This window comes from Marinobacter sp. 1_MG-2023 (assembly GCF_030549045.1).
Classification (GTDB): Bacteria; Pseudomonadota; Gammaproteobacteria; order Pseudomonadales; family Oleiphilaceae; genus Marinobacter.
This window is the reverse complement of record NZ_JAUOST010000001.1, coordinates 458,970-516,640: the sequence shown is the minus strand read 5'-3', so window position 1 is coordinate 516,640 and position 57,671 is coordinate 458,970. Positions and strand designations below refer to the sequence as shown.

Below are 57,671 nucleotides of genomic sequence, written 5' to 3'. Positions count from 1 at the left end.
CCCTTTCTTGTGTCGCGAGGTTCGGTAGATCTGGCCACGCTGGTGCTTATCTACATCATGCTGGCACTCGGCCTTAACGTAGTTGTCGGCCTCGCCGGGCTGCTGGATCTGGGGTACGTGGCGTTTTACGCCGTGGGCGCTTATACATTTGCGCTGCTTTCCCAGTACATCGGCATCTCTTTCTGGATGGCCCTGCCCATCGGCGCGTTACTGGCCGGGCTCACCGGGATGATTCTGGGCTTCCCGGTGTTACGTCTCAGAGGGGACTATCTGGCGATCGTTACCCTGGGCTTTGGCGAGATTATCCGCATACTGCTCAACAACTGGACAACTCTGACGGGTGGCCCCAATGGCATCGGCGGCATTCCCGAACCTACGCTGTTTGGCATGGAGTTTGGTCGCCGAATAAAAGAGGAAGGTAACACCTCCTTCCACGAAACCTTTGGTATTGCCTACAGCGGTGAGCACAAAGTTATCTTCCTGTACCTGATTGCTCTGGTGCTTGCGGTGATTACCGCCCTGATTATCCGACGCTTCATGCGCATGCCCGTCGGCCGTGCCTGGGAGGCCCTGCGAGAAGACGAGATCGCTGCCCGCTCCCTCGGACTTAGCCGCACGGCGGTCAAGCTCTCGGCCTTTACCATTGGCGCGTTCTTCGCTGGTTTTGCAGGCACTGTGTTTGCCTCCAAGCAGGGCTTTATCAGCCCGGAGTCCTTTGTATTCCTGGAATCCGCCATCATCCTGGCAATTGTGGTTCTGGGCGGTATGGGCTCACAGTTGGGCGTCATACTGGCAGCTATTGCAGTCACCATTCTGCCGGAGCTCGCACGGGAGTTCTCCGAATACCGCATGCTGATTTTCGGCGCTGCCATGGTGCTGATGATGGTCTGGCGGCCGCAGGGTCTGCTACCCATGCGCCGTATCCACATCACACTGAACAAGCAGGGGTGACAGACAATGCTTGAAGTACAGAATCTGTCCATGCGCTTTGGCGGCCTGTTGGCAGTAGACGGCGTTTCACTGGACGTGAAGGAACGGGAAATCGTTTCAATTATTGGCCCCAATGGTGCCGGAAAAACCACTGTATTCAACTGCATGAGCGGTTTTTACAAGCCTTCCGGTGGCAAGATCATTTTTGAGGGCAGAGAAGTACAGGGCATACCGGATTACAAGATTTCCCGGCTGGGAATGGTGAGAACCTTTCAGCACGTGCGCCTGTTCACTCAAATGACCGTTGTGGAAAACCTGCTTGTCGCCCAGCATCGCCACCTCAACACCAACATGCTTGCCGGGCTTTTTGGCACGCCCAATTATAAAGAACGCGAGCGCAAAGCACTGGACCGTGCCGCCTACTGGCTGGAACGTGTCGGGCTTCTTGACCTTGCCAACCGGGATGCAGGCAACCTGGCCTACGGTCAGCAGCGGCGGCTTGAAATTGCGCGCTGCATGGTCACCGAGCCCAAACTGCTGATGCTCGATGAGCCCGCGGCCGGCCTCAACCCGGCGGAAACGAAAGAGCTCAATCAGCTGATCGTCAGCCTGAAAGAGGACTACAACGTTTCCGTAGTGCTGATTGAGCACGATATGAGTCTGGTAATGGATATCTCCGACCGCATAAACGTCATTAACCAGGGCCGCCCCCTGGCCAGTGGTACGCCGGAAGAAATCCGCCACAACGACGACGTGATCAATGCCTACCTGGGCGAGGCCTGACTATGAGCATGCTTGTACTAGAAGACGTCCACACTCATTACGGCAAAATTGAGGCCCTTCACGGGGTCTCGGTTGAAGTAAACAAGGGTGAAATCGTCTCGCTGATCGGTGCCAACGGCGCCGGAAAAACGACTCTGCTGATGACTGTATGTGGAATGCCCCAAGCCAGTTCCGGACGCGTCATCCTGGAAGGTCGGGATATCACTACCGAGCCCACTGCGCAGATCATGCGTTCAGGCCTGGCGATAGTACCTGAAGGTCGGCGCATCTTCTCTGGCCTGACGGTTGAAGAAAACCTTCACATGGGCGGGTTCTTCAACACCAAATCCGAGATCCGCAAAAGCCAGTCCCACGTTTACGAGCTGTTCCCACGCCTGAAAGAGCGTGAACACCAGCGCGCGGGCACCATGTCAGGCGGCGAACAACAGATGCTGGCCATAGGCCGGGCGTTGATGAGTCGCCCCAACATGATCATCCTGGACGAGCCATCTCTCGGGCTGGCACCGCTTATCATCAAGCAGATCTTCGAGATTATTGGCCACCTGCGGGATGAAGGCATTACCGTGTTCCTGGTGGAGCAGAACGCTCACCAGGCGCTGCACCTTGCTGACCGGGGATATGTGCTGGAAACAGGGAAAATCCGGCTACATGATACGGGCAAAAATCTGCTGGCCAACCCGGATGTGCAAAACGCCTATCTGGGCGGCTGAGCAGGCTATTCTGACGCCTCTGAACCGGAGCTTGCTCCGGTTTTTTTACGCCCTGATTTTACCTTGAGGTCGGATGAGGGGAACAAATAGTCTGGCAAAATCAAATAGTCACAGAGGTATAGACTTGCGGTTATCAAATCTGCACTATACTTAAGGCAACGGTCTTAGTACTTGTTTCTGCGGGAATCCGTCAGGGGCCGTTCCCACGCAGCCAGTAACAGTGCTGGCTATGTGTTTTTTTGCGACGACTGTAAAAATATTCAATGGAGTGGAAAATGAAAAAACTGATCGCAGGTGCAATTCTTCTTGGTGCTTCTTCCATGGCTTTTGCTCAACCGGGCTGCGGCGTTGGCGCCATGATATGGAAAGGACAATCCGGCGTTGCCCCCCACGTGCTGGCGGCAACAACTAACGGTACATTCGGCAACCAGACATTTGGTATGACCTCGGGCACTCTGGGCTGCCAGACCAACGAGTCTGTTCAGTCAATGGCCATGTACATGGACAGCAACATCGATAAAGTAGCTCGCGACATGTCTCGCGGCAACGGTGAGAACCTGGAAACACTAGCGGTTCTTTTGGGCGTTGAAGAAGCAGATCGCGGCGCGTTCCGTGAAGTTATGCAGGATAATTTCGCAACTATTTTCCCAAGCTCCGAAACCACCTCCGGTGAAGCAGTAGACGCCATTGTTGCGCTGCTGGAAAAGAATGAGTCGCTGAGCAAATACGTAGCGGCCTGATAGCTGAACTGCAGGGACGCCCGAGCGCCAAGGATGGCGCGCTTCCCCCGTTTTACCATCTCCCACCGGAAATCGCATTTACCCATGAGCAACATGCTTCGCATTGGGCCAGCTGCGCTTTGGCTCATCATCAGCTTACCTCTGCAGGCTCAGATACAGGCGGCCGACAAACCCTTACATCTGGACCCTGCGTGGCTCACGCTCATTCACTACCAGCCTTCGCGACTTGGCGGTGGCTATACCAGCCAGGCCGATGATCCTGGTTTTTTTCTTAGCGAAAGCGGCAAGACCTCACCGAAAGCGGAACTCGAAGCGACACTGGACGCAATCCGGCAGCCGGGGAACGGAAACGAACACGCCAGATGCCGGTTCCCCGCAAGGGACGCCTGGCTTCGCAAACGCCTCGACCTTCCAGAAACGGCAGTGGACTGCCCCGGTTATCAGGAGTGGACGGACACGCTCAACACCGAAAGCGTTACCTTGGTTTTCGCGGCCTCTTACCTGAACAGCCCCTCATCAATGTTCGGACACACTTTTCTGCGGCTGGATCCACCACAGGAAGACGAGCAAACGAACCTGCTGCTTGCCAATACGATTTCCTACGCTGCCGATGCTGCCGCCCATGACAGCGAGCTGCTCTTCGCCTACCGGGGAATTTTCGGCGGTTACCCGGGAATTACAACCGTGCAGCCCTACTACGAAAAGATCAGGCTCTACTCAGACATTGAGCACAGGGACCTGTGGGAATACACGCTGAATCTCGATCAGCAGGAAGTGGATTTTATGCTGGCCCATGCATGGGAGATCCGCGACCGCAATTTTGATTACTATTTTTTTGACGAAAACTGCGCCTATCGCCTGCTCGCCCTTATCGATATCGCGCGCCCTGGAACCAACCTTCTGGATGAGGTAAGCACCCACGCCATACCATCCGACACAGTGCGCTGGGTCATCGACAAGGATCTGGTCAGTAAAGTGCATTATCGACCGTCAGCGGCCACCTCGGTTGCGCATAACCTTTCAACGCTATCCAGCTCGCATCAGACCCTTGCGGCGGCCATAGCCAATGGCTACGTAGAGCCAGACAGTGATGAAGTGCTTGCGCTCTCCCCACAGGAGCGCGCGCATGTGCTCGACGCCACCTACGACTACGTACGCTACCAAAGCGAGGCAGATAGCTGGCCAAGGGAAGTGGCAGCCCCACTCTCCCACAGCCTGCTGCGTGAACGCAGTAAAATCGATGGTGTTGCGCCACTCGAGGAACCACCCGAGCCGGAGGTACGTGACGACCAGGGCCACGATACCTTCCGCATCAGTCTGGGTGCCGGACAACTTGCCCATCGTGAGTTTACCCAGCTCACGTTTCGCCCGGCTTATCACGATATTCTCGATCCACCTGCCGGTTACCGCAGCGGCGCCCAGCTACAGTTCTTACGAGTGGATGCACGCTATTACACCGATAACGACGAACTGCAACTGGAACAGCTCACCGCCGTGGAAATCCGCTCCCTGAGCCCACGAAACGCGTTCTTCTCTCCCTTGTCGTGGCAAGTGGGCTTTGGTGGCCGCCGCACCGATACCGGAGAAAAAAGAGTTCTGGCGCCCTATCTGGAAGGTGGCGCAGGGGGTAGCTGGAGTCTTGGCCAACAAACCCAGGCATTTGCCATTGCGACGGCAGACCTGGAAATCGACGACGACCTGAGCCGTGGCTATGATGCTGCGCCGGGTGCAGACATTGGCCTGCTGCACCAAAACAACCGCTTCAGCCTGACAGCGGGCGCAAAAACCAAAGCCTGGATCGTTAGCAGCCAGCACCGGCAAGACCAGGTGTACGTCAAAGGAAACTGGCATATCGGCCGTGAATTCAGCCTGTTTGCGGAATTCACCCGGGAAGACCACTACGACAGGTACCAGAGCACATGGCAAGCCGGACTGCACGCTTACTTTTGAGAATGACGAAGCTGAAAACACCTCTGCTGAGTCTGTTTCTTGCGGCCGTTGCGCTATCGCAAAACGGCTGCAGCAGCCTGTTCTTCTTTCCTGACAAAACCACCTACATAACGCCAGACCGCCTCAACCTGACTTACGAAAATATATACCTCGACACGGCCGACGGCGAAACTCTCCACGGCTGGTGGCTGCCTGCTGAAAACGATGCGCTGGGCACCGTCTACTTCCTCCATGGCAACGCCCAGAACATCAGTAGCCACCTGCTCAACGTAGCCTGGTTGCCCGCAGAGGGCTACAACGTCTTCACCATCGACTATCGGGGTTACGGCAACTCCACCGGCGCACCGGACATAGAAGGCACCCTCCACGACTCCGAAACCGGCCTGCGCTGGCTCACCAACCAGCAAAATACGGAAAACACGCCCATATTCCTCCTTGGCCAAAGCCTGGGCGGCGCCCTCGGGCTAACCCTGGCCAGTGAGTGGGTACAACGGAGCGAAATGCCGGAGCTCAAAGGTGTCATCCTCGACGGCACCTTCTCAGGCTTCCGCGGTATAGCCAGAGAAAAACTCAACAGCTTCTGGCTGACCTGGCCAATCCAGGCACCTCTGAGCTGGACCATTCCCGGCGATTACGAAGGCGTAGACATGATCGCCAATATCAGCCCCGTGCCCGTCATGATCATTCACAGCGTCCGTGACGGCATCATCCCGTTCCACCACGGCCAGGCACTTTATGAAGCTGCTGCTGAACCGAAAGAATTCCTGCAAACGGATACGCCCCACGCGGCAACCTTTATCATTCCGGCTTATAGAGACGCCGTGCTGGAGTTTCTAAAAGCCGAGTAGCTATGTCACCAAGGCCGTTCAGGTAAATCTTTGGAACAGTTAACTCGAATGCGTAAGCGTTAGTCGGGAGGGCCGCTTCAAAACTGTAGAGGGCCAAGGATGGCCCGAAACAAGCCCACATGGACGTGCTCGTAGCGTGTTTTGAAGCGGCCCTCCCGACTAACGCCACCGCCCAAGCAAAAAACAAAAAACCCGCCAATCCAAAGGAAAGGCGGGTTTTTTTGTAGCTGCTAACTATCAGTCAGAAAAGTCAGTCGGCTGCTCGCCTTCTTTGACTTCCTTCATGGACAGCTTCACACGACCACGGTTGTCCACATCCAGAACCTTGACCAGAACTTCCTGACCTTCGCTGAGCTCGTCAGTCACATTCTCGATCCGGCGATCAGAGATCTGGGAAATGTGCACCAGACCATCCTTGCCAGGCAGGATGTTAACAAAGGCACCAAAGTCCACAATGCGCTCAACGCGACCCTTGTAGATAGCACCCACTTCAATCTCTGCAGTGATTTCCTTAACCCGGTTAACCGCCGCCTGGGCCGCTTCCTGGTTGTCTGCATAGATCTTCACGTTGCCGTCGTCATCCAGATCAATGGAAGCACCGGTCTCGTCACAGATAGAACGGATCATGGAACCGCCCTTACCGATCACGTCACGGATCTTCTCAGGGTTGATCTTGATAGCAGTGATGCTCGGTGCGCGCGGAGAAAGCTCGGTGCGCGATACAGAGATAACCTTATTCATCTCTTCCAGAATATGCTGACGCGCCGCGTAAGCCTGCTCCAGAGCGAGCTCCATGATCTCGTCGGTAATACCCTGGATTTTGATATCCATCTGCAGGGCAGTTACGCCGTCTTTGGTACCCGCAACCTTGAAGTCCATGTCACCAAGGTGATCTTCATCACCCAGGATGTCAGTCAGAATGGCGAACTTGTCACCTTCCTTGACCAGACCCATAGCAATACCGGCTACCGGGGCTTTCAAAGGAACACCCGCGTCCATCAGTGCGAGGCTTGAACCACAAACCGATGCCATGGAGCTGGAGCCGTTGGACTCAGTAATTTCGGAAACCGCACGAATGGCATACGGGAACTCTTCCAGGGTCGGCATAACCGCCATCACGCCGCGCTTCGCCAGACGACCGTGGCCGACTTCACGACGGCCAGGTGTGCCAACACGACCAGCTTCACCAACAGAATACGGAGGGAAGTTGTAGTGGAACAGGAAAGGATCCTTACGCTCACCTTCCAGTGCGTCAATAGTCTGTACGTCGCGGGAAGTGCCCAGAGTCGTGGTAACGATGGCCTGAGTTTCGCCACGGGTAAACAGCGCAGAACCGTGAACACTTGGCAGAATGCCAACTTCGATCTCGATCGGACGTACTGTTTTGTTGTCACGGCCATCGATACGCGGCTTGCCATCGATAACCTGCTGGCGAACGACTGACTTCTCGATTTTCGCGAAGTTTTTCTTAACATCATCTGCGGAAGGTTGGCCTTCCTCTTCGCCGGCAAGCTTTTCTACGGCAGCAGTCTTGATTTCACCAAGACGCTCGTAGCGAGCCATTTTGTCACGAATGCCATAAGCTTCTTCGATCGCGCCTGCGAACTCAGATTTAATCGCATCCAGCAGTTCAGTGTTTTCAACAGCTGGTTGCCACTCTCTGCGGGGCTTGCCATTTTCAGCAGCAAATTCCTTGATCGCTGTAACCGCAGCCTGCATTTCCTGGTGCGCGAACAGCACGCCACCCAGCATCTGGTCTTCTGTCAGGCCTTTGGCTTCGGATTCAACCATCAGAACGGCTTCGTCAGTACCGGCAACGACCATGTCCAGCAGAGAAGTCTTCAGCTCTTCAAAGCTCGGGTTTACAAAGTAACCCTTCTCATTGGTGTAACCTACACGACAGGCGCCAATAGGGCCGTCAAAAGGAATACCGGAGATTGCCAGGGCGGCAGAAGCGGCCAGCATGGCGGCGATATCAGGATCCTGCTGCTTGCTGGACGACATAACCGTACAGATAACCTGAGTCTCGTTCATATAACCGCTCGGGAACAGCGGGCGAATCGGACGGTCGATCAGACGGGATGTCAGTGTTTCTTTCTCGGAAGGACGGCCTTCGCGCTTGAAGAACCCACCCGGGATTTTGCCAACGGCATAGGTTTTTTCGAAATAGTTAACAGTCAGCGGGAAGAAAGGCTGGCCCGGCTTGGCTTCTTTAGCACCGACAACGGTACCCAGAACCGAGATGTCACCGATGGTGACGAGAACGGAACCTGAGGCCTGACGGGCAATACGACCCGTTTCCAGAGTGACGGTTTCGCCACCCATCTCAAATGATTTTTTACGCGGTTGCAGATCCACAACGAACTCCTGCGTTATCTGGTCAGAATGATTGAAGTGTGACTCTGAAAATACTCTGCCTGAAAGCTAACAGGCTGTTGCAAAACCCCGGCCAGGTAATCGGTACGCTGAGATCACGTACCGCCCGGGCTTTCAACAACCTGCTATCAATTTCAGCTTCCCAATACGACAGACAATTCCGGAATCACTAAAATACTCAATGCGGTGATGAAAAACACAACCGGCAGGCCCCCTGAGGAACCCGCCGGCCGGTAGCTGCCTCCGGAACAATACCGGAGCAGCCGTCAGGTCGTAAGACCGGATTTAGCGACGCAGTCCCAGGCGCTTGATCAGCTCCAGGTAACGGTCACCATTTTTCTTACGAAGGTAGTCCAGCAGCTTACGACGCTGGTTAACCATGCGAATCAGGCCACGGCGGGAATGGTGATCCTGCTTGTTAGCCTTGAAATGATCCTGCAGCTTGTTGATGTTGGCGCTCAGCAGTGCAACCTGCACTTCCGGGGAACCAGTATCACCATCAGCTTGCTGATAATCTTGAACGATCTGTGCTTTTTCATTGGCAGAAAGTGCCATAACTCACCTCATGTTTGCGATGCTGTTAAATCCGGCCGAACCGCGCATCTCTACAGCCCGGCTAAACAACGGTCTACTTAACGCTTACCGTTGTCACTTACCAGCCGGCGAGGCACCAGTTTGGTTTCCTCGCCTTCCGGCAATGCTTCTGCAAGCCCTACAAAACCTTCATTGCCATATATGCGCAAAAAGCCTTCGTAAGCTCGACCCGGTATTCTAACCGGTTGTCCGTTCAATATCGACACCAACGACTGGCCCGACAAGCGGTGCTCAGGGAACATCGAGAGCGCGGCATCAGGCGCAACCAGAAGGCCGTCGAGACTTTCTCCACGTTCGCGCATGGCCTCCAGGTCTGGCACTGCATGGGCATCTGAGAGCGTGAACCCGGCCGCCAAAGTACGTCTCAGTGCGATAACGTGAGCACCGCAACCCAGAACTTCGCCGATGTCTTCGACGAGTGAGCGAATGTACGTACCCTTGGTGCACTTAACTGCGATATCCATTTCGTTCTCACGCACATCAAGAAGTCGGAGTTCGTAAATGGTTACCGGGCGCGCCGGGCGTTCCACTTCAATGCCTTCACGGGCATATTCGTAGAGCGGGCGACCATTGTGTTTGAGTGCGGAATACATGGAGGGAACTTGCTGGATATTGCCACGAAACTGCTCGAGCACCGGTTCAAGCACTTCCGGCGACAAGTCTGTTGGCACAGGCTTGGTAGCAACGACTGCGCCCTCGCTGTCACCCGTCTCCGTGCGTTCGCCAAGGCGTGCGGTGGCAATATAGGCTTTGTCGCTGTCCAGCATCATCTGCGAAAACTTCGTAGCTTCGCCGAAGCACAGGGGCAGTACGCCGGTCGCAAGCGGATCAAGTGCGCCAGTATGGCCAGCCTTTGCGGCACCATAAAGACGCTTGACCTCCTGAAGGATACCGTTAGAGGTAATACCCTGCGGCTTGTCTATTACCAGAATGCCACTAACATCACGGCCTTTACGTCTGCGACTCAAGCGTTGGACTCCGGATCATTCTGGCTCTGGTCTTCCGATTCAACGGCCGGCTTATCGCCAACTGCTTCACGGATCAGGCTATCCATTCTACGGCTGTAGCCTTGCAGGGCATCAAAGTGGAACCGAAGCTGCGGAATAACCCGCAACTTCATGGCTCTACCCACCTGGCCACGAAGAAACCCTGCGGCTCTGTTCAGCACCGAAATCGAATCCTTGACCTCGGGAGACTCTGCAGTGAGCTCCTCAGTGGTCAACAGTGAGACATAGATATCGGCGTAGCCAAGGTCACGACTGACCTTGACTGCGTTAACCGTTACCATGCCTAACCGCGGATCCTTTACTTCGCGCTGAATCAGCTGGGCAAGCTCACGCTGCATCTGATCGCCAATGCGATCAATACGACTGAACTCTCTAGGCATCAGGCCCCCGTAGATTCGAGTTTACGCTCGACTCTGATACGGTCGAAGACTTCGATCTGGTCACCGACCTTCACGTCGTAGCCTTTAACACCAATACCACATTCCATACCGTTACGGACTTCAGGCACATCGTCCTTGAAGCGACGCAGGGATTCCAGCTCGCCCTCAAAGATCACCACGTTATCACGCAGTACACGGATCGGTTTGTTCCGGTATACGTTGCCTTCGGTCACCATGCAGCCAGCCACCTGGCCGAACTTCGGCGAACGGAACACATCGCGAACATCTGCAATGCCTACGATATCTTCACGGAATTCTGGTGCCAGCATGCCCGTCAACGCTGCTTTCACATCGTCCAGCAGGTTATAGATAATGCTGTAGTAGCGCAGATCCAGACCTTCCTGCTCCACCAGACGCTTGGATGCGGTATCGGCACGCACGTTAAAGCCGAAAATAACAGCATTGGTCGCCATCGCGAGGCTCACGTCTGTCTCGGCAATACCACCAACGCCAGAAGATACGATCTTCACCTGCACTTCTTCGTTACCCAGATCCTGCAGCGACTTGGTGATTGCTTCCAGAGAGCCGCGAACGTCTGTTTTCAGCACAACGTTGAGGGTTTTAACCTCATCTTTGCCCATGTTCTCGAACAGGTTCTCAAGCTTGGCCGCCTGCGCTCGCTGCAAACGCTGCTCGCGCTCTCGAACATGGCGGAACTCTGCCAGTTCTTTGGCCTTACGCTCATTGGCTACGGCAAAGAACTCATCGCCAGCATTTGGTGTGCCATTGAGGCCAAGAATCTCGACCGGAATAGACGGACCAGCTTCTTTCACTTGCTTGCCAGCCTCGTCCGTCATTGCGCGCACCTTACCGAAGTAAGAACCTGCAACAACCATATCACCCTGGCGCAAGGTACCGTTTTGAACAAGAACGGTCGCTACAGAGCCGCGACCACGCTCAAGGCTGGACTCAACCACTACACCTTGGGCAGGCGCGTCGGGCGAGGCTTGCAGCTCAAGAATTTCTGCTTGCAGCAATACCGCTTCCAGCAGATTGTCGACGCCTTCCCCTGAGTGCGCGGAGATAGGTACAAACTGAACGTCGCCACCCCAGTCTTCCGGGATAACCTCAATTGCCGCCAGCTCGTTCTTCACGCGGTCGGGGTCGGCCTGTTCTTTATCCATCTTGGTGATAGCGACAACGATGGGCACACCGGCAGAGCGGGCATGTTCAACCGCTTCTTTGGTTTGCGGCATAACGCCATCATCAGATGCTACAACCAGAATAACAATGTCCGTGCACTGAGCACCACGGGCGCGCATTGCGGTAAACGCCGCGTGGCCAGGGGTATCCAGGAACGAGATCATTCCGTGATCAGTCTCTACGTGGTAGGCACCAATATGCTGGGTAATACCACCAGACTCACCGGAAGCGACTTTGGTGCGGCGAATGTAGTCCAACAGGGAGGTTTTACCATGATCAACATGACCCATCACACTCACAACAGGTGCGCGCTTGGCCTTAACCTTGCCTTCAACACTGAATTCGCTGAGCACGCCTTCTTCAAACGCATCATCACTGATCGGCTTGGCCTTGTGACCCAGTTCTTCAACAACAAGAGTCGACGTCGCCTGATCCAGCGGCTGGTTAATGGTCGCCATTACACCCATGCCCATCAAAGTCTTGATGACATCACCGGATTTAACAGCCATCCGTTGGGCAAGATCGCCAACGGTAATAATTTCTGGAACTTCTACTTCTCTGACCATTGGTTTGGTCGGCCTCTCGAAGCCATGACGCTTCTCTTTGGGTTTCTTTTTCGCTCGCAGTGGTTTGCGCAACGTGGTGTCATCGTCGTCTTCCGAGATCACCAGCGGCTCCTCTGCAGAGCGACCACGTGGACCACGGTGGCCGGCCTGTTTCTTCTTAGGCTTGCCATCATCAGTCTCGTCGCCACGCTCACGAACTTTTTCTTTCTTTTTCTTCGGTTTCCGATCTTTGCCTTCGCCCTCTGCTGGAGGGGGAATCGGAATATCTTCCGGAGCAGGGGCGGGCTCAGGCGCTGCTTTCGGCTCCGCCTTCTCTGAAGAAGCCTTATCTTCAGCTACCGGCGCTTCGGCTTTCACAGATTCAGCCGGTGCTTCTGCCTCTACCTGGGGTGCCTGTTCAGCCGCCACATCCGCAGCAGTTTCTGTCGGCTGCGGCTCAACTTTCTGCTCTTCCTGAAGCTCTTCCGGCGCCTCAGCTTCCGGCTCAGGCGTAAGCTCAGCGCGTTTTACGTAAGTGCGCCGCTTGCGCACTTCTACATTGACGGTCTTGGCCTTACCGGCCTTGAGCGTGGTTGTAGTTTTGCGCTTCAGTGTAATTTTGTTCGGCTCAGCGCCTGCTTCACCGTGGGTCTTTCTCAGATAGGCCAGCAACTGCTGCTTCTCATCGCTGGAGACAGCGTCGTTTTCTGAGCGGGCTTTCAGGCCGGCTTCCACGATCTGTTTCAGCAAACGATCCACGGGAGCGCCTACATCATCGGCCAGTTGTTTTACCGTTACTTCAGCCATACTGGACTCCTCCCGAATTAGGCCTGGTCTTCAAACCAGGGGGCGCGTGCGGTCATAATCAACTGCCCTGCACGCTCTTCATCAATACCTTCGATTTCAAGCAGGTCGTCAACCGACTGCTCTGCCAGATCTTCCATGGTGCGCACCCCCATGCCGGCGAGCTTGAACGCCAGGCCGCGATCCATACCGTCCATATTCAGAAGATCTTCTGCCGGCTCAGCGCCGTCGAGGGCTTCTTCACTGGCCAGGGCCTGGTTCAACAGGACATCCTTGGCACGGCGACGTAATTCAGTGACGGTGTCTTCATCAAAGCCGTCGATCGCCAGCATTTCTTCCATCGGCACGTAGGCGACTTCTTCAATAGAGGTAAAGCCTTCCTCAATCAGCACACCTGCGAACTCTTCATCCACGTCGAGGTGGGCAGTAAAGTGCTCAACCAGAGTGTTATATTCCTGCTCTTGCCGCTCACCAGCCTCCTCTTCGGTCATGACATTCAGTGTCCAACCTGTAAGTTCGGTGGCAAGGCGCACATTCTGCCCGTTACGACCGATAGCCTGAGCCAGGTTATCTTCTGCAACCGCTACTTCCATCGTGTGACGATCCTCATCCATCACAATAGAAGCAACTTCGGCAGGCGCCATGGCGTTGATAACCAGCTGGGCAGGATTGTCATCCCAAAGAACTATGTCTACTCGCTCACCGCCCAGTTCGTTGGAAACAGCCTGAACGCGGGAGCCGCGCATGCCTACACAAGCGCCAACCGGATCAATACGACGATCGTTGGTCTTCACCGCAATCTTGGCGCGTGAGCCACAGTCACGGGCAGCACCACGGATTTCGATCAACTCTTCTGCGATCTCGGGCACTTCAATGCGGAACAGCTCAACCAGCATCTGCGGAGCAGAGCGGCTCAGGATAAGCTGAGGCCCACGGTGATCAGTGCGGATCTCAAGCAGCAGAGAGCGCACCCTGTCACCCATGCGGAATGTTTCACGCGGGATCAGGTACTCTCTGGGCAGCAAAGCTTCCGCGTTAGCGCCAAGATCTACAATAACATTATCTCGGGTAACCTTCTTTACAGTGCCCGAGACCAGCTCGCCAACGCGATCACGATAGCTATCAACGATTTTGCTGCGCTCGGCTTCACGAACTTTCTGGAAGATGATCTGCTTTGCGGCCTGAGCACCGATACGACCAAAGGCAACAGACTCGGCCTTCTCTTCGTAGGTGTCGCCCGGCTTGAGCGAAGGATCAATTTCTTCTGCTTCCTGAAGCGTAAGTTCGGTGCCAAGCGCAGGAACAGCATCGTTATCGACGACAAGCCAACGGCGGAAGGTTTCGTACTCACCGGTGCGACGGTCAATGGACACGCGCACATCCGACTCTTCGTCTTCGTAACGTTTTTTGGCAGCGGTGGCGAGTGCCAGCTCGATCGCCTCGAAAATCACATCCTTCTCGACACCTTTCTCGTTCGAGACGGCTTCAACTACCAGCAAGATCTCTTTACTCATTGGATTGCCCTGCCCTGAAAATAAACTGTGCATCTACTGAGTTATTCAAATGGCTCACTCGAATACCGGAACAATTTGGGCTTTTTCGATACTATCGAAAGGCAGCAGATATTCATGATCATCAACGACCACAATGACATCATCGCCTTCGACACCTTTAATAAGCCCCTGAAACTTGCGCCGGCCTTCAAACGCCATGCGCAAGCGGATTTGTACTTGATGCCCCACAAATGCCTGATACTGCTCAGGCCGGAACAGCGGGCGATCCATCCCCGGAGACGAAACCTCCAGTGTGTACTCGGTCTGGATGGGATCTTCCACATCCATCACGCCACTGACCTGACGACTGACTTTCTCGCAGTCATCGATGCCGATGCCATTCTCGGCATCGTCTATAAACACCCGCAGCATGGATTGGTAGCCCTTGGAGCGATATTCAATACCCCAGAACTCATAACCCAAGCCTTCCACCACGGGCCGAAGGATGTCTTCCAGTTGTTTAAGCTTGCCTGACAAGTTAGGCGGTCTCCGTTATGAAATTTACCGGCCCCAAAAACAAAAAAAGGGCTGTCAATCAGCCCTTTTTACGCACCAGGGCCCGTTGCGCCAGGCCCCTTAATCAAAAAGCCCCGATAACTGGGGCCTTTTGTTGCAAGAACTCGCAGGAAGCAAACCGGTAAACCGCTTCCTGCTGACAGACACCTGGCCTGCCAGAAACCCGACAACAAAAGATGCCTGGCTCCAATATCCGCCGGAGTATAGAGACGCCGAACGGACTGGTCAAGGACTGAACAAAAAAACGGCCTGGAAGTTCCAAGCCGTTTTTCTTCTTAATTGGTGCCCAAGGCCGGACTCGAACCGGCACGGCTTTCGCCACTACCCCCTCAAGATAGCGTGTCTACCAGTTCCACCACTTGGGCAACACTCTTACTCGAGCTCGGGGAGGCCAGACTCCCCGCTCCCGGTTTCGCTTTCGGCAGCATCCGCAGCACTTTCGGCTGGAGCGTCGTGGGATTCCTGCACTACCGGAATACCTGCCTCACCAGACACCTCAGCACGCTGCTTGGCGAAGACTGCCAACGAAAAACTCGTCACGAAAAATACGATCGCGAGCAAAGTAGTCATACGGGTCAGAAAACTGCCGCTACCTTGACTACCGAATACAGTTTGGGAGGCACCACCACCACCGAAGGCCGCACCTGCATCCGCACCCTTGCCCTGCTGGATCAGCACCAGACCCACCAGCGCCACCGCGATCACGACGTGCACAACGACTACTAGTGTTTCCATCAAATCCATATCGACTCTCGCGAACCTTTAACTTTAGGTAGCTGCTGGAAAAGACCGGCAGATACTCATAAATTCTTTTGCGACCAATGAAGCGCCGCCGATTAACCCACCGTCTATATCGGGCTCTGAAAAAAGCGCCGCTGCATTATCCGCTTTTACACTGCCGCCGTAAAGTAGTGAAATCTCTTCGGCTGGGGCGCCCATATCTTTCAACACCCCCCGTATCGCAGAATGCATGTCCTGAGCATCACCAGCAGTTGCCGTCTTCCCGGTGCCAATTGCCCAAACAGGCTCGTAGGCTACCACGACATTGTGCCACTGACCTTTTGGCACGAATGCCAAACCAGAACGCACCTGATGAGCAACAACTGACTCTGCTTGGCCAGACTCACGCTCTTCCAGCGTTTCTCCGACACAAACAATGGCCACTAGACCACTGGAAACAACAAGCGATACTTTCTCGGCAACCAGCTCATCGGTCTCACCGAAAATCTGGCGGCGTTCGGAATGACCAACGAGCACATAGCGACAACCTGCATCTTTAGCCATCTCCGGAGAAACTTCACCGGTATAGGCACCTGACTGCCACTGACCTACATTCTGAACACCCACTGAAACAACGCCCTGCGCCTGATCCAGCACATTCCCGATATAAATTGCGGGAGGAATAATAACAACCTCCACGCCGTTATCAAGAGATCCGGCCTCAGACCGGACATAGCCAACCAGTTCTTCCGATAGGTCTCTCGACCCGTTCATCTTCCAGTTTCCGGCTACAATCCTGCGTCGCATAACAGTTCCCATATGTAAGGGAGGGCGCACTATACAGCAGTCCCTCACAACAGACAACAGCCTGAATCCAACAAAATCAGGGCGTTGAATTTTCCACTACTTGCGCGAGCTTTTCGGCGACGCGACGTATATCTTCAGCGCTCTGACCTTCCGCCATCACACGGATCAACGCCTCGGTTCCAGAAGCTCGCAGCAAAATCCTGCCTGAGTTACCAAGCTCCCTTTCGGCTTTCTGAACCTCAGCAACAATATCAGCACGGCTGAATGGATCAAAACGCTGCGCAACGCGCACGTTGATCATAGTCTGGGGCAGCTTGCTCATGCCTTGGCGCAACTCGGCAAGAGTTTTGCCCGACTTGCCTATAGAGAGCAGCACCTGAAGTGCGGAAACAATGCCATCGCCGGTACTCGTGCAATCGCGGATAACCATATGGCCAGATCCTTCACCGCCGAGCACCCAGTTGTTAGCCAACAGACGCTCCATTACATAGCGGTCACCGACGTTCGCGCGCTCGAATGTAATACCCATTTCGGTCAGCGCCAACTCCACACCCAGGTTGGTCATCAAGGTGCCAACCACACCACCTTTGAGGCGCCCTTCGGCAAAACGCTGGGCGGCGATCACATACAAAAGCTCATCGCCATCAACCTCCGAACCGTCACGATCAATCATCAGAACGCGGTCACCATCACCATCGAAAGCGATACCCAGGTCTGCACCTTTGTCGATGACAGCCTGCCTGAGCGCATCCAGGTGTGTTGAACCAACATTGAGGTTGATATTAAGCCCGTCTGGTTCTGCTCCAATCACAGATACCTGCGCGCCAAGCTCCCGGAAAACTTTCGGAGCAACGTGGTAAGTCGCACCGTGAGCGCAATCCAGTACAATCTTCATATGATCCAGGGTAAATTCGTTCGGCACTGTACTTTTACAGAACTCAACGTAGCGCCCAGGCGCGTCCTCCACTCGCGACGCCTTCCCCAGCTCCCCGGGGCCACAAACCTCAATCGGCTTATCCAACCAACTCTCTATTTCTGCCTCAAGGGCATCATCGAGCTTGGTACCATCGGCAGAAAAGAACTTTATCCCGTTATCATGATGGGGATTATGGGATGCACTGATAACGATACCTGCAGAAGCACGGAAGGTGCGCGTCAGATAAGCAATGGCCGGGGTTGGCATGGGGCCAAGCAGCTTTACATCCACACCGGCGGCCGACAATCCGGCCTCCAGCGCGGATTCGAACATGTAACCAGACAGACGAGTATCTTTGCCAATGAGCACACTGTTGCGCTGACCCGCCTTTTTGAAGGCCTGCCCTGCAGCCCACCCAAGGTGCAACATGAATTCCGGCGTAATCGGGTGTTCACCCACCCTGCCGCGGATTCCATCGGTGCCAAAATATTTTCTTCCGGTCATCAAACTGTCTCCTTTACGGCCGTCGCCACCCTGACGGCATCTACGGTTTCCCTGACATCGTGCGCGCGAACAATACTTGCACCTTTCATGACCGAGATTGTCGCGGCCGCCAGGCTCGCTGGCAACCTCTCGTCAACATCCCGACCTGTTATCTTGCCAAGCATGGATTTTCGGGACATACCTACAAGCAAAGGGTGACCCAACACCTGCAATTGCTCCAGCGACGCGAGCAAGCGAAGATTGTGCTCAAGCGTTTTCCCAAACCCGAACCCCGGATCCAGAATTATATTGTCCGATGATACTCCCGCCTGCTCGGCGGCATGAATGCGGCCCGCCAGGAACTCACTGACCTCGCGCAACACATTTTGATATTCAGGCCGCTCCTGCATCGTCTCAGGCTCCCCCTGAATATGCATTATGCACACGGGAACGCCAGAGCGTGCGGCCGCAATAGCCGCGCCATCTCTTTGCAGCGCCCGCACATCGTTGATAAGGCCCGCACCCCTCGTGACCGCCTCCGACATCACTTCCGGAGTACTGGTATCTACGGAGACAATTACGTCGAGTTCTCGTGAAATTGCCTCAACCACCGGGCAAACCCGGTCAAGCTCTTCCTGCACGGACACCTTTGACGCACCCGGACGAGTGGACTCCCCTCCCACATCGATAAACGCTGCGCCGTCGCTGACCATTTGCCGAGCTTTTAAAAGCGCAGCATCCAACTGGTTAAACCGACCACCATCAGAGAACGAGTCCGGCGTTACGTTTAGAACGCCCATCACATGACAGCGAGACAGATCCAGAACTCGTCCGGCGAACTTCATTTCCATAACGATCTTTTCCTGGGCAGGTACATCGGGGCCTGAAATAGCACCTGACAAAAGCAAACGCCGCCCTTTTTAAGAGGGCGGCGCGAGCAGGCTCAGGTTATCTGAAACCGGAAGCTTTAGTGCTCTCCAGCTGGTCGACCAACATCTGGCCGCTGACCATCATCGGAAGGCTTGGCTCCGGAAGTCTGTTCCGGGCTGTCAGCTTTGACGCCACCCGCAGAACCCCTGTCATCCCAACCTTTCGGCGGTCGCGGAGTACGACCTTCCATGATGTCATCAATCTGATGACGATCAATGGTCTCATACTTCATCAACGCCTGAGCCATGATGTCCAGCTTGTCCCGATTATCAACCAGAATCTGCGTAGCCTTCTCGTAGCACGTATCAATGATGTTACGAACTTCCTCATCAATACGCTGGGCAGTTTCCGGCGAGTATACCGTCTGGGCTTGCCCGGCAGAACGACCGAGGAACGGCTCTTCGCTATCGGTATCGTACTGCAACGGCCCCAGCTTCTCAGACAGGCCCCAACGAGTGACCATGTTACGGGCCAGGCTAGTAGCCCGTTCGATATCGTTCGAAGCACCAGTAGTAACGCCATCGAAGCCTAACGTCAGCTCTTCCGCAATGCGACCACCGAAGAGGCTGCAAATGGAACTGATCAGAAAACGCTTGCTGTGGCTGTACCTGTCTTCTTCAGGCAGGAACATGGTGACACCCAGGGCACGGCCACGTGGAATGATACTCACTTTGTAAACCGGGTCATGCTCAGGCATCAACCGGCCAACAATAGCGTGGCCAGACTCGTGAAACGCTGTGTTCAGCTTTTCCTTTTCACTCATCACCATGGACTTACGCTCGGCGCCCATCATGATTTTATCTTTCGCCAGTTCAAACTCTTCCATAGAAACCAGGCGCATGTTCCGGCGAGCTGCAAAAAGCGCTGCTTCATTCACCAGATTGGCGAGATCAGCACCGGAAAAACCGGGTGTGCCACGCGCAATCAACGCGGGCTCAACGTTCTCATCCACGGGCACTTTCTTCATGTGCACCTTGAGAATCTGCTCACGGCCGATGATGTCAGGCAGACCAACAACCACCTGGCGGTCAAAACGGCCTGGGCGCAACAGCGCGGGGTCAAGAACATCGGGGCGGTTGGTGGCAGCGATAACGATAACGCCTTCGTTGCCCTCAAAACCGTCCATTTCAACCAGCAGCTGGTTCAGGGTCTGTTCGCGCTCATCATGACCGCCGCCCATGCCAGCACCGCGGTGACGACCAACTGCATCAATCTCGTCAATAAAGATGATGCAAGGGCTCTGTTTCTTGGCCTGCTCAAACATATCCCGTACACGGGATGCACCAACCCCAACGAACATCTCCACGAAATCGGAACCGGAGATTGAGAAGAACGGAACCTTTGCTTCACCGGCGATCGCTTTGGCCAGCAGAGTTTTACCGGTACCCGGTTGCCCCACCATCAAGACGCCTTTGGGAATACTGCCACCAAGACGCTGGAACTTGCTGGGATCCCTAAGGAAGTCAACCAGCTCCTTAACATCTTCCTTGGCCTCATCCACACCAGCCACATCGGCAAAGGTGGTTTTGATCTGATCTTCACTCATCAGGCGCGCTTTGCTTTTGCCAAACGACATGGGGCCTTTGCCGCCACCGCCGCCCTGCATCTGGCGCATGAAGAACACGAACAATGCAATTATGATCAGAATCGGGAACGCCGCTACCAGCAGCTGTGTCCACAGGCTCTGGCGCTCAGGCTGTTTGCCGATCACTTCTACGTTGTTCGCCAGCAGATCGTCCATCAACTTATTGTCCGCCACCTGCGGACGAATTGTCTCGAACTGGGACCCATCACCGCGGGTGCCCTGAATTTCCAGACCATCAATCGTGACTTTGTTGATCTGGCCCTGCTGAACCATCTCAACGAATTGGGAATAATTGACTTGCTGACCGCTGGTGGTGGGAGAAAAGTTCTGAAACACCATCAGAAGTACTGCGGCTATAATTAGCCAAAGAACCAGATTTTTTGCCATATCGTTCAAGGATCATCACCTGTGAATTGAAGAGCAAGCCTACGAAGCAAATACTCTTTGCCGACACCTTACACTAATTGTACGTCCATCCACCAGAAACGGCCTACCCGTAACGGCTACAGAAAAACGCAGCTGCGGATCAACCTGAAGACGTTCCTTAACGCCGGACAAACTCCCGCATAGATTATATGTGGGCTTCATCTCGGAAATTACAACGTCTCCAAGATGATCAGTTATACAAGGTTGTCTGTTACAATTCGCCAATTATACGACGTTGCCAGCGAATATGCCGCTGACCTTTTGTTAATTGCACCGATAAAGAGATTGCATCATGAGCCTTTCACCGGAACAGCGCCGGGAATACCGGGCTATTGCCCACCACCTGAAGCCAGTCATTATTGTGGGCGACAAAGGCCTCACCGAAAACCTCCAGGAAGAACTGGAGCGCGCCTTGAACGACCACGAACTCATCAAGATCAAGGTGGCCAGCCAGGACAGGGAAGCTCGCCAGGAAGCGATAGCAGCCCTTTGCGAAGCCAGTGGCGCCCAAGTGGTTCAGACCATCGGCAAAATTGCCGTTATCATGCGCAGGGCCAAAAAGCCCAACCCCAAGCTTTCCAATCTGCTGCGCTTTAAAAACTAAGATTCGCGGAAGACAGGAAGCAAAACGATTAAAGTTAAAAAAACCGGCTGCGAAGGCCACAGCCGGTTTTTTTATTCTCTGCGCACTGGTTACGCCAACGTTGATCGAATCAGATGTATTCCACCTTCTCGATTTCATACTCCACTGTGCCAGAGGGCACGCGGATAGCGACAACGTCATCTTCATTCTTGCCAACGAGAGCACGTGCGATAGGCGACGAGATTGAAAGCTTGCCTTCTTTGATATCCGCCTCGTCTTCACCGACGATCTGATAGACCACCTGCTCATCCGTGTCCATGTTGATCAGGTGCACAGTCGTGCCAAAAATCACCCGCCCGGTGTTTTCCATCGTTGTGACATCGATCACCTGAGCAGCCGAGAGCTTGCCCTCAATTTCCTGGATCCGACCTTCAATAAAGCTCTGCTGCTCACGGGCAGCGTGATACTCAGCGTTCTCTTTTAGATCACCATGCTCCCGGGCATCTGAAATAGCAGCAATAACCCGCGGACGATCCTCGGATTTCAGCTTCTGGAGCTCCTCACGAAGACGGGTTTCACCCGCTTTTGTCATAGGTACTCGTTCACTCATAATCTTACTTTCCTGCGTGAAGGTCTTGCAGACGGCGTACTGTGCGCTCAGGTCCGAACTTGATGACCCGGCAAAAGGCTTCGCCACCCGCCAATGTTGTGGTGTAGGCCACCTTGGTCTGCAGCGCCGACTGGCGAATTTGCGCCGAATCGGACACTGCCTTGCGGCCTTCGGTTGTGTTAATTATCAGTTGAACCTGGCCATTCTTGATGGCGTCCACGATGTGCGGCCGGCCTTCGCCAACCTTGTTCACCCGCTCAACTTCCAGGCCGGCTTCACGGAAAGCTTTGGCTGTGCCGGTGGTCGCTACAAGTTTGAAGCCGGTATCAACCAGATCCCGGGCAACCTGAACGGCACCTTCTTTATCTACATCACGAACCGACATAAACACAGTGCCTTTTGAAGGCAAGCGCTCGCCAATCGCCAGTGAAGCCTTGGCAAAAGCCTCGTCGAAGCTGTCACCCAGCCCCATAACCTCACCGGTAGACTTCATCTCCGGCCCGAGAATAGGGTCAACCGCCGGGAATTTGTTGAACGGGAATACCGACTCTTTTACAGCGTAGTAATCAGGCACCACTTCTTTGGTAAAGCCTTGCTCGGCCAAAGACGTTCCAGCCATAACCCTCGCCGCCACTTTCGCCAGCGATACACCAATGGCCTTGGATACAAAGGGCACCGTTCTTGAAGCGCGAGGGTTTACCTCGATCACGTAAATTTCGCCACCCTGCCAGGCCAGCTGAACGTTCATCAAGCCCACAACTTCCAGCTCGATGGCCATTTTTCTTACCGCCTCGCGCATGGCGTCCTGCACCTCAGGCGGCAAGGTGTAGGGTGGCAAGGAGCACGCAGAGTCCCCGGAATGAATTCCCGCCTGCTCAATATGCTGCATGATACCGCCAATAACCACATCCTTGCCGTCGCAGATGGCATCAATATCCACCTCAATCGCGGCATTCAGGAAGTGGTCGAGCAATACCGGGCTATCATTGGAAACCAGTACCGCACTGCGCATGTAGCGCACCAACTCATCTTCACCAAAAACAATTTCCATGGCTCGGCCGCCCAGCACGTATGACGGACGCACCACGAGTGGATAGCCAATTTCCCGGGCCGCCAGGATGCCTTCTTCATGGCTGCGTACGGTGGCGTTCTGCGGCTGCTTTAACCCCAGGCGATTGATCATTTGCTGGAACCGTTCACGATCCTCCGCACGGTCAATCGCATCCGGGCTGGTACCAATGATTGGCACGCCGGCAGCTTCAAGGCCACGGGCCAGTTTCAACGGTGTCTGGCCGCCATACTGAACGATTACCCCTTTGGGCTTCTCGACGTTGATGATTTCCAGCACGTCCTCAAGCGTAATCGGCTCAAAGTACAACCGGTCCGAGGTATCATAGTCGGTTGATACCGTCTCCGGGTTGCAGTTGATCATGATGGTTTCGTAACCATCTTCACGCATGGCGAGCGCCGCGTGAACACAGCAGTAGTCAAACTCTATACCCTGGCCGATCCGGTTAGGGCCACCGCCGATAACAACAATCTTTTCACGGTCGCTGACGTCGGCTTCGCACTCTTCCTCATAGGTGGAGTACATGTAGGCAGTGTCAGAGGCAAACTCGGCGGCACAGGTGTCGACCCGCTTGTAAACCGGACGAATATTCAAGTCATGCCGCAACTTGCGCATGCTTGCTTCAGTTATACCTAACAGCTTGGCCAGGCGTGCATCGGAAAAACCCTTGCGCTTCAAACGGAACAGGGTGGCGTGATCGATATCAGCCTTGCCGGCAGACTTCAGAGCCTGCTCTTCACGAATGAGGTCTTCGATCTGCACCAGATACCACGGATCTACCTTGGTGTATTCGAACACATCCTCGACACTCAGCCCTGCGCGGAAGGCATCACCGATGTACCAGATACGATCGGCGCCCGGAACGCTCAGCTCAGTGGTCAGAGTTTCACGGGAAGTTTCCGAAGTGAACTCTTCAAGGCGCTCGTCAAAACCGTCAGAACCCACCTCCAGTCCCCGAAGGGATTTCTGCAGGGATTCCTGAAACGTGCGACCAATAGCCATGACTTCGCCCACAGATTTCATCTGGGTCGTCAGGCGGGCATCAGCCTGCGGGAATTTTTCAAAGGTGAATCGCGGGATCTTGGTAACAACGTAGTCAATACTGGGCTCGAACGACGCCGGCGTTACACCACCGGTAATCTCATTACGCAACTCATCCAGCGTGTATCCCACTGCCAGCTTTGCAGCCACTTTGGCAATGGGGAAACCTGTGGCCTTTGAGGCCAGCGCCGATGAACGCGACACCCGGGGATTCATTTCGATGACGACCATACGGCCGGTGTCCGGATTGATACCAAACTGAACGTTGGAGCCGCCGGTTTCCACACCAATCTCACGCAGCACGGCCAGAGAGGCATCGCGCATGATCTGGTATTCCTTGTCGGTCAGCGTTTGCGCCGGCGCGACAGTGATGGAATCCCCGGTGTGCACACCCATGGCATCGAAGTTCTCAATCGCACACACGATGATGCAGTTATCCGCCTTATCGCGGACCACTTCCATCTCGTACTCTTTCCAGCCGATCAGAGACTCGTCAATGAGCAGCTCGTTGGTTGGCGAGAGGTCCAGGCCACGGGTGCAGATTTCCTCGAACTCATCGCGGTTGTATGCAATGCCGCCACCAGAACCGCCCATGGTGAACGACGGGCGAATAATACAGGGGAAGCCGATGTCTTCAGCCACTTCCCAGGCTTCAGCCATGGTGTGGGCAATCGAGGCACGGGGACATTCAAGCCCAATAGCCTTCATGGCTTTGTCGAAGCGGCTTCTGTCTTCTGCTTTATCAATGGTGTCGGCATTGGCGCCGATCATTTCCACACCATGCTCTGCCAGCACGCCGTGCTTTTCGAGGTCCAGCGCGCAGTTCAATGCGGTCTGACCACCCATGGTTGGCAGCACAGCATCGGGCTTTTCTTTTTCAATGATCTTGGCGACGGTCTGCCAGGTAATCGGCTCGATGTAGGTGGCGTCTGCCATCACGGGATCAGTCATGATGGTGGCCGGGTTCGAGTTAACCAGAATTACCCGGTAACCTTCCTCTCGCAGGGCCTTACAGGCCTGCGCGCCGGAGTAATCAAATTCGCACGCCTGCCCGATCACAATCGGGCCTGCGCCCAGAATCAGGATGCTATTAATATCGGTCCGTTTTGGCATGTCTTGGTAAACCTGTCAGCAACGTTTAAATTCTTGCAGCGCAAAAACGCGGCGCGTGTCTCGGATCTGGTATGACGTATTTGTCCGTAAACCGGTGTTACCCCTTTCGGACTTCCATCAAACGGATAAACTCATCAAACAAGGGCGCCACATCACCAGGGCCTGGGCTTGCCTCGGGGTGCCCCTGAAAACTGAAGGCCGGCTTGTCGGTGCGGCGAATGCCCTGCAAGGTGCCATCAAACAAAGACTTGTGGGTAACTTCCAGCGAGGCCGGCAAAGACGTTTCATCGACTGCAAAGCCGTGGTTCTGACTTGTAATCATAACCGTGCCCTTATCAATGCGCTGAACCGGATGGTTGGCGCCATGATGGCCATGGCTCATCTTCATACTTTTCGCGCCGCTGGCAAGAGCCAGAAGCTGATGACCCAGACAGATCCCAAATACCGGAATTTCGGTTTCAAGTACTTCCTGAATTGCCTTGATTGCATAGTCACAGGGCTCAGGATCTCCCGGGCCGTTAGACAGGAATATGCCATCCGGATTCATTGCCAGCACTTCTGAGGCCGGGGTTTGTGCTGGTACCACGGTGACGTCGCAGCCACGGGATACCAGCATTCGCAGAATGTTGAACTTGACGCCGTAATCCCACGCCACAACCTTGAACTTTGGCTCACCTGCCTCGGCGTAACCCTGGCCGAGCGTCCACTCACCCTGAGTCCACTTATAGGCCGTGTCACAGGTAACCTCTTTCGCCAGGTCCATACCCTTGAGACCCGGGAACGCGTTGGCCAACTCCAGTGCACGCTCAGCAGTGGCGTCAGCGCCAGCCACAATAGCGCCATTCTGCGAACCTTTATCACGAAGGATACGCGTGAGGCGTCGGGTATCTATGTCAGCTATTCCAACAATGTTGCTGTTTCGCAGGTACTCATCCAGCGATCCGTTGCTGCGCCAGTTACTGGCCACCAAGGGCAGATCACGAATTATAAGGCCAGCTGCCTGAATGCGGTCTGACTCAACATCTTCTTCATTCACACCGGTGTTGCCAATGTGCGGGTAGGTCAGGGTTACGAGCTGGCGTGAGTAGGACGGGTCTGTCAGTATTTCCTGGTAGCCGGTCATGGCAGTATTGAATACCACTTCGCCGCTGGTTTCTCCGTCAGCGCCAATAGCGGTACCGTAAAACAGGCTTCCGTCTGCGAGTGCAAGGATTGCGGGTGTGCTCAAGGCTTGTATCCTCATCGAGTGGCGTATCGGTTCGTCACGAACAGGAACGCAAGCGCAAATTCAGGTCGCAAAAAAGCGAGAGGGAGTAAAAACTCCGTCCCGCTTTCTGTTATCCGGGAACACTTTTTGTTCCCTGGGCTTTTTCAAAGCCTACGCTTGGTGCAGTTAAACCGCCTTATTGTATAAAATTTGCAGTTTTGTGTCCATGGAAAATCGCCTTGCAGTGGAGCATGCCTGTAACACCGGCCGGCACTCGGCATATTCGCTCCGGGAACCGCTACGAGCACATCCATGTGCGCTTGTCTCCGGCCGTCCTTGGCCTCCGACATTCCCGGAGCGAATATGCCAAGCCCCTGCCTTAAAGCATGACCTCAACTCTCTTATCCTTAATGCCTCACTTCAAAGAGAGAACATCCTGCATATCGTAAAGGCCGGCAGGCTTGTCTTTCAGCCAAAGCGCCGCTCGCATAGCACCTTTGGCGAAGGTCATACGACTACTCGCCTTGTGTGTTACCTCTATACGCTCGCCTTCAGTGGCAAAGAGTACGGTGTGATCACCTACAACATCGCCGGCACGAATGGTTTCGAACCCGATCTCCTTGCGGGTGCGCTCGCCGGTGAAACCTTCGCGACCATAGACCGCACACTCCTTCAGATCCCGACCCAGCGCGTCTGCTACGACTTCTCCCATGCGCAAGGCGGTGCCAGAAGGTGCATCTTTTTTGTGGCGGTGATGTGCTTCGATGATTTCTACATCATAGTCGTCACCCAACGTTGCCGCGGCAGTTCGCAGAAGGTTGAGGACCACGTTCACCCCAACGCTCATATTGGGAGCAAAAACCACTGGTGCAGACTCTGCCGCGAGCGCTAATTGCTCTTTTTCAGCATCGGACAGGCCAGTGGTACCAACAACGAGCATTTTGCCGTTGGTTTTGCAGAACTCGGCATTTTCCAGAGTCAGGTCGGGGAAAGTGAAATCAATGAGCACATCGAAGTCGTCTTTTACATCTGCCAGAGTACCCGCCATTTTGACACCGGTTTTCCCGATACTGCTCATTTCGCCGGCGTCGGCACCAATCAGGGTGCTACCCGGTTCAACGACAGCAGCGCCGAGCTCAAGCCCTTCTGTACCGTCAACCGCTTCAATCAGCACCTTGCCCATGCGCCCAGCGGCGCCGATGATTGCTACCCTCATGACCTTTCCCTATATCAAACTGATCAGAATTTCATTTCGTCGAAGAAGCTCTTAACACCCTCAAACCACGACGTTTTCTTCGGTGCGTGATTGGTAGTGCTGCTGCCGTCAAGGGCTTCCTGGAACTCATTGAGCAACTCCTTCTGGCGCTTGGTCAGGTTAACAGGCGTTTCCACCGTTACACGACACAGCAAGTCACCCGAAGGGCCTCCACGAACCGGGCTAACACCCTTGTTCCGCAACCGGAAAAGCTTTCCGGTCTGGGTTTCGGCTGGAATACGAAGCTTCACCCGACCATCCAGTGTCGGCACTTCAAGCTCACCACCCAGGGCAGCATCAACAATACTGATCGGCACTTCGCAATACAGATTACGACCATCACGGGTGAAGATCGAATGTTCCCGAACCGACATCTGCACATACAGATCTCCGGGAGGCCCTCCGTCAACACCCATTTCGCCTTCGCCCGAAAGCCGGATACGATCACCGGTATCAACGCCCGGGGGCACTTTTACCGAGAGGGTCTTTTCTTCCTGCACTCTGCCCTGGCCGTGGCAGGCCTTACAGGGGTTCTTGATAATCTGGCCAGATCCCCGACAGGTGGGGCAGGCCTGCTGCACCGTAAAGAAGCCCTGCTGCATACGCACCTGCCCCATACCCTTACAGGTACCGCAGGTTTCAGGGCGCGAACCTTTTTCCGCCCCACTGCCGTCACACACTTCACACTCCCTGTGTCCAGGGATGGTGATTTTAACTGTCTTGCCTTTCACCGCCTCTTCGAGGTCCAGCTCCAGGGTGTACCGCAGGTCCGAACCGCGGGTGCTACGCCCACGGCCACCGCCACCTCCGAAAATATCACCAAACACGTCACCAAAGATGTCGGAGAAGTTACCACCGCCACCTCCGAAGCCACCACCGGCCTGACCATCTACGCCAGCATGACCAAATTGGTCGTAGGCAGCCCGCTTGGACTGGTCCGCCAGTATTTCGTAGGCTTCGCTGGCATCTTTAAACTTGTTCTCAGCGTCTTTGTCTTCCGGGTTACGGTCAGGATGGTACTTCATTGCGAGCTTTCGATACGCCCGCTTTATTTCTTTCTCATCCGCGTCCCGGGAAATTCCGAGAATGTCGTAATAATCGCGCTTGGCCATGCTTCTAAAACCCTGTTATTTAAACGCGGAAAACGCGGAGAAACTCCGCGTTTTCCAACTACCTGATGTACGTCAGAATTACTTCTTGTCGTCGTCTTTAACTTCTTCAAACTCGGCATCTACTGCGTCATCAGAAGCCTGGGACTGCGCATCTTCCTGGCCGCCTGCCTGCTGCGCCTGACCATCCTGATCTGCATACATCTTTTGAGCCAGCTCACCTGAAACTTCAGTCAGCTTCTGGGTTTTAGCTTCGATGTCGTCTTTGTCAGAACCGGCAAGTGCTTCTTCCAGTTCCTTGATAGACGCTTCAATCGACTCTTTCTCGCTGTCGCTGACTTTGTCGCCGGCATCTTTCAGAGTCTTGCGAACCGCGTGAACCATGGCGTCGCCCTGGTTGCGAACCTGGACCAGCTCCTCGAACTTGCGATCCTCTTCAGCGTTCGCCTCAGCATCCTGGACCATCTTCTCGATTTCATCATCGTTCAAGCCGGAAGAGGCCTTGATGACAATAGACTGCTCTTTGCCAGTAGCCTTGTCTTTCGCAGACACGTTCAGAATACCGTTAGCATCAATATCGAAAGTTACTTCGATCTGCGGCACGCCACGCGGTGCGGGCGGGATGTCAGCCAGGTCAAAACGACCCAGTGATTTGTTCTGTGTCGCCTGCTTCCGCTCACCCTGAACAACGTGAATGGTTACGGCTGTCTGGCTATCATCCGCTGTTGAGAAGGTCTGCGATTTCTTGGTAGGAATCGTAGTGTTCTTGTCGATCAGCGGTGTCGCTACGCCACCCATGGTTTCAATACCCAGGGTCAGCGGAGTCACATCCAGCAGTAGCACGTCTTTCACATCACCAGAAAGTACGGCTGCCTGAATCGCAGCACCCATGGCAACGGCTTCGTCCGGGTTAACGTCCTTACGAGCTTCTTTGCCAAAGAAATCCTTAACCTTTTCCTGCACCAGCGGCATACGGGTCTGACCACCAACAAGTATAACCTCGTCGATATCGCCAGCCTTCATGCCTGCATCTTGCAGAGCGACCTTACACGGCTCCAGGCTACGCTGAACAAGCTCTTCAACCAGAGACTCAAGCTTGGCACGGGTCAGCTTCACGTTCATGTGCTTGGGACCGCTGGCGTCTGCAGTAACGTACGGCAGGTTCACATCGGTCTGCTGACTGCTGGAAAGCTCGATCTTCGCCTTCTCACCAGCTTCTTTCAGGCGCTGCATGGCCAGAGAGTCACCGCGCAAATCGATTCCACTGTCTTTCTTGAACTGGTCGGCCAGGAATTCGATAATTTTCATATCGAAATCTTCACCACCCAGGAAGGTGTCACCGTTGGTTGCCAACACTTCGAACTGGTGCTCGCCGTCGACATCTGCAATTTCGATAATGGAAAGGTCGAAAGTACCGCCACCCAGGTCATAAACCGCAACAGTACGATCACCGCTCTTCTTGTCCAGACCATAGGCCAGGGCTGCAGCAGTCGGCTCGTTGATGATGCGCTTCACTTCCAGACCGGCGATCTTGCCCGCATCTTTTGTAGCCTGGCGCTGACTGTCGTTAAAGTAGGCCGGCACAGTGATTACCGCTTCGGTCACTTTCTCACCCAGGTAATCTTCTGCAGTCTTCTTCATCTTCTTCAGGATTTCTGCAGATACCTGAGGCGGGGCCATTTTCTGACCTTTAACTTCTACCCACGCATCACCGTTATCCGCCTCGGCGATTTTGTAAGGCACCATTTTAATGTCTTTCTGAACAACGTCGTCTTTGAAGCGACGACCAATCAGACGCTTAATGGCATAAATAGTGTTGTGGGGGTTGGTAACAGCCTGGCGCTTGGCCGACTGACCCACGAGGGTTTCGTTGTCATCTGTGTAAGCGATGATGGAAGGGGTGGTGCGATCACCCTCTGCGTTTTCGATGACCCGTACTTTGTCGCCATCCATGATGGCTACGCATGAGTTGGTCGTTCCAAGGTCAATACCGATAATCTTGCTCATTGAATCACTCCAGTTCTTCTGAATGCTGTACTGAATAGTTGTCCGGAAACATCTACTCCGGCTGCTGCTGTTTAAAGGCTATATTGGCGCTTCGGCTGATTTTTCAAGCCTGCTCATCAATTTTTGGTGCATCCTGAGCCTTCGCCACCATAACCATTGCCGGCCGTACCACGCGCCCATTCAGCAGGTAGCCTTTTTGCACCACAGCCACCACGCTATTCGGTTCGGCGTCCGGTGCCGGCACCATGGACATAGCCTCATGTTGTTGAGGATCGAACGGTTCACCAACCGGATTCAACGGCTCGACGTTGAACTTTTTCAGGCTCGATTCGAGCAGGCTTAGCGTCATTTCGACACCCTGGCGAATAGACGCCACCAAATCACCGGCATTCTCCTTGCCTTCCGTGCTCTCAACGGCCTTCTCAAGGCTGTCGGCCACAGGCAACAGCTCTTTGACGAATTTTTCCAACGCAAACTTGTGCGCTTTCTCAACATCCATCTCGGCGCGACGACGCACGTTTTGCATCTCGGCCTGCATGCGCAGCATCTGCTCCTGCGAGTCCTGAACCTGCGCCTTCAACGCTTCCAGCTCGGACTCCTCACCTTGCTCGATATCCTGAGCTTCCTCGGCAGCCGCTTCCGCAGCCTCATTCAGTTCGTCCACCTGCTCATTGCGGTTTTCGTCGGTACTCATGACTACTCCTGCCAGATCTTCGGAGGTCGGTTTAAACGCGACCTATTGAACATAGGCTCCAGCCCCGCAGAGCCGGAAGAATGTATTGCGAAGGAATATGGGGCCCACCGCTGAGGTTTCAACCATCAAAGCCTGCATTCCCGAAGAAAATCTCATCCGTGTGTTTGCAAACATCAAAATCCCTGTATATATTCACAGTTACTGTATGTTCAAACAGTATCTTTTGAAGGCGGAGGTTTTCTGCATGCTTACACAGCTAACGGTTTCCAATTACGCGATTGCCGAAAGGGTAGAACTACAATTCGGTAAAGGCATGACAGCCCTCACCGGCGAAACCGGTGCAGGCAAATCTATTGTGCTGGATGCTCTGGGGCTTGCCATGGGCGGACGAGCTGATGCAGGAACTGTACGGCATGGCGCAAAACGCGCAGACATCACCGCGACATTTGACGTTTCAGGGATCTCCGAGGCCCTGCAATGGCTGGAAAGCCATGAACTGGATGACGAGAGCGACTGCATTTTACGCCGCGTAATCAGTAAAGATGGGCGCTCACGGGCCTATATTAACGGCCAGCCCTGCCCTCTCGGCCACCTGAAAGACCTGGGCGGGCTGCTGATGGACATTCACAGCCAGCACCAGCATCAATCGCTCCTGCGCAAAGAAACACACCGCAAGTTAGTCGACGAGTTTGCAGGCGCAGAAGACCTCGCCAGCCAGACCCGCGAAGCGTGGAAATCCTGGAACCAGATTCGCGGAAAGCTGGCCGAGCGTCAGCAGAATGCAGAAGAATCTGAAGCCAGACTGCAACTTCTACGCTACCAGGTTGAAGAGCTCGACCGCCTGGCACTTGAAAGCAGCGAGCAAAAGCAGCTGGAGCAAGAGCAGGAGCAACTGAGTCAGGCCGATGCAATTATGCACAGCAGCCATCAGGCAGCACTTCTGTGCACAGAAGATGAAACCAGCGCAGCAGGTCTCGTTCGCCAGGCATTACAGCAACTGGAACAACTTCCTGTTGCGATCCCCGCGCTGGCCGACACAATCCAGATGCTCAATGAGGCCCAGATCCAGATCAGCGAAGCGGGCGACAACCTCCGTCATTTCGTGGATGACTATGAAGCAGATCCCGCGCGCTTGGCAGACGTTGAAGAGAGGCTCAGCGCCATTTACCAGATGGCCCGCAAACACCGCATCAACCCGGAAGAACTACCAGAGTTTCACGAACGGTTAAGCGCGGAGTTAGCGGAGCTTGATGGCGGCGAAGGTAGCCTGGAAAAACTTGAGGCAGAGCTGGAAATCCAACGCAAAAGTTTCGACAAACTGGCTGGCGAGCTTTCCGAAGCCCGGGCCAAAGCAGCCCTGGAACTGGATCAGCGCATTGCCAGCGAACTGGTTCAGCTAAGCATGCCGGCGGTGCAGTTCATTACACAGCTTCACCGCAACAGCCAGGACGAACCAGCGCCACACGGCCTGGAAGAAGTAGAGTTCCTCGTTAGTGCTAACGCGGGACAACCGGCACGACCACTGGCCAAGGTTGCTTCCGGGGGAGAACTGTCACGAATCAGCCTGGCGATTCAGGTAGTGGTTGCACAAACATCGACAACTCCGACTCTGATATTTGACGAAGTCGACGTAGGTATAGGCGGAGGCACCGCAGAGGTCGTTGGTAAACTACTAAGGTCTCTTGGGGATAACGGCCAGGTGATCTGCGTAACGCACTTGCCGCAGGTTGCGGCCCAGTGCCACCAGCATTTGTTCGTCAGTAAATTCACTCGCCAGGAAGCGACTTTCTCGAAGATCGAATCCCTGGATGACAAGGGAAGAATCAGTGAGGTTGCAAGAATGCTGGGCGGCGTAGATATGACCGAGCATACCATTGCCCACGCCACAGAAATGTTTTCCAAAGGACAGGCGACTCATCACTGAAGTGATGGGAACCATTAATTCCCCCTCTCGACCCTGAGAGCTGTTGGGGCAGGCTTCACGGCCTGCCCCTTTTTTCTCTTCATCTGCTAAAAGCTGTGCACTTAAGATTTAATGGGCTTAACGTAAAGAATCAGGCTGTGCTCGACAATTTCGTAGCCATGCTCTTTCGCAATTTTCTGCTGACGCGCCTCAATCACCTCATCAACAAACTCGATCACTTGCCCTGTCTGGGTACAAACCATGTGATCGTGGTGATCTTCACCCGCCATTTCGAACACTGCGTGGCCGCCTTCAAAGTTATGACGCAATACCAGGCCAGCTGTCTCAAACTGGGTCAATACCCGGTACACAGTGGCTAGCCCCACATCATCACCCTGATCCAGGAGTCGCTTGTAGACGTCCTCAGCGCTGAGGTGATGGTCCTTGGCGCTTTCCAGAATGTTGAAGATTTTTACTCTTGGCAGAGTTACTTTGAGACCGACTTTTCGTAGTTCGGCGTTTTCAGATGCCATGTTACTATTCACTCTTTGGTGTGCCTCACGGCTTCCGGTATGATGAAGCCGCCATTTAACGGTTAACCCGTGCCACACCTGCCCTTGGCAGGCGATTTCAAGATAGAGGATTTCCTCCGGCGATGCAAAAGCTCACAGCTCTCATTCTTACACTTATTCTGTCCGGTTGTTCGTTCCCGGGTGTATACAAGATCAACGTCCAGCAAGGCAACATAGTTACCGATGAAGAGCTGACAAAACTCAACGAAGGAATGCCCCGCAGCCAGGTTCAGGCGCTACTCGGCAGCCCCCTGATGCTCAACCCGGTCGATCCTTCGCGCGAGTATTACGTGTATACCTTCCAGCGCCGCGGCGGCTTCATCGAAGAGCAACGCATTATCGTGTATTACGAGGGTGACAGTTACTCCCACTATGAAGCTCAGCTTCTGGACGAAACACCGGCCTACTGATCTGCCACCGGCTTCTTTTTGGCCCGGTTCAGGCGTGCCTGTTTCGGGTCAATCTGGAGTGGACGGTACAATTCTACCCGATCCCCTTCGCGCAGCTCGTGAAGATCCGGTTTTTTTATAACCTTGCCAAATATCCCCATATCGATCGAGTCAGCATCAATTTCCGGGAAAATTGCAGTAATACCAGACTGCTTCACCGCCTCAAGGGCAGTTGCGCCCTCAGGCACCTGGACAGGGATAATCTCCTGCTTGTCTGGCCGCGCGTAAGCCACTTCAACTTTTGGCATCAGGCGCCTCCCTTATAGATGTGATCGGCGCGACGACAGAAAGCATCTACCATGGTAGTCGCTGCCTGATTGAACACCGGCCCGAAGGTCATGCGCGACAATCTGCCTGAAAATTCAAATTCCAGCGTAAGGATCACCTTGCAGGCATTCTCATCAAGTGCCTTGAAGTGCCAGCGCCCCGTGAGATTACGAAAAGGTCCGTCTACCAGATTCATTTCGATCGCTTCCGGCATAAGCAGCTGGTTACGCGTGGTAAGCGTGTGCCGGACGCCACCGCGGGCAATCTCCAGCGAAGCCATAATCTGCTCTGTACTTTGCTGGTGAATCTCCGCACCCGCACACCAGGGAAGAAACTCAGGGTAACGGGCAATATCATTGACCAGGTGAAACATGCGCTCGGCGGAGTGCATAACAAGGGCTGTTTTATCGATCTGATGGGGCATTGGAACCGGTTGTCCTGCTTACAAACACGCTTTAATAATGATTGCAGACATCATAAGGCCAGCATGGCTGACACTCAGACGCTATGATAAAGGATATCGTCATCCTTAGGGGCATTTTCAGGGGGAGTTTGCCGTTCGCTATGCTCGCTTGCAGGTACCTTTTCTGCAGGAAGCGCCTCTTCTGGCTTCCCGCTTTCCCCTGCATCAACCGTAGCATGCTCACCAACATCGCCCGCCTCGGGTGAGGCGCCACTCCCCTCCTGTAAAACCATACCCGGAGCTGGCTCACACCAGAACGCGCGACTACCGTTATCGCACAAGCTTACCAGCGAGGCTGCGGTGTAATGAATACCGATATAGACAACAACCAGAGGTAAAACCAGCCGCATAACCCAAAACCAGATTTCGCCGAAAAGCTTTGGTGCTGCTCCAAGCATGGTTTTCGAGAGGTTTCGCGTCAGGCACCACCCAGTGAAAAGAGCGATGAGCGTCGCCACCAATGGAATCACCAATCCACCGGTGATCAGTTCCAGCCAGCGAAAAATCGTGGCGCCGCCGAGCCGGTATTCCGTCCAGAGATTGAACGATAACAACGACGCCAGCCCCGCGGCCCAGACCGCGAGGCCAACAAGAACCACAGACAACCCCCGGGGCGCACCTGTCCATTCACGAAGCCAACCAACAATGGGCTCCAGCAAAGCCAGGGCAGTCGCCCATACAATCATTACAACCATAAGAAAAACAGTCGCAATAACAAACTGACTGGCAGGGAGGCCTGCAAGCGTAACCGGAAGCGAAACAAACAGCAGGCTGAACCCTCGCTCGCCATCAAAAACGTTACTTTCCGTGGCCATAGAAAAGATCATCAGCCCGGCCAGAATCGCCACCAGCGTGTCCATCAAGACAACCGCCAGAATAGAGCGTTTCAAGCGTGTGTCCGGCGTGGTGTAAGCGCCCAAAACCGCCCACACTCCCATCCCCAGACCCAGCGTAAAAAACGCATGAAACAGCGCAGCACGAAGGCTGGCCCAGGAAAGATCCTGCGGGTGCATTTGCAGAATCTGGCTGATAGCGCCATCAATCCTGCCGTGCCATACAGCCAGACCAAATAGTGCGAGCAATAGTATCAAAGTGCCCGGCACTACGATTCTGAATGCACGCTCCAGGCCCCCAACCACACCTTGTCCGGACACCCACAGCACCATGACCAGAAAGAAAACATGCCAACCCATGAACCCACGGTACGCTTTTGGGTCGGAAACCAGCCTGGCCAGAATGTCGGTAGCCTCACCCTGGCCCGTGCCCGCAAACCGTCCGGTAGCGCCGAAAAAAACATAGGCCAGCGCTATTGCTCCAAAAACTGCGGTAAACGACAACACGAGAAAGGCGGCCAATATGCTGAACCTGCCCGCAGCCATCCAGGCTCTTGAACTTTTGGCCCTGCGAATCAGACCATCCATCGCCAGTACAATGCCGTGGCGGGCATAGCGGCCAATGGAAGCTTCGGTAACCATCAAGGGCAGAGTGACCAGCAACAGGCAGCCGAGATACAGCAGAATAAACAACCCACCCCCATGCAAGCTCGCCAGGTAAGGAAACTGCCACAGGTTAGCCAGACCGACAGTTGCACCGACTGCGGCCCAGAAGAAGGTTGATTTACGGGTAAATGACCCGATATCTATCTGATAAGGCGTAGACATTTTCGCCTCTGAAAGAGTCTGGCCAGACAGTGTAGCCGAAGGACTCCGTCAGGCACGAGCCTGCAGTGTCTTTGAAGGCGATTTCGTGACCAGTCTGGCACTCCTGAGCTACAATGCGCTTTTTGCCGACCTACAACCGGTCGGCCCGTTAATTCGTCCGAACCCGGATAACTGATTCATGAGCAAGAAAAAACCCGGTACGCCGAGTAGCACCATCGCCCTTAACAAAAAGGCGAAACACGAATACCACATAGAAGAACGCTTTGAGGCGGGCCTTGTCCTTCTCGGCTGGGAAGTAAAATCTCTGCGCGCCGGCAAAGCCCAGATCACCGACGCCTATGTATTGCTGAAAGATGGCGAGGCCTTCCTGCTGGGCGGTCACTTCCAGCCCCTTACCGCAGCCTCCACTCATGTGATCGCGGACCCAACCCGAACCCGCAAGCTTTTGCTGCATGCCAAAGAACTGGCCAAGCTCATTGGAGAAACCAGCCAGGCCGGCCAAACCTGCGTACCTCTTGCACTGTACTGGAAAAAGAACAAAGTGAAGTGCGAAATTGCCCTGGTGAAAGGCAAGAAGCTCTTCGACAAGCGCGCAACCGAGAAAGAGCGGGACTGGAATCGGCAAAAGCAGCGCATCATGCGAGATGCCAACGCCTGACCGTAAATTTTAAGTGGCGCTTTTCTGACCAGCGTCATGGGCCCCGGCCCCTTTGTGTCGCATACTTGCCCTTTATGCACCTTTTTTATTGCCGCCTATACCGCAATAACCGGTGCTCCGCAGAGGGAGGGCGTATGCCAACAACTCAAATACCCATGTCTGCTGTCGATCGCGCCTGGTTGCGAATGGATACACCTGAGAACCCCATGATGATTTGCGGCGTTCTCACCCTTGAACACTCCATTCCCATGAACCGCCTCAAACGCACGATTGAGGAAAGGTTTCTGCGCTTCAACCGATTCCGTCAACGGGTTGTGGACACAGGAGACAAAGCCTACTGGCAGGACGACCCTCTGTTCGACCTGGATAACCACCTCCACCAGATTGCGCTACCCGGTAAAGCCGATAAAGCCGAGCTCCAGAAATTAGCCAGTGATATGAACAGCTCTGCGCTGGATTTCCGGCGGCCACTATGGCAAATGCATTATATTGACAACTACGAGGGCGGCAGTGCCCTGCTGGTCCGAATACACCATTGCATTGCGGATGGCATCTCGCTGGTTCGGGTTATGCTATCCCTCACAGACAAATCGCCAGACCCCAGGCCAAGAAAGGTCGTATCGAGCCACCCCTCAAAGGCCAATGAAAAGTCCTCAATCCAGAAATTGCTTCACAGTGTCGTCGACAGCGCACAGGCTGCGACAAGCCAGGCCCGACTGCTCGTGCAATCCATGCGGGAACAACCCAATTACCCCATCAAACTGGCCTCGACCGCCAGCGGTGTCGCTTTAGACCTCTTAAAACTGGGTCTCGCCCCCTTTGAGCCGAAAACCGGATTAAAGGAGCCTCTTTCGGGGCGCAAACAGGTGGCCTGGGCAGACCCACTGGATCTTGCCGAAGTAAAAGCCTGCTCCAAGGCCCTGGGCGGCACCATTAATGACGTGCTTTTGTGTACCGTCACCGGAGCCTTGCAACGACATTTTGCGGCCCATAAAGAAGCGATTCCTGACAACGGAATCCGTGTCGCTGTTCCGTTCAACCTGCGGCCTCTCAATCAGCCTATTGAAATTCTGGGCAACAAGTTTGGCCTGGTTCTGGTAACGCTGCCGGCGGAAGTCTTGGATCCCTTGATGTGTTTTCAACAGGTTCAGAAAAACATGAACCAGCTAAAACAGTCGTACCAGGCTCAAGTAACTTACAGCCTCCTTGATTTGTTCGGTCGCGGCCCCGACATTCTCGAACGACGGGCACTGGAACTCCTGAGCAACAAAGCGTCTGCCGTTCTCACCAACGTGCCAGGGCCAAAAGAAGCCCTCTATCTGGCAGGAAGCAAGGTTACCCAGCCCATGTTCTGGGTGCCCCAGAGCGGAAACATCGGCATAGGTATGAGCATTTTCAGCTACGCTGGCACCGTGCAATTTGGCATTACCGTCGACAAAGCCATTCACGCAGACCCGAATGCCGTGATGAATTACTTCCGTGATAGCTTTAAAGCCCTGAGCCACGCGGCCCTTGCCGGCAGACACAAAAGCAAGTAACGAAAGGCAGGCTGAAGATAGACAGAGCCGCCGGGAAAAAAAGTACACAGCAGTTTTATTCAAAACAGCAATAAAGAGGCCTTGAAGTCGGGCGAGACGCCCACATATACTGTGAGTAAGGGGACGACATGGCTTCGACGCTGGTGGCGAACCCTTGGGTGCATGTCGAGATGGCAGCGAATCTCGTTAATCCAAAGCTGCAATGCAATAGTCGCAAACGACGAAAACTACGCACTAGCAGCGTAAGCTGCTAGTCGTCCTGACTGGGTCGCCCGTAGCCCAGAGCTACATCTCAGGACGTCATCGCTTACGGGATGCTCCGTTATCCAGAGTTCACTGGCTAGCGGCTAAGATTTAAAGAACTCGCCTCTTGCACCCTGGCCTTCGGGTCGCTTGAGGTTAAATCAATAGAAGGACATAAACATGTAGATCTCAAGGCATAGTGCTGGCGGACGCGGGTTCAATTCCCGCCGTCTCCACCAAATTCAGATTTCCCGGGAACTACCCGAATATCAAAACCTCTCCAAAAGCCCCGCCAGTCGGGGCTTTTTCTTGCACGGACAATTACTGGTGGTCCACAGGCCTCCACGTGAATTGCAAATACCTGCTAGCTGTCGCGACTGGTTTCAGTTTCGACAACAACGCGATGATAGTTACCCTCACGCTTTGCTGTGTAATGCCATCCGATCCTTTGACTGAGGGTTGTTGTCAGTTCCAAGCCCAGACCATAACCCGTGTTTTCTGACGATACCGGGGACTGGTTTTGCGCATCCGGTTCTACCGGATTGCTAATCGTAACTCTACCTTCTTGCTGATCGATAACAACGGTCCCCTCCCAGCAGTGCTGATAGGCGTTCCGAATCAGATTGCCGAGAATGATACGTGCCGGCACCAAAGGTACTGTGCAGCTGTACGAGGAGGTACTAATCTCGGTGGTCACGGGCTTTCCGGCCAGAAGATATGACATTTCACCAGCCAGTTCCCGTATCAGCCCCGGCAGATCGACGGCTTCACTCTGAAGCGGCGTATCCGGCTCATGATTCAGCCAGAGCAGCGTTTCGGTAAGGTGCTTCATCGTCAGGCTGGCGCGGTCGATGCGATCCACAATGCTCTTCTCGTCCTCGTACTTTTCCCTTTTCTGAGTCAGCTTTCGTTGTAGCTCGATATTGGAGCGGATCGTACTTATGGGTGTCCGCAGCTCATGGCTCGCATGTTTGAGAAACCGCCGTTCACGGTCCAGTGCCTGCTCAACCGTGGAAAGACTGTTACGGATGAGTTCCGCCATTTCGTTGAGCTCGGGATACGAAAAATCCGGCACCGGTTGGGAAAGTTTGTCGTTGTTCAGGGAGTGGGTCCAGGCTCTCAGTGCGGCCATGGGGCGGGATACATGCCTCAATAGAAGCCAGCCAACAGTCAAAATAAACCCAATCACCAGGATACTGACCGTTAGCGTGAGCAATCGGTTTTGCCGGGCAGCTTGAGGTAGCAACTCCGATGCTGCTGGAGGCGTGAGTTTCTGGCTCAGGTAAAGTGGACCGCTCGCGGTTTCGTAGCGCATTGCAAAGATGACAAAGCTCGGGCGGCTGAACCAGCTGCTGCCTTCTTTTTTCAGCAACTGACCGGGTTCGCCCGGCCCACCGGGAAAGGCTTCAAGGGCATAGGCGGGTAAACTGGCCCACTGCATCGCGACGTCAAAACCACTGAACTCTCTGGCCTGCTCTCTCTGGCCCGGGCCTATTACCTCGCTGAAAGTGCGGGCGGTCTTTTCCATATTAGTGGCCATCGCCGCATCCAGTCCCCGAATGAAGTGCTCCTTTGAGACCAGCGAATAGGCGAGGACCAGGATGAGACCCAACGCCAGGAAGGACGATATAAGAAGTGCCCTGAGGCTAATCCTGGTTTTAAACATTCGTCTTGCCTGTTCCGGGCGGCCTGATGGCAAAGCCAACTCCGCTGATGGTGTGCAGAAGCGACTCGGAAAAGGAGCCGTCGACAGCCTTGCGAAGGTTATACATGTGAACTTTCAGGCTGTTGCTGTCAGGGTGATCGTCTCCCCAGGCGGCGTCCATCAACGCCTCACGGGTTACTGGAGATGGTGAGGCGCGCATCAGGCATTCAAGCAAGCGCCACCCGGTGGGCGACAATTTCAGGGCCTGACCGTTTCGTAGCAAACTTTTCTCACTGAGGTTCATCTGCAATTCACCACAAGTGAGTTTGCGGACCTGGCCACTACGCCGGTGCGACAGTGCACGCACCCTCGCCAACAACTCTTCCATCTCAAAGGGTTTGATCAGATAGTCATCGGTACCAGCATTAAACCCCAGTAACTTGTCATCAAGCTGGCCAAGAGCTGTCAACATCAATACGGGGATATCGTTTCCCTGCTCCCTTATAAGCTGGCAAAGGCCAAGTCCGTCCAGACGAGGCATGTTGATATCGAGCAACAGGACATCGTAGCTATTTTGTTTGATCAGGTTTAGCCCGGCTATGCCATTGCTGACGTGGTCACAGATGAACCCCTCCAGCTCCAGGTATTGCACCAGTGTCTGGGCAAGGTCCAAATCGTCTTCTGCCAATAACAATTTCAGCATGGATCTGCCTCATTTTTATCTGCTCTCACGGTAAACCAGTTGCGGACATCTGTGAATCGCTCGACCACATCGTGCTGAATCGCCACCAGAACGGGAATCAGAATCAAGGTAATCACCGTTGCAAACATGATCCCGTACCCCAATGCGACAGCCGCCGGTATCAGGAACTGGGCCTGAGCTGATGTTTCTGACAGCAATGGGTAGAGGCCCGCAAACGTAGTGAATGATGTTAGTAACACGGCTCGGAGACGGCTCCTGCAGGCTTTACTGATTGCTTCAATTTGGTGATCGGCATCGGGTTTCAATTCATTGTAACGGGATACCAGCAAAAGACTGTCATTCACCACGACGCCACTGAGAGCAATAATCCCATTCAGGGACAGAATACTGATGGACAGATCATTCATCCAATGGCCAAGGATGGCCCCGACAATTCCGAAAGGAATCGCAGTCATGATCAATACAGGCTGGACATAGGATTTCAGAGGGATTGCCAACAGCATGTAGATGACCAGCATGGCGATCATGAACACGTGCACCATGGAATTCTGGGTTTCTGCCTGCTGCTCCGCTTCCCCGGCAAAACTGATATCGAGCCCGGGGTATTGGCGCTCCAGCTCCGGAACCAGATCCTGTTGGAGACCAGCCACCAGTTCCGAAGCCGACAGAATGTCCTTGTCCACGTCGGCGGAGAGATAGAGTGCCCGCTTGCCGTCAATGCGGGTGATGGTATCCCGGGAGTAGCCGTAGGTCACTGTGGCAACACTGGACAAAGGAAGCACCGTACCCTCGTCGGTGCGGATGTTGGCGTTCAGCACATCAGTAGGGTTTTCCCGGGCGTCTTCGGGGTAGCGGACTTTAACTTCCACTTCGTCGTTATTGCGCTGAAAGCGTTGAACTACCTGGCCACTGAAGGCTTGAAGGACCTGTTGGGCCAGGGTGTCGGTGCTCAATCCCAGGGCTTTGCCCTGCGGGTTGAGTTCCAGGAGCAGACGGGGCTGGCTGGCTTCGATGTTATCTTCGATACCACTGATTGCCGGAATTGTTAATAGCTGCTCCTTGATATCACGGCCGGCCGCAGTCAGCACACCATCATCGGAGGCCCGCAACTCAATACGGAGTGCGTCTACCATCCCGGGCCGGCTGGCGACGCTGAGGGTTTTTACACCTTCGGCCAGACCGCCGCTGAGTTTCCACTGGTTGGAAAAGGTGGTGATGTCATAAGGAGCGTCTGATGCGAGCTCGACCGTCACTGTTCCCGCCTGGTCACTCTCGGAGAGAACCTGCAGATTAGCAATGCCGGTCTGCACATCGCTATTGGCACGCTCAACGAGCTGCTCATCAATTTGATGCGCTAGTTGCTCCAGTGAAAGCAGAGCGGAATGCGTCAAGCCAAAGCTGGCATCGGTTTCCATGGTGATGTTGGCCCGAATCGTATCCCCCGGAATGTCCGGAAAGAAGCTGGTTCGAACGGCACCGTTGAAAGGCATGGCCATGACCAGCGCAAACAGGGCAAGGAATAAAACCAAAACGGCATACCGGTAGGCGAGCGCCCAGTCGATCACAGCTTTATAGACCCTGTCGTTGAACCACTGAAGGCCGGAATCTGCTCCATGCTGGATACGTCGCCATATCTCAAGGAGCGGGTTTCGACTGGCTCTGCGATGGGTATTCAAGTGTGCCAGGTGGGCCGGCAGAATAAGCTTGGATTCGACAATGGACAACAACAGACAAATGGTAACCACAGCCGCGAACTGGGCGTAGATCTGCCCCAGTTTGCCGCTGAGATTCGACAGAGAATAAAAGGCCACCACCGTGGTAAAAACGCCAAAAAGTGTCGGCACAGCCACCCGCAGGGTGCCCCGAATGGTGTTGCGAAGGGTGTCGCCCTCCTGTTTGCGCACGGTGTAAACGCTTTCGCCCACAACCACGGCATCGTCCACGACAATTCCCAGGGCCATGATAAAACCAAATGTAGTGAACTCATTAAGGGAGAGCCCGGCAAATCGGTCGCCCATGAAGTACAGCGTTCCGAAGAAGATAAAGGGAAGCCCCATGGAGACCCAGAACGCCACCGTCAGATTCAGGAACAGGGCCAGAAGAATGAACACCATCACAATGCCACTCAGTGCATTGGTGACGAGCAGATCCAAGCGTTCACTTATGGAGCTACTGCGATCATACCAGCTGGTGAGTTCTACACCCTGAGGCAGATTTCCGTTGCCATGCCATTCTTCGATCACCTGTTTAGCGGCTTCCACCGTCTCGGTGATGTCATCCAGGCCGGTGGTGATTACCTGCAGGGCAACACTGTTCTCGCCGGCAAAGCGGGACAACACAGCAGTATCATCGTCGTAGGTATCGTTAATGAAAGCGAGATCACCCAGGGAGACAATCACGCCATCACTGTTTGTGATCAGAGGAATGGCAGCAAATTCTTCTTTAAGGTAAGCCTGTTGCGAGGCTTTCAATTGCAGGTAGACCTGTTCATTTTTCAGGACCGCCGTCATCGTGCTGGATGACCCCTGATTGATCGCATCCTCGACATCGGACAGTGACAAACCGTAGGCCTGTAAACGCCCCTCATCGATCTCTATCGACATCATGGGGTCAAGCCAACCGGATTTGCTTACACGGTTGATGTCAGCCTTGGCAAGCAGGTCAGATTTCAGCTCTTCGGCCAGTTGCTGCAATGTGTGACGGTCTGTTTCGCCATGGAGCTGCAACCAGAGCGAGTGCTCCTCACGTTCCGCTTTTTCAATAACCGGGCTCTTGGCGTCAGCCGGGAAGGTTGAAATAGCATCCACTTTATTTTTGACGTCTCGCAACAATACATCCAGGTCGTAATCGCTCTGCTTTTCAACTGTGACTGTTGAACCGCTGGCAGTCGACGTACTGGTGATGTCATTAATGCCATTAACATCTTCCAGTTGTTCTTCAATCTTGATGGCCAGCCCTTCTTCCGACTGCTGGGCTGAGCCACTGTCGTAGGTAACAGAGACACTAATGCTGTCCGGTTCCGTGCTCGGGAATGCTTCTTTTCGGAGGTCTCCCACCTGGAGAACACCAAGGCCAATCACCAGAATCAGCAGAAGGTTTGCCGCAACCGGGTTTTTGGCAAACCAGGGTATGATCCCCTTGTTCCAGCTTTGATCAGTCATCGGATGCCTCCACTGGATTAACGGCCATACCTGGCATGTAGGTGCTCAATGGATGGGTCAGCACGTTCACGGTTTGGCCATAAAGCGAGGCCGGTGGGCGGATATAGATAGCCTGCTCATCACTGGCAACCGGGTCTGCGGAGAACCTGGCCAGAACGCCATTGTCTACATACCAGACTTCGCCTCGCTGGCTGAGTGAAGACGAAGGCAGACGCCAGAGGTCGCTCAGTTCACGGCCTTTGATTTCTGCCCGGAGGAAAGCGCCGGGCGCTAGCATGTCGGCCTGCTCCAGTGGCCGTTCTAAAGCTGCGATCACTGACTGCTGCCGGGTTGTATCATCCAGGTGCAGTTCCGTGCGCTGGATATAACCGTGCCATTGCTGCCCGGTTTCAACGGAAAACAGGCTTACCGGCCACTCGCCTTTGTCCAACACTTCGATATCCGGAAGCTTCTGCCAGTCGAGCTGAGATATAGGCAAAGAGATCTCGATACGGTCTGCACTGTAGAGCTCGGCTATATCGTTCCCCGCCTGCAGATAACTGCCCGGTGAGACGGTACGGCTGACAACCAGCGCGTCAAAAGGCGCTCTGACACGGGTTTGGGCCACGTCTTTTTCGGCACTGGCCACCGCAGCCTCGGCGTTAGCGACCGCCGCTTGAGCTTGCTTTACTTGAGGTTCATGCAGCACCAAGGGAGAGTCCGGTTCGCCGGTCATTCCGGAAGCCTGCCACTCCAGAACTGCCTGCTTCGCTTCTCTTTCGGCCTCAAGAAGATCTAACTGCGCACTCGCCAGATCGTTTTCTGCGCTGGCAAGCGCAGCACGATAATCGCTGTCTTCCAGTGTCAAAAGAAGGTCGCCTTTTTTCACGATACGCCCGGATTCAAAAGCGCTTGCGAGTTCAGAGACCTGGCCGGAAACCTGGGCAGTGAGAGTTATTTCATATCGCGACTTGGCCGCACCAAAAGCTTCAACGTTGACGGCATGGGAGTCGGTTATTGCCGGAATAACACCGACATTCGGTGCAATACCACTATCCTCTTTCGCCGGCAGAGGCCGACTTTCCTGTTCCCGGAGTTTCTGACTGTTATAGAGGAATACACTGATCAGCACGCCAACGGCGGCCAACAAAACAAGCCATTTTGCGTATGGTCGGATCATGACTGATCGGTCTCCTTGATGCCCAGCCCCAGTGCAAGCCCGAGTGTGATTCGGTTGCTCAGACGCTCGTAGATTAAGTCGTTAAGTTGTGATTCCAGATCAAAGGTCTGCTCCTGCACTTCGAGTAGGTCGAGTACAGAAACCAGGCCATTCCGGTACTTCTGCTGGTACTGTTGATAGTTGCGGCGTGCGCTCAGAAGCGCGCTGTCTATCTGCTGCTGCTGTTTGGCAAGGCTCGATTCCTGACCGATCGCATTTTCAACTTCCTGGACTGCGTTCAGCAGCGTTTCCCGGTAGGCCTGATAGCTCCTGGCGGTGGTCAGTTCTGCAGCTTCAGCATTGGCTTTAAGCTCACCGCCACGAAACAAAGGCGCCGTTAATTGACCGAGCAATGACCACACCGGATTTCTCAACAGAGCTTCGCTTGGCGATGTTCCTGTGTCGCTCAGGGCCGCTTCCAGGCTGATCGATGGCAGCATCTCTTTGTAGGCAACAGACTTACGAAAGTCGTTTGCTTCTATGGCCAGATAGGCCGCTTTCAGGTCTGGTCGGCGCTGTAACGTCTGGTCGGCAAGGTCAGCCAGGGGCAAAAGAACTTGCGGGTAGTCGGCTGCGATAGCCGTGCTGCCATGGCTCCGGCCTAGCAACAGGTTTAAAGCTCTTTGTTGCTGCTGCAGGGATTCCAGAGTGGCGAACAGCGACGCTCTGGCACTGGCTGCCGAACTTTGGGCACTGTCGAGGTCCTCAAGGTCACCCAAACCGGATCGGTAGCGCTGAAGAATCCACTCTTCGTTTTTTTCCAGCAGTTCTACTCGTTGTTCTTCGATAGCAACGGACCGGTTCAGATTAACCAGCTTCAACCAGCCCTGCATAACCTCGGCTGCGAGCGCATCCCGGGCAGCCTGGTAGAGAGCCAGCTGTTCGGCGACATCGCTCGCAGCTGCCGACGCCTCATCAGAGATCTTCGCCCACAAATCCAGTTCCCAGCTGACGCTGATGCTTCCGGTGTAGGAAGTGTCGAGGTCTTCCGTTTTATTTGCGCCGAAGCCAGCCTCGACGTCGGGGAGTTGGTCTGCCTGAGTCGCCCGGTATTGGGCACGGAGAATTTCTAGAGAAAAAAGTGTTTGTCCAAGATCCGGGTTGGCCGCACGCGCTTCGGCGATCAGCGCGTTCAGATCACCGCTGCTGACCAAATCATCCAGATAGGCTGACTCGGAACCAGCGTCCAGCTCAGACCAGGAGACGAGGTTCTGACGATCATAGTCCGCCTGGGCCAGATAGTCCGGGCTTGTGGACAACGAACTGCAGCCGGCAGTAGCCAGGCAGAACAGCGCCATCGGTATTACTTTCAAGCAAGGGAAGCGACACATAAACAAAAACCCAATCGGGCGCAGCGGAATCTGCGGTAAGCGACTGGGTTCATACTATTCAAAGGCTGGTTAATGGAGGGTTAAGACTTCTCCTTAAATATGAACTGGGGCCCACTGAGCCAGGATGCACCAGGTGCGCTTCGCTCCAACCGGTCATCCGATAACGATTCTCTCCGTATTAAAACTTACGCTACGACCTTGGTATTAGTGTCAGCTTTATGGCATGGTCTCGCCCCCGCGCCAGTAGCGACGATACCGGCGCGCATCCATTGCAGTTCCAGCAGGCGCGCTCTGCTGAAAGCGGCAAGTCTCGAACCGAACGGTTTTGTCAGGCAACACAGGCAAACGAAGGTAATCAAATACAAGGTTTAGTTTTTATGAAGAATGAAAATCTCAAGCGCGGGGAGGATTACTCCATCGCTCAGCTTGGCGATCCTGTGGTACTGACTCTCAGCATTGGCTTCATTGTTTTATTCGTCGGGTTCTCACTTTTTGATATAACAGCGGTCGCCGACCTTATCGGAAACGGCTTTGCCTGGACCGCGAAAACGTTTGGCACCTATTTCCAGATGTTGCTACTGGCAACCTTCTTTATCGCAATAGGCCTGGCATGCACCCCGGCCGCCAAAGCCAAAATTGGTAATCTGGATCAGCCCGAGATGAGCACGTTCCGCTGGCTTTCGATCATTATGTGCACATTGCTTGCTGGAGGCGGCGTGTTCTTTGCTGCGGGCGAGCCTATCTACCATTTTGTAGTCACTCCGCCAGCCTTCACCAGTGAACCAGGCACCGCAGCCGCGGTCTCCAATGCTATGGCGCAATCGTTCATGCACTGGGGTTTTCTGGCCTGGGCGGTTCTGGGAACTCTGGCAGCAATTGTGTTGGCCCACGCTCACTACGTGAAGGGCAAGCCACTACAACCGAGAACACTGCTCTACCCGGTATTCGGTGAGCGCGTTATGAGTGGCTGGTTGGGCAGTGTTGTTGATGCCTGCTGCGTGATTGCCGTGGTTGCCGGTACCGTTGGCCCGGTTGGTTTCCTTGCTACCCAGATGAGCTTCGGCCTGAGTGAGCTCTTCGGCCTGACGGACGGCCTGGCCACACAGTTGGCCATCCTGGTTGGCCTCGCAATTATCTACGTAACGTCGGCAATATCGGGCATTCACCGTGGCATCCAGTTCCTGAGCCGTCTGAACGTGTTTCTGGCCCTGGCGGTCGCGGCTATTATTTTCGTCTTCGGCCCCACGCTGTTCCTCACCAACACCTATTTCCAGAGCATGGGTCAGTACGTCTCTTCTTTTATGGAAATGGCGACCATGACCGCTGAAACGGCCCCTGGCTGGTGGATGCAGTGGTGGACCGTTTTCTTCTTTGCCTGGTTTATCGGCTACGCCCCGCTGATGGCGATCTTCGTGGCCCGCATTTCCCGCGGCCGAAGCATTCGCGACATGATCCTGGCCGTTGCTGTCATGGCCCCCGTCGCCACCACAATCTGGTTCACCCTAATGGGCGGCTCAGGCATCTATTACCAGATGACCGGCGCGATTGATCTGGCAGAGGCGCTGAACAACTTCCGCTTCGACGTGGCGACCCTCAACGTTGCTCAGGCTTTGCCGGGCGGTAGCTTTATGGCGCTGGCCATTCTGGTGCTTACCACAATCTTTGTGGCAACCACCGGCGATTCCATGAGTTACTCCATTGCAGTTGTAAGTTCTGGCCACGACCAGCCGAATACTTTTGTAAGGGCTTTCTGGGGCCTGACCATGGCGGGTATGGCAGCCATTCTTCTGTATATGGGAGCAGGCCAGATCAGTGTGCTTCAGCAGTTTATTGTGATCACCGCCATCCCGGTTTCTTTGATTCTGCTGCCGTCACTATGGCTCGGCCCCAAAGCAGCCTACGCCATGGCGCGTGAGCAGAATCTGATAACCGGGCAAGCAGTGCCAAACAGAAGCTGAATACGATTCGTAACCAAAGTTGTCATAGCAGCGGGTGATAACAACCCTTAAGCTTGCTATCTTTAACCCGTACCGTATTTGACCAACCTCCGCGAAAGCTTTTCGCTTTCGCGGAGGGCATGTTCGCAAGGATCGGGTAATGACCAGCAAAGCCAAACAATCCCAGAAACTCCTCCTGTTCCGCTTGTCAGGCACTCGGCTTTTCGGGATAGGCACGCTGAAAGTCCGGGAAATACTGCCTTACCAGCCACTGACAAAGCTTCCACACAGTCATCATGCCGTCGTTGGAACCGCCAGCTTCCGCGGCTCCGCCGTACCGGTGATTGATATGGCAGCAGCGGTTGGCTATCCGGCTCTAACCCGGGAAGAACTCCAGAAGTCGTCGATCATCATCACAGATGTCCAACGTCAGGAAACCGGCTTTCTGGTGCGCGGCGTACAGAAAATCATCGAAACAGACTGGAAGCAGGTAAAAGCACCGCCCAAGGCTCTGGGAGACAAAGCTTTTATTACCGGCTTGCTGGACGCCGACGGCGATATCATTCAATTGCTGGATGTCGAGCTGTTGCTGGCAAACGTCTACCCTGACTCGCTGGAACCGGATGAGGTCGCACTTACTGATGTTCAGAGCGAGACCTTGAAAGCCCTCAACATTCTGCTGGTAGATGATTCCCGTGTTGCCCGTAAACAGCTGTGCGATGCACTGGACGCAAAGGATATCTCTTACCAGGTCACGATCAGCGGTGACGACGCCCTGCAGGTTCTCCTGAACAACAACGAGCGCGGGCAACCGGTTGATATTCTGGTGAGTGATATTGAGATGCCTGGCCTGGACGGCTATGAACTGACATTCGGTGTGCGGGACAATAGCGTACTCACACAGCCTTACATCATTCTGCACACCTCACTGAACAGCGAGATGAGCCTGAGTTACGCCAATCAGGTAGGCGCCAATGAGGCTCTAACCAAGTTTGACGCCAATGAGTTGTTGCATGCCATGCTGAGGGGCGCGAACCGGCCTGCATAACATGCCGGCCGCACTACCAGCTTACTCGGTCTGAGGCGGCTCCGCTTGAAGCTCTTTTGAAGGGACTCGGTGTTCACCCCAGCTGCGGTATACCCTTTCCATTACCCGCTGCAGCTCTTCATCACCTACTTCCGCAGGCTCGCCACGCTCAAGCGGGTCAAAATGGAATATGTAAAGCCGGGAGGTAAACTGCTCGAATGGCAGAGAGGCCTCACCGAATCTTTCGCCGCAGCCTTCCGTGCTCACATGCACATCATCACCCCAACTCTGGCCGCTGTCATTGTTCGGGTTGTAGAAATACACCCGCATCTCCCCCTCCGGATCCAGGGCCGCCCGAAGAATGGTTATGGCATGCCAGCCAATAAAACGTGCCGCCCTGTCAGTTACCGCGATGCCCGCAGGCTGAGGGTGGATAAGCGGCTGGTTGCCGTTGTAGTAGGGGTGATAACTGGCGTAGAAATGCCGGATAAAACCTTCCAGGTCATCCAGATTACCGGTAGCCACATCCACATTGATGGCAAAACCTCGCCCTGCAGACCAGCCGTGAAATTCCGGGTTTACCCATCTATGGGGATCGCCTTCACGGCCGATACACATGCGCCCCATCTCGCCATATATCCGGTCAAGGTGCGGCACCACAACCAGTGATACAGGATCAAGATCAAGGGTTACTTCTGAAGCCACGCCGCCCAGACTGTCCGCCGAGGACACGGGCTGACCCTCAAAATGCATGACAATTTCGTTGTCACGAGCAGCCCATGCCACCATCTGCAACAGATAGTCCGGATCGTTGTAGGCCCACATGGACAATGCCCGGGCTGACTGACAGGTCGGATTGTTTCCCTGGCCAACGCCCAAGGGTTGCCCCAGCATATTCAGCACCCCCTGTATCAGCCAGGCCGCGGCCTGGGGCTGATAGCCGTAGGCAAGCTGCAGGCGCTCACGCGCTTGCGGGCAAAGGTTCAGCCGGGCCTGACGCCAAAGCGCGGGTGCGACAGGAGGTTGATAGAGAATGCCCCGTTCCAGCAAGAGTGCCAAGCCATATAAACCTTGAGCTGTTTCCGGGAAAACACCCTCAGTGATCAGGGTGTACACCAGTTCCCGGTAACACATCAGGCAGTCACGCCCCGTGCTGGAAAGACCCAGGGCTTCGCTGAGCAGGTTATCGTGACTCTCCAGAATGAAACTGACGAAGGTTGCATGATAAGGCGAGACCAGACCGGTATCGTGCATGGAGCGGGCGAATCCGGTGGCTTCGTTCTGCAATGTCTGGGAATCCATAGACTCCAGGCGCTGCTGGTACACCACGGTCCCCGGGTCTTCGCTGCATCCCCGGGTAGGGCCGTAGAGACTGGAGATGAGACGGTCGGCGCCCCGCCCTGCACTGCCGAGATCAGCATCTGGTTCGGCTCTGCAAATGGCGATCTGAGTGATCATCTTGCGCACGTCAGCCACCTGAATGGGCCGCTGCTGCAGAATCCGCCAGATTTCTTCGATCAGGCTATCGATAACGTGTTCGTAACCAATATGCTGGGCTACATGCTTCACAACATGCTGGCTGATCAGCGCAAGCCGCCCCTGCTCCCGCTCAGCTTCACCGGTCATACCGAACAACAGCCCGAGGTTAATCGCAAGAACCTGAGTCAGGTAGTGGTGCGCCTGCTCGGCAGACACTGTGGGGTGCTGATAGGCCCCCCGGGCAACGGCCAGCAGCCGGAGCTCGCTGAGCGCCTCGACAACCACCGTGTCAGTATTCTGGCTTTGTAGCGAGTATGTGGTTAATGCCGGCAGCAGGATGGCCGGTTCCGCCCAGTCTGTACCGGCAAACACACCTGACGCCTCAAGCCGCTCCGCACGCGCCTCAATCACTGCGCAGCCTTCCGGCTGCATAAGTATCCTGCGAACAAGATCAAATACCGGCGGTAGCTTGCCAGGCTTGGAAAAAGACCGGCTCTCTTCCAGAATCCGGACTGCCTCATCCAGCCTTGTCGCCAACTTGTCCAGATTCACAACGGGGAACACATTGCCCGATTGCTGATCATTCAAACGATGTTCCTCAGGGCCTGTACCAGGCCCTATAGTTGTTGATGCATCGCCAGATTATACATAGAAATCCAGATCTTCCTGATGTTTCAGGAGATCACGCATTACGTAGGGATCCTCACCGAAGAAGTACACCAGGCCCCAGTGAGTGCCGAACGCCGTGCGCTTGGTCACCGTTTCCTCGAGCGGAGGGGTCAATTCATGGGATTCGAAATACTCGTGATTCTCGGTTTCCTCGGGAATTTCGAGCTTGCTGACAACCCTGCGCCGTGGGTACACGCCAAAGCAACCCGCGTAGCCCTTGGCATCCACCACCTCTGTCGGGAAGAAGGCTTCGATTTCTTCGGGCGTGGTCTTGGGGTCGAATGAAAGAATCAGGCCCTGATACGCGTTGAAGCCGTAGGCTTTCTCAAGCAACTCGAAAACCTTGAACCCGGGCGGGCGATAGGCCACTTCACCAAAGTACATGGTGCTGTCACTGGTCACGAAATATTCCGGATGAACAAAACCGAAATCTATATCAAAGGTCTTGATCAGTTTTTCTATTTCACTGCGAATCTGGTCACGATACTTTTCGAGATCCGGCGTCGCTGGCACAAAAACGGAATAGCCAAGCGTGACGTACTCGGAGATGTTCAGAAAGGCGATTTTACCGTTATGAATCCACGCCTCTACCGCAAACTCCCAGCCATCAAGGTGTGATTCCATGAGCACGGGAAACTCTTCATCCGGGATGGAATCTACTTCGTCAGGGGTGCGGATTACTCTGTGGCCAAGACAGCCAGCCTTATCAAAGGCTTTCAGGTGAATCGGGTCGTTAGGGTCGCCATCGAGCTTCAACAATGTCTGGTTAACGCGCTTCAGAAAGCGGATGACATCACCCTTGTCGTGGGCCTCTTCGAAAATACCCACCCGAATGCCACCAAGCTGCGCGCGGCGCTTCATCAGTGCCTTGTCTCTCAGCAACATGGCCTGGCCAAACAGGCGTGGCTTGTCCATCAACACCGAGTTGATAGCGCCGGCCCATTCAACAGTTTCTTCGAACAACGGGATGGAAACATCGACCCCCATGTCTTTGAGGGTTTGAGCAATCTCGACCGAGCGATCGTTCAGTCGCTCGAAATTCCAGGGTACGTAGGGGATGTCGTGTTCTTTGCAGTAGGGTTCTGCCCAGTCCGGTGCAACCACGACATAGCGCCGATCAAATTTATCAGCGGCTTCTACGGCGTTGAGGCTCCAGCCAAGTAAGGCAACATACCCCTTTTCAGGGTTATAGTTTTGCTCGCTCATCGGCTATCTCCTACATCGGGGTGTCTCCCTACACTACGCCGATGTATGAGAATCGCAAATATCAGCCCAGTTTCAGGACTGAGAGTGTTCTCTCACGAACCTTCGTCAACAGCGCTTCATCGTTGACCAGCGACTGACCGTAAGAAGGCACCATACGCTTCATGCGCTCCTGCCACTCGGGAGTCTGTATTTTTTGCGGGAAGCAACGCTCAATCACACTGATCATGGCGTTTGCTGCTGTCGATGCACCGGGCGAGGCTCCGAGCAGAGCGGCCAGAGTGCCGTCTTTCGCAGCCACGATTTCAGTACCAAATTCCAGCTTTCCACCGCCACCTTCGGCCTGCTTGATAATCTGGACCCGCTGGCCGGCGTTACGCAGCTCCCAGTTGCCTTCCTCGGCTTCCGGGAAGAAATTACGCAGAGCCTCCACACGATCACCATGCGACTGGAAAACTTCACCAATCAAATAGCGCGTGAGATCCATGTTGCTCTTGCTCACCGACAGCATCGGCTTGAGGTTGGTCGTGCGCACTGAGCCAAACAGGTCGAAAATCGAGCCCTGCTTGAGGAATCTTGTGGTAAACCCTGCAAACGGACCGAACAACAGAGCGGGCTCGCCATTGATAATGCGGGTATCCAGGTGCGGTACCGACATGGGAGGCGCGCCAATTGGCGCCTTGCCATAAACCTTGGCGTGGTGCTTCTCCACGACCTCTGGCTTGCGACATACCAGCCACTGACCGCTGACAGGGAAGCCTCCATAGCCGCGGGCTTCATCAATTCCGGATTTCTGCAGCATCGGCAAAGCGCCGCCGCCGGCACCCAGGAATACAAAATCCGTTTCCAGCTTGGTCAGCTCACCCGTGTGCTGGTTTTTAACACGCACTTTCCAGCGGCCGTTGTCACGCTGGTCTATATAGTGCACAGGGCAACCCAGCATTAACTCGAAGTTGGGCTCGCTCTGCAGGTACTCGACCATGTTGCGGGTCAGGGAGCCAAAATCAACATCGGAGCCATGGCGAATACGGGTTGCAGCAACACGCTGCATCGGATCCCGGCCCTGAACAATCAGAGGCATCCACTCTTCAAGATCCCGTGGCGACTCGGTATATTCCATCTCACGGAACAGGTGATGGGCACTCAGGCGCTCGAAACGCCGTTTGAGGAAAGCCACATCTTTTTCACCCCAGACAAAACTCTGGTGAGGTGTGCGGTTAATAAATTTTGAAGGCTCGGGCAGCATGCCCTGCTCTACCAGGTGTGACCAGAACTGCAACGAGACCTCGAATTGCGCGTTGATCTGAAGCGCGCGCTCGATAGCCACATCCCCGTCTTCTGTCTCCGGTGTGTAGTTGAGCTCACAGTAGCCTGCATGGCCGGTTCCTGCGTTGTTCCATCCATCGGTACTTTCATGGGCAACGTGGTCAAGACGCTCCAACATGACAATTTTCATGGACGGATCGAGTTGCCTGAGCATCACACCGAGAGTGGCGCTCATGACACCACCGCCGACCAGCACTACGTCTGCCTGTTTAACGGCCATTGATTTTCACCCTAGCTATTTATGAGCCTTTCGCCTCCCCACGATCAGCAGAGAGATCAGTCGGATGCTGGCCAGTCGCGAGGTAAAAGGCGCTGCCCTATGCGTCCGTCAAAAATGTGAGCGCAATTATCCGGATTTTACGAAAATAATAAATTGCGATTGCGAATCGTTGCGGGTCTGTGCGCGGCTAAAGGACGACATTGTCGTATTACGAACAATGGCTTGCGCCGGCTTATAGGTAATCATCCGGACACATGTCGCGACAAGCTTTCTGATCATTTTCGCTTCTTTGAACTGCAATATCACCGCAACTTTAGTCTCATACCATTGCTCGCCCCGGATCCTGACTCTTCATCCGAAAGGTGCTGACCTTCACCGCCCATATGCGGTATCTTGCACACCGTTCCGGTGCTTGCATCTTTGCACGTACAGGTCTAATACCGGATTTTTTTGTAAAAGGCATCTGACTGAGGCTCATCTATGGGAATGGCAATTGCCGCAATCATCGCCGGCCTTGTATTGCTGGTCTGGAGTGCAGACAAGTTCGTGGAAGGCGCTGCTGCAACCGCCAAACACCTGGGCATGCCCACGCTGCTCATCGGTATGGTAATTATCGGGTTCGGCACCTCAGCACCGGAACTGGCCGTGTCTGCCATGGCCGCTGCCGACGGCAATCCCGGACTTGCGCTGGGTAACGGTTATGGCTCCAACATCACTAACATCGCTTTGATTGTTGGCCTGACCGCTGTGATTGCGCCCATTGCCGTGCATTCCCAGGTTATCCGCAAAGAACTCCCTCTGCTCGTGGTGCTCACCCTGATTGCAGGCGCCCAATTGCTCGATGGTGAGCTAACACGGCTGGATGGCTGGGTATTGTTGGGCGTATTTTCTGCGGTGATGGGCTGGTCGATTTTCCAGGGCATGCGCGGCAAAGGCGACTCCCTGGCCGGTGAAACCGATGCCCAGCTGACCGACGAACTGATGGCAATGAAAACTGCCATTATGTGGCTGGTTATCGGCCTCATTTTACTCGTTGTCAGCTCCCGCCTGCTCGTCTGGGGTGCAGTTACCATTGCACAGAGTCTGGGAGTCAGTGATCTGGTGATCGGCCTCACGATCGTGGCGATTGGCACGTCGCTGCCAGAACTGGCCTCGGCTCTCGCCGCGGTACGGAAAAACGAACACGACCTGATCCTGGGCAATATTCTTGGTTCAGGTATCTTCAACACCCTGGCCGTCGTCGGCCTGGCAGCTGTTATCCAACCTCTATCTGTAGCTCCGGAAGTTCTCTATCGGGACTGGACACTGATGCTGGCGCTGACAGTTGGTCTGCTTATTATGGGCTTCGGAATGACCGGCTTGCGGAAAGTTATCAGCCGATTTGATGGCTCTCTTCTACTACTGGTTTACGTCGCGTATACCGGCTACCTGCTCTCTACAGTTGTTGCTGCCAGCACGAGCTGACATTTAAGCCCTTTACCCCCTTGCCTACTCACATTCAGTTGAGCCCTCGAAAGCACACTTCCGGTTTGTTTCCTGCCGGAGTGTTGCTCATTTACTAATCAGCACCTATAAGTTATAAGGATATAACCTGCCCGCTCGAGAGCAGACCCGCACCGTCCAACTACAAACCAAATAAGGAGACGGATCATGACACAGGAAACAGCCCTACACCGAGGCCCCCATGATCCGGGCCTCGAGAACCCTTCCCGCCGAAGCCTGCTGCTCGGGAGTGCCGGCGCCATGGCTGCCGTAAGCCTGCTGGGCTTTACTCCGCTCGCCAGGGCCGATGAGCCAAAATCACTACCGGATTATGCGGCGTGGAAAGAGCGCAATGCGCTGATCGTGCACAGCGCAAATACCATGGAAACCCAGCGCGGCGCCATCGGGAATGGTGTCATTACCGCAAGTGATCGCCTGTTCGTTCGCAATAACCTACCCGCCCCTCCAGCTACGGTGACCGAAAATCCAGACGTCTGGGAGGTGCATATCGAAGGCGTCAAGAATCCTCGTACCCTGACAGTCGGTGAATTGAAGGGCATGGGGGTCACCACCGTCGCATCTGTGCTCCAGTGCTCCGGCAACGGTCGGGCTTTCTTTCCTCATGGTGCCAGTGGCACCCAGTGGTCGGTCGGCGCTGCCGGTTGCGTCATGTGGACTGGCGTGCCTCTGAAGGACGTCGTGGAAGCACTCGGGGGCCCGGTAAACGGCGCCAGATATATCACTGGCACCGGTGGTGAGTCACTGCCAGAGGGGCTTGACCCGAAAACCATTATGGTCGAGCGCTCAGTGCCCACCAGAGCGCTCGAAACTGCACTTCTGGCCTGGGAAATGAATGACGAACCACTGACCCACACCCACGGTGGTCCACTTCGAATGGTCGTACCGGGTTATTACGGCGTGAATAACGTCAAATACGTGAAGAATGTAGCCTTTACTGAAAACCAGACCGACGCCAAAATCCAGGCCTCCGGCTATCGCATACGCGATGTGGGCGTGAAAGGCGCGCCGGACCAGCCATCGA

At 54.6% G+C, this 57,671-nt stretch carries 46 protein-coding genes, 1 tRNA gene and 1 other RNA gene (2 of these 48 cut by a window edge); 16 read left to right on the top strand and 32 right to left on the bottom strand.

What is annotated here, in order from left to right:
• The 6 genes from Q4606_RS02345 to Q4606_RS02320 form a co-directional block, all read left to right on the top strand.
• On the top strand, positions 1-951 hold the 3' portion of the coding sequence (locus Q4606_RS02345) for a high-affinity branched-chain amino acid ABC transporter permease LivM (RefSeq protein ID WP_303606536.1). 321 nt of this gene lie to the left of the window's left edge; 951 of the gene's 1,272 nt are visible here — the last part of the coding sequence; its start codon lies off the left edge, out of view; it ends in the stop codon at positions 949-951.
• Between the two features lie 6 nt (positions 952-957).
• Positions 958-1,713, top strand: a complete 756-nt coding sequence (gene livG / locus Q4606_RS02340) for a high-affinity branched-chain amino acid ABC transporter ATP-binding protein LivG (RefSeq protein WP_303606535.1) — start codon at positions 958-960, stop codon at positions 1,711-1,713.
• Positions 1,714-1,721: 8 nt separating this feature from the next.
• Positions 1,722-2,423, top strand: a complete 702-nt coding sequence (locus Q4606_RS02335) for an ABC transporter ATP-binding protein (protein ID WP_303596848.1) — start codon at positions 1,722-1,724, stop codon at positions 2,421-2,423.
• 275 nt (positions 2,424-2,698) lie between these two features.
• Positions 2,699-3,163, top strand: a complete 465-nt coding sequence (locus Q4606_RS02330) for a DUF3015 domain-containing protein (protein WP_303596790.1) — start codon at positions 2,699-2,701, stop codon at positions 3,161-3,163.
• A gap of 84 nt (positions 3,164-3,247) precedes the next feature.
• On the top strand, positions 3,248-5,113 hold the full coding sequence (locus Q4606_RS02325) for a DUF4105 domain-containing protein (RefSeq protein WP_303606534.1): 1,866 nt from the start codon (positions 3,248-3,250) through the stop codon (positions 5,111-5,113).
• The gene (locus tag Q4606_RS02320; protein WP_303606533.1) at positions 5,083-5,961 is read left to right on the top strand and encodes an alpha/beta hydrolase; all 879 of its coding nucleotides are present in this window, start codon (positions 5,083-5,085) and stop codon (positions 5,959-5,961) included. The genes Q4606_RS02325 and Q4606_RS02320 overlap by 31 nt, the downstream gene beginning before the upstream one ends.
• Before the next feature lie 237 nt (positions 5,962-6,198).
• Here the strand turns inward: Q4606_RS02320 and pnp are convergent, their stop codons facing one another.
• From pnp to ftsH, 13 genes are all read right to left on the bottom strand, one after another.
• Entirely contained in the window at positions 6,199-8,286 is a 2,088-nt protein-coding gene (gene pnp / locus Q4606_RS02315) for a polyribonucleotide nucleotidyltransferase (RefSeq protein ID WP_303596849.1), read from the bottom strand.
• Between the two features lie 336 nt (positions 8,287-8,622).
• Positions 8,623-8,892, bottom strand: coding sequence for a 30S ribosomal protein S15 (gene rpsO, locus Q4606_RS02310; RefSeq protein ID WP_303596793.1), 270 nt, complete (start codon positions 8,890-8,892; stop codon positions 8,623-8,625).
• Between the two features lie 77 nt (positions 8,893-8,969).
• Positions 8,970-9,899, bottom strand: coding sequence for a tRNA pseudouridine(55) synthase TruB (gene truB / locus Q4606_RS02305; protein WP_303606532.1), 930 nt, complete (start codon positions 9,897-9,899; stop codon positions 8,970-8,972).
• The gene (gene rbfA, locus Q4606_RS02300) at positions 9,896-10,318 is read right to left on the bottom strand and encodes a 30S ribosome-binding factor RbfA (protein WP_303596795.1); all 423 of its coding nucleotides are present in this window, start codon (positions 10,316-10,318) and stop codon (positions 9,896-9,898) included. The genes truB and rbfA overlap by 4 nt, the downstream gene beginning before the upstream one ends.
• Complete coding sequence (infB, locus tag Q4606_RS02295; protein WP_303596796.1) at positions 10,318-12,873, bottom strand: translation initiation factor IF-2; 2,556 nt, start codon at positions 12,871-12,873, stop codon at positions 10,318-10,320. The genes rbfA and infB overlap by 1 nt, the downstream gene beginning before the upstream one ends.
• Before the next feature lie 17 nt (positions 12,874-12,890).
• On the bottom strand, positions 12,891-14,384 hold the full coding sequence (nusA, locus tag Q4606_RS02290) for a transcription termination factor NusA (RefSeq protein WP_303596797.1): 1,494 nt from the start codon (positions 14,382-14,384) through the stop codon (positions 12,891-12,893).
• A 54-nt stretch (positions 14,385-14,438) separates the two neighbouring features.
• On the bottom strand, positions 14,439-14,900 hold the full coding sequence (rimP, locus tag Q4606_RS02285) for a ribosome maturation factor RimP (RefSeq protein ID WP_303596798.1): 462 nt from the start codon (positions 14,898-14,900) through the stop codon (positions 14,439-14,441).
• 319 nt (positions 14,901-15,219) lie between these two features.
• Positions 15,220-15,304: transfer RNA gene (locus Q4606_RS02280), tRNA-Leu, on the bottom strand.
• Positions 15,305-15,311: 7 nt separating this feature from the next.
• On the bottom strand, positions 15,312-15,683 hold the full coding sequence (gene secG / locus Q4606_RS02275) for a preprotein translocase subunit SecG (protein WP_303596799.1): 372 nt from the start codon (positions 15,681-15,683) through the stop codon (positions 15,312-15,314).
• A 24-nt stretch (positions 15,684-15,707) separates the two neighbouring features.
• Positions 15,708-16,466, bottom strand: coding sequence for a triose-phosphate isomerase (gene tpiA, locus Q4606_RS02270; RefSeq protein ID WP_303606531.1), 759 nt, complete (start codon positions 16,464-16,466; stop codon positions 15,708-15,710).
• Between the two features lie 76 nt (positions 16,467-16,542).
• Entirely contained in the window at positions 16,543-17,886 is a 1,344-nt protein-coding gene (glmM, locus tag Q4606_RS02265) for a phosphoglucosamine mutase (RefSeq protein WP_303596801.1), read from the bottom strand.
• Positions 17,886-18,716, bottom strand: a complete 831-nt coding sequence (folP, locus tag Q4606_RS02260; protein ID WP_303596802.1) for a dihydropteroate synthase — start codon at positions 18,714-18,716, stop codon at positions 17,886-17,888. The genes glmM and folP overlap by 1 nt, the downstream gene beginning before the upstream one ends.
• A gap of 116 nt (positions 18,717-18,832) precedes the next feature.
• The gene (gene ftsH / locus Q4606_RS02255; protein WP_303596803.1) at positions 18,833-20,776 is read right to left on the bottom strand and encodes an ATP-dependent zinc metalloprotease FtsH; all 1,944 of its coding nucleotides are present in this window, start codon (positions 20,774-20,776) and stop codon (positions 18,833-18,835) included.
• A gap of 322 nt (positions 20,777-21,098) precedes the next feature.
• Between ftsH and yhbY the strand changes: the two genes are divergently transcribed.
• Positions 21,099-21,410 carry a ribosome assembly RNA-binding protein YhbY gene (gene yhbY, locus Q4606_RS02250; protein WP_303596804.1) on the top strand — a complete coding sequence of 104 codons (312 nt, stop codon included), beginning with the start codon at positions 21,099-21,101 and terminating at the stop codon, positions 21,408-21,410.
• A gap of 109 nt (positions 21,411-21,519) precedes the next feature.
• Here yhbY and greA read toward each other — a convergent pair whose 3' ends face one another.
• From greA to grpE, 7 genes are all read right to left on the bottom strand, one after another.
• Positions 21,520-21,999, bottom strand: coding sequence for a transcription elongation factor GreA (gene greA, locus Q4606_RS02245; protein WP_303596805.1), 480 nt, complete (start codon positions 21,997-21,999; stop codon positions 21,520-21,522).
• A 4-nt stretch (positions 22,000-22,003) separates the two neighbouring features.
• Positions 22,004-25,222 carry a carbamoyl-phosphate synthase large subunit gene (gene carB / locus Q4606_RS02240; RefSeq protein ID WP_303606530.1) on the bottom strand — a complete coding sequence of 1,073 codons (3,219 nt, stop codon included), beginning with the start codon at positions 25,220-25,222 and terminating at the stop codon, positions 22,004-22,006.
• A gap of 97 nt (positions 25,223-25,319) precedes the next feature.
• Positions 25,320-26,450 (bottom strand): glutamine-hydrolyzing carbamoyl-phosphate synthase small subunit, encoded by a 1,131-nt coding sequence (carA, locus tag Q4606_RS02235; RefSeq protein WP_303596807.1) that lies wholly within the window; start codon positions 26,448-26,450, stop codon positions 25,320-25,322.
• A gap of 394 nt (positions 26,451-26,844) precedes the next feature.
• Positions 26,845-27,645: a 4-hydroxy-tetrahydrodipicolinate reductase gene (dapB, locus tag Q4606_RS02230; RefSeq protein WP_303596808.1), complete on the bottom strand. Its 801-nt coding sequence runs from the start codon at positions 27,643-27,645 to the stop codon at positions 26,845-26,847.
• 23 nt (positions 27,646-27,668) lie between these two features.
• The gene (gene dnaJ / locus Q4606_RS02225; RefSeq protein WP_303596809.1) at positions 27,669-28,796 is read right to left on the bottom strand and encodes a molecular chaperone DnaJ; all 1,128 of its coding nucleotides are present in this window, start codon (positions 28,794-28,796) and stop codon (positions 27,669-27,671) included.
• A 78-nt stretch (positions 28,797-28,874) separates the two neighbouring features.
• Entirely contained in the window at positions 28,875-30,800 is a 1,926-nt protein-coding gene (gene dnaK, locus Q4606_RS02220) for a molecular chaperone DnaK (protein ID WP_303596810.1), read from the bottom strand.
• A gap of 103 nt (positions 30,801-30,903) precedes the next feature.
• Entirely contained in the window at positions 30,904-31,494 is a 591-nt protein-coding gene (grpE, locus tag Q4606_RS02215; protein WP_303596811.1) for a nucleotide exchange factor GrpE, read from the bottom strand.
• Between the two features lie 244 nt (positions 31,495-31,738).
• On the opposite strand from grpE, the gene recN reads away from it, so the two are divergent.
• Positions 31,739-33,418, top strand: coding sequence for a DNA repair protein RecN (recN, locus tag Q4606_RS02210; protein ID WP_303606529.1), 1,680 nt, complete (start codon positions 31,739-31,741; stop codon positions 33,416-33,418).
• A gap of 101 nt (positions 33,419-33,519) precedes the next feature.
• Here recN and fur read toward each other — a convergent pair whose 3' ends face one another.
• Positions 33,520-33,930, bottom strand: coding sequence for a ferric iron uptake transcriptional regulator (gene fur / locus Q4606_RS02205; protein WP_303596813.1), 411 nt, complete (start codon positions 33,928-33,930; stop codon positions 33,520-33,522).
• 122 nt (positions 33,931-34,052) lie between these two features.
• Between fur and Q4606_RS02200 the strand changes: the two genes are divergently transcribed.
• Positions 34,053-34,379 (top strand): outer membrane protein assembly factor BamE, encoded by a 327-nt coding sequence (locus Q4606_RS02200; protein WP_303596814.1) that lies wholly within the window; start codon positions 34,053-34,055, stop codon positions 34,377-34,379.
• On the opposite strand, the gene Q4606_RS02195 is transcribed toward Q4606_RS02200, so the two are convergent.
• The 3 genes from Q4606_RS02195 to Q4606_RS02185 form a co-directional block, all read right to left on the bottom strand.
• Complete coding sequence (locus tag Q4606_RS02195) at positions 34,373-34,666, bottom strand: RnfH family protein (RefSeq protein ID WP_303606528.1); 294 nt, start codon at positions 34,664-34,666, stop codon at positions 34,373-34,375. The two genes, Q4606_RS02200 and Q4606_RS02195, sit on opposite strands and share 7 nt — an antisense overlap.
• Entirely contained in the window at positions 34,666-35,109 is a 444-nt protein-coding gene (locus tag Q4606_RS02190) for a type II toxin-antitoxin system RatA family toxin (RefSeq protein ID WP_303596816.1), read from the bottom strand. The genes Q4606_RS02195 and Q4606_RS02190 overlap by 1 nt, the downstream gene beginning before the upstream one ends.
• Positions 35,110-35,183: 74 nt before the next feature.
• Positions 35,184-36,809, bottom strand: coding sequence for a sodium-dependent transporter (locus Q4606_RS02185; protein WP_303606527.1), 1,626 nt, complete (start codon positions 36,807-36,809; stop codon positions 35,184-35,186).
• A gap of 178 nt (positions 36,810-36,987) precedes the next feature.
• On the opposite strand from Q4606_RS02185, the gene smpB reads away from it, so the two are divergent.
• The 3 genes from smpB (at position 36,988) to ssrA (ending at position 39,487) form a co-directional block, all read left to right on the top strand.
• A complete protein-coding gene (gene smpB, locus Q4606_RS02180; RefSeq protein ID WP_303596818.1) occupies positions 36,988-37,467 on the top strand; it encodes an SsrA-binding protein SmpB in 480 nt (159 codons plus the stop codon).
• A 134-nt stretch (positions 37,468-37,601) separates the two neighbouring features.
• Positions 37,602-39,005, top strand: a complete 1,404-nt coding sequence (locus tag Q4606_RS02175; RefSeq protein WP_303606526.1) for a wax ester/triacylglycerol synthase family O-acyltransferase — start codon at positions 37,602-37,604, stop codon at positions 39,003-39,005.
• Positions 39,006-39,124: 119 nt separating this feature from the next.
• Positions 39,125-39,487, top strand: a transfer-messenger RNA (tmRNA) gene (gene ssrA, locus Q4606_RS02170).
• A gap of 125 nt (positions 39,488-39,612) precedes the next feature.
• Here ssrA and Q4606_RS02165 read toward each other — a convergent pair.
• The 5 genes from Q4606_RS02165 to Q4606_RS02145 are packed head-to-tail and all read right to left on the bottom strand — an operon-like array spanning position 39,613 to position 47,253.
• Entirely contained in the window at positions 39,613-40,914 is a 1,302-nt protein-coding gene (locus Q4606_RS02165; RefSeq protein ID WP_303606525.1) for a HAMP domain-containing sensor histidine kinase, read from the bottom strand.
• A complete protein-coding gene (locus Q4606_RS02160) occupies positions 40,907-41,596 on the bottom strand; it encodes a response regulator transcription factor (protein WP_303606524.1) in 690 nt (229 codons plus the stop codon). Before Q4606_RS02160 ends, Q4606_RS02165 begins: the two co-directional genes overlap by 8 nt.
• Positions 41,590-44,757 (bottom strand): efflux RND transporter permease subunit, encoded by a 3,168-nt coding sequence (locus Q4606_RS02155; protein ID WP_303606523.1) that lies wholly within the window; start codon positions 44,755-44,757, stop codon positions 41,590-41,592. The genes Q4606_RS02160 and Q4606_RS02155 overlap by 7 nt, the downstream gene beginning before the upstream one ends.
• Positions 44,750-45,916: an efflux RND transporter periplasmic adaptor subunit gene (locus Q4606_RS02150; protein WP_303606522.1), complete on the bottom strand. Its 1,167-nt coding sequence runs from the start codon at positions 45,914-45,916 to the stop codon at positions 44,750-44,752. The genes Q4606_RS02155 and Q4606_RS02150 overlap by 8 nt, the downstream gene beginning before the upstream one ends.
• The gene (locus Q4606_RS02145; protein ID WP_303606521.1) at positions 45,913-47,253 is read right to left on the bottom strand and encodes a TolC family protein; all 1,341 of its coding nucleotides are present in this window, start codon (positions 47,251-47,253) and stop codon (positions 45,913-45,915) included. The genes Q4606_RS02150 and Q4606_RS02145 overlap by 4 nt, the downstream gene beginning before the upstream one ends.
• Positions 47,254-47,663: 410 nt before the next feature.
• Here Q4606_RS02145 and Q4606_RS02140 point away from each other — a divergent pair, with 410 nt between their 5' ends.
• A complete protein-coding gene (locus Q4606_RS02140; RefSeq protein ID WP_303606520.1) occupies positions 47,664-49,244 on the top strand; it encodes a BCCT family transporter in 1,581 nt (526 codons plus the stop codon).
• A gap of 139 nt (positions 49,245-49,383) precedes the next feature.
• Complete coding sequence (locus tag Q4606_RS02135) at positions 49,384-50,271, top strand: chemotaxis protein (protein WP_303606519.1); 888 nt, start codon at positions 49,384-49,386, stop codon at positions 50,269-50,271.
• Positions 50,272-50,292: 21 nt separating this feature from the next.
• On the opposite strand, the gene Q4606_RS02130 is transcribed toward Q4606_RS02135, so the two are convergent.
• The 3 genes from Q4606_RS02130 to mqo form a co-directional block, all read right to left on the bottom strand.
• Positions 50,293-52,317 (bottom strand): hypothetical protein, encoded by a 2,025-nt coding sequence (locus Q4606_RS02130; RefSeq protein ID WP_303606518.1) that lies wholly within the window; start codon positions 52,315-52,317, stop codon positions 50,293-50,295.
• A gap of 54 nt (positions 52,318-52,371) precedes the next feature.
• Entirely contained in the window at positions 52,372-53,604 is a 1,233-nt protein-coding gene (locus Q4606_RS02125; protein WP_303606517.1) for an acetyl-CoA carboxylase biotin carboxylase subunit family protein, read from the bottom strand.
• 61 nt (positions 53,605-53,665) lie between these two features.
• Positions 53,666-55,147, bottom strand: coding sequence for a malate dehydrogenase (quinone) (gene mqo / locus Q4606_RS02120; protein ID WP_303606516.1), 1,482 nt, complete (start codon positions 55,145-55,147; stop codon positions 53,666-53,668).
• Positions 55,148-55,627: 480 nt separating this feature from the next.
• Between mqo and Q4606_RS02115 the strand changes: the two genes are divergently transcribed.
• Positions 55,628-56,611 (top strand): calcium/sodium antiporter, encoded by a 984-nt coding sequence (locus Q4606_RS02115; protein WP_303594389.1) that lies wholly within the window; start codon positions 55,628-55,630, stop codon positions 56,609-56,611.
• Between the two features lie 186 nt (positions 56,612-56,797).
• A protein-coding gene (locus tag Q4606_RS02110; protein WP_303594392.1) for a sulfite oxidase crosses the window boundary here: on the top strand, positions 56,798-57,671 show its 5' portion. It continues 353 nt past the right edge of the window; 874 of the gene's 1,227 nt are visible here — the first part of the coding sequence; it begins with the start codon at positions 56,798-56,800; its stop codon lies off the right edge, out of view.

Coding starts and splice junctions, on each gene's coding strand:
- livG (WP_303606535.1), top strand. CDS start 958: ATGCTTGAAGTACAGAATCTGTCCATGCGCTTTGGCGGCCTGTTGGCA.
- Q4606_RS02335 (WP_303596848.1), top strand. CDS start 1,722: ATGCTTGTACTAGAAGACGTCCACACTCATTACGGCAAAATTGAGGCC.
- Q4606_RS02330 (WP_303596790.1), top strand. CDS start 2,699: ATGAAAAAACTGATCGCAGGTGCAATTCTTCTTGGTGCTTCTTCCATG.
- Q4606_RS02325 (WP_303606534.1), top strand. CDS start 3,248: ATGAGCAACATGCTTCGCATTGGGCCAGCTGCGCTTTGGCTCATCATC.
- Q4606_RS02320 (WP_303606533.1), top strand. CDS start 5,083: ATGGCAAGCCGGACTGCACGCTTACTTTTGAGAATGACGAAGCTGAAA.
- pnp (WP_303596849.1), bottom strand. CDS start 8,286: ATGGGTGGCGAAACCGTCACTCTGGAAACGGGTCGTATTGCCCGTCAG.
- rpsO (WP_303596793.1), bottom strand. CDS start 8,892: ATGGCACTTTCTGCCAATGAAAAAGCACAGATCGTTCAAGATTATCAG.
- rbfA (WP_303596795.1), bottom strand. CDS start 10,318: ATGCCTAGAGAGTTCAGTCGTATTGATCGCATTGGCGATCAGATGCAG.
- infB (WP_303596796.1), bottom strand. CDS start 12,873: ATGGCTGAAGTAACGGTAAAACAACTGGCCGATGATGTAGGCGCTCCC.
- nusA (WP_303596797.1), bottom strand. CDS start 14,384: ATGAGTAAAGAGATCTTGCTGGTAGTTGAAGCCGTCTCGAACGAGAAA.
- secG (WP_303596799.1), bottom strand. CDS start 15,683: ATGGATTTGATGGAAACACTAGTAGTCGTTGTGCACGTCGTGATCGCG.
- tpiA (WP_303606531.1), bottom strand. CDS start 16,466: ATGCGACGCAGGATTGTAGCCGGAAACTGGAAGATGAACGGGTCGAGA.
- glmM (WP_303596801.1), bottom strand. CDS start 17,886: ATGACCGGAAGAAAATATTTTGGCACCGATGGAATCCGCGGCAGGGTG.
- folP (WP_303596802.1), bottom strand. CDS start 18,716: ATGGAAATGAAGTTCGCCGGACGAGTTCTGGATCTGTCTCGCTGTCAT.
- yhbY (WP_303596804.1), top strand. CDS start 21,099: ATGAGCCTTTCACCGGAACAGCGCCGGGAATACCGGGCTATTGCCCAC.
- greA (WP_303596805.1), bottom strand. CDS start 21,999: ATGAGTGAACGAGTACCTATGACAAAAGCGGGTGAAACCCGTCTTCGT.
- carB (WP_303606530.1), bottom strand. CDS start 25,222: ATGCCAAAACGGACCGATATTAATAGCATCCTGATTCTGGGCGCAGGC.
- dapB (WP_303596808.1), bottom strand. CDS start 27,645: ATGAGGGTAGCAATCATCGGCGCCGCTGGGCGCATGGGCAAGGTGCTG.
- dnaJ (WP_303596809.1), bottom strand. CDS start 28,796: ATGGCCAAGCGCGATTATTACGACATTCTCGGAATTTCCCGGGACGCG.
- dnaK (WP_303596810.1), bottom strand. CDS start 30,800: ATGAGCAAGATTATCGGTATTGACCTTGGAACGACCAACTCATGCGTA.
- grpE (WP_303596811.1), bottom strand. CDS start 31,494: ATGAGTACCGACGAAAACCGCAATGAGCAGGTGGACGAACTGAATGAG.
- recN (WP_303606529.1), top strand. CDS start 31,739: ATGCTTACACAGCTAACGGTTTCCAATTACGCGATTGCCGAAAGGGTA.
- fur (WP_303596813.1), bottom strand. CDS start 33,930: ATGGCATCTGAAAACGCCGAACTACGAAAAGTCGGTCTCAAAGTAACT.
- Q4606_RS02200 (WP_303596814.1), top strand. CDS start 34,053: ATGCAAAAGCTCACAGCTCTCATTCTTACACTTATTCTGTCCGGTTGT.
- Q4606_RS02195 (WP_303606528.1), bottom strand. CDS start 34,666: ATGCCAAAAGTTGAAGTGGCTTACGCGCGGCCAGACAAGCAGGAGATT.
- Q4606_RS02190 (WP_303596816.1), bottom strand. CDS start 35,109: ATGCCCCATCAGATCGATAAAACAGCCCTTGTTATGCACTCCGCCGAG.
- Q4606_RS02185 (WP_303606527.1), bottom strand. CDS start 36,809: ATGTCTACGCCTTATCAGATAGATATCGGGTCATTTACCCGTAAATCA.
- smpB (WP_303596818.1), top strand. CDS start 36,988: ATGAGCAAGAAAAAACCCGGTACGCCGAGTAGCACCATCGCCCTTAAC.
- Q4606_RS02175 (WP_303606526.1), top strand. CDS start 37,602: ATGCCAACAACTCAAATACCCATGTCTGCTGTCGATCGCGCCTGGTTG.
- Q4606_RS02165 (WP_303606525.1), bottom strand. CDS start 40,914: ATGTTTAAAACCAGGATTAGCCTCAGGGCACTTCTTATATCGTCCTTC.
- Q4606_RS02160 (WP_303606524.1), bottom strand. CDS start 41,596: ATGCTGAAATTGTTATTGGCAGAAGACGATTTGGACCTTGCCCAGACA.
- Q4606_RS02155 (WP_303606523.1), bottom strand. CDS start 44,757: ATGACTGATCAAAGCTGGAACAAGGGGATCATACCCTGGTTTGCCAAA.
- Q4606_RS02150 (WP_303606522.1), bottom strand. CDS start 45,916: ATGATCCGACCATACGCAAAATGGCTTGTTTTGTTGGCCGCCGTTGGC.
- Q4606_RS02145 (WP_303606521.1), bottom strand. CDS start 47,253: ATGGCGCTGTTCTGCCTGGCTACTGCCGGCTGCAGTTCGTTGTCCACA.
- Q4606_RS02140 (WP_303606520.1), top strand. CDS start 47,664: ATGAAGAATGAAAATCTCAAGCGCGGGGAGGATTACTCCATCGCTCAG.
- Q4606_RS02135 (WP_303606519.1), top strand. CDS start 49,384: ATGACCAGCAAAGCCAAACAATCCCAGAAACTCCTCCTGTTCCGCTTG.
- Q4606_RS02125 (WP_303606517.1), bottom strand. CDS start 53,604: ATGAGCGAGCAAAACTATAACCCTGAAAAGGGGTATGTTGCCTTACTT.
- mqo (WP_303606516.1), bottom strand. CDS start 55,147: ATGGCCGTTAAACAGGCAGACGTAGTGCTGGTCGGCGGTGGTGTCATG.
- Q4606_RS02115 (WP_303594389.1), top strand. CDS start 55,628: ATGGGAATGGCAATTGCCGCAATCATCGCCGGCCTTGTATTGCTGGTC.